This is a genomic window from Pseudomonas sp. B414, from assembly GCF_055408445.1.
This window is the reverse complement of sequence record NZ_JBUZTQ010000029.1, coordinates 1-57671: the sequence shown is the minus strand read 5'-3', so window position 1 is coordinate 57671 and position 57671 is coordinate 1. Positions and strand designations below refer to the sequence as shown.

Genomic DNA, 57671 nt, shown 5'->3' with positions numbered 1-57671 from the left:
CGCAGACCTTGTCGAACCTTGAACCCATAAGGCTGACCAATTCAAACCAGCAACACGCTCACAATTAAGTTACTATCACTCACTGACCACCCGCTAACGACCAGAGATAACTTCTACTACACTTCCTGATCGTGAACGATCATTTTTAACTTGCACTATAGCTTTATGGGGGTCGTATCGTAAAACCCTAGACAACGGGTCATCAGCTTTAGATTCAAGTAAGGAGGCTACCAAGCAATTACCATAGAGTTGACGAAGTTGCTCCAAACTCAAACCTGAAATCTGTTCTAACTTTGCCTGCAAAATTGAGCAACCGTCAACATTGCTTTGAAGCAAGCAATGAATAGCAGGTAGTGGCAGCGCAAAATTTTGTTGAGCCCTATACTCTTCAAGATTTTTCCCACCTTCTGTGAACGGAGAATAAATCATACATATCAACTGTTGCGTTGATAGATCGTAAGCATCTATTGCAAATTTTGTTGCCCGTGCACGTTGCTCATTTATTGCCGTGTCATTTTCGTAGCGAGCTGCCATTTCGGAGATCAAGTGAAGCGGGAAATCTTTCTGTTTCATAAGTCCTATTGCAAAGCTGGCGTATTCTCGAACTCCCTCCTTATAGCTACGACCTAAAAGCGTCTCCGCCCGTAACCCCCGAATATGAGCCATGAGTGTAGGGTTACCACAGTCAGACTCGGAAAAACTGAACATCAATTCATCAAAATCAAAACCCAGAAACTCAGTTAAAAGTTCCCAGTGATCACCTGAGTCGTAAGCAGTATCCTGGTAAATATTAAAAAATACAGGATCACCCACTAGTTCATAAGCAATTCGATGCTCTGACGTTACATTGCCTGGCCCATAAATACTTTCAAAATAGCCATTCGCTACACTATCAAGTGTTTTTAAAAAGCTAGAGAAACCCCGAGCCTTATCAAGCTTTCCAGTAGTGAATAGTCGTGACAGGTGGCGCACCCAGGCAAAGTATGCCGCTTGCTCTTTTGATGAGTCTCCCGTAACAATAACATCAACGCCCCCATTCAGCTGTGCAGCCATGCCGAATGAATTCATCATACTTAAGTTACACGCATTACAAAATGTAGACCGTGCATCTGCTTGAAATCGGTGCCCACTCATCAGAACATTTGTACGATTTTGAAGCCTGACAACTTCAGGCATCACCACATAACGTTCAAAAGGTCGAATCAACAAACCATCGGCAATCAGGCACTCGATCGAGTCATCATCGTAAACGCCTAATGAACGATATACATTATCAATATTTTCCATAACCTTGTGATTCATACCCGCATGGCGATTAGTTATTATCCTCAATCTGAAGGTTTCGCCTCGCTCTGACAAAACAATATTTCGTATATATATAACCCAAGCAACCATATAACTACTATCTTTCCCTCCCCCATAAGCCAGAAGCACACGATTATTTCTTATTACCCTTTGATCCGGCAAGCTTTGGATTAATCTTTGAGCACACCTCTTCGCTGATTCGATCACGGCATCGGAAAAATATGACTCAATGATTTCGTTTATCATCCTACCCTCCCGCCGACTGCGTACACAGCACGAACCATTCCACTATTGTCTTAAAGCCACACAGTAGATGCATGAATCTCAATCACAGAGGACTTTAAATAAACACTAGTAGCAAGAAAAAAATTACGCAAATAAAACACCAAATTTTCAGATCTCTCTTACAAACAGCGCAGGACCACTCTTATCTAAAGTCAGAAAACGCCGAAAATAACTTAGAATTATCCTACAACATATACAATACCCAGGCATCGTCTAAAGGCGCACTCAAAAAATATTCACTGTTTAACTAGCCCGCGGGATTTATCCAATACTCGAATCGGAGTCAAGCAGCATGAAGTTGTGGCCAGAGAGGCCCCTCTAAACCATGCCACCCAAGCTTTATAATTACTACGCAATCGATCGCAGCCTTCGGCAGCGACTACAAGTCTGGCAAATGACAAGGTAAAAGCTGCACACCGCAACTTTTACACGGGATGAATACCTCTAGGGCTTACTCAAACACCGGCCGAAAAAAGCTGCGCTCGTAGCTCAAGATGCAGCGGTTGTCTTCAGCCAGCTTGAATGCGGCCATGCACTCGGCATCGGTCTTTGAGCGCTCACGGTAGTTTTCGTACTCCGTGAGGCTGGGGAAGGTAAACATGGCCAGGGCGATGTTGTTGGCGCCTTCCGAGGGCAGGAAGTAACCGTGGTGCTGCCCGCCGAATTTCGCTACCAGCGGGATCCACACTTTGGCATAGGCCTCGAATTCGGCCAGTTGGTACGGGTCTATCACGTAACGCAGGTAGCAGGTGACCATGGGTTCATTCCATGAGGCGAAAGGAGTTCGAGACTAGTCTCCTGCCGCCCCACGGGTCAATGAACTCAAGCAGGATGCAGGCGGTCATCCTCGGCATAGATCGCGGTGTGCAAACCGCCCCCGGTATCGCGCCAGGCGCGGTACATGCCCGGGGTGTTAAAACTCAGTACGGTCTCGCCGCAAGGTGACACTGCTACCACGCCACCATTGCCTCCCAGCTCCTTGAGTTCCCCCTGCACCACCTGTTCGCAGGCATCTTGCAGGCTGGAGCCAACCAGGCGAATACGCGATGCAATATTGTGGGCCACCACGGTGCGCATAAAGAACTCGCCGTGGCCGGTGGCCGAGATGGCAGCGCTGCGGTCATCGGCCCAGGTGCCGGAGCCAATCAACGGCGAGTCGCCCACGCGGCCATAGCGTTTGTTGGTAATGCCGCCCGTGGAAGTGGCAGCTGCCACATGCCCCTGTTGGTCCAGCGCCACAGCACCCACGGTGCCGAATTTTTTCTCGATGCCGCCTGGCTCCAGCAACACGGTTTCCGGCTGTTGCTGCTGGGCAGCCCATTGGCGACGTCGCAAGGGGGTGTCGTACCAGTCGTTGCTGACGTGCTCCAGACCGGGCTGCTCGGACAGGAACAGATCCGCCCCCGCGCCTGCCAACAGGACGTGTTCGCTGTGCTCCAGTACCGCCCGTGCACCGCAAATCGGGTTGCGCACATGATGCACTCCGGCCACGGCACCGGCTTCGAGGTTGGCGCCGTTCATGATCGCGGCGTCCAGTTCATGGTTGCCGGTATGGGTAAACACCGCGCCCTTGCCGGCGTTGAACCAGGGGCATTCTTCCAGTTCGACCACGCTGGCCTGCACCGCGTCCAGGCTGTTGCCGCCCCGCTCCAGCACTGCCACACCGGCCTTGAGAGCCTGCAGCAAGGCTTGGTGAATGGCCTGTTCGTCGGCCTCGGTGAGCATGCCCGGCATCAGTACACCGGCACCACCATGCAGGGCCATCGCAATTGAAGGGGTCATTGTGCATGCACTCCGTGATTGATTATCTGGCTTAAAAAACGTTGGGTTCGGGGTGATTCCGGAGCCGAGAAAAACCGCTCCGGCGGTGCCTCTTCGACGATCTCGCCCTGATCCATAAACACGATGCGGTCCGCCACCTTGCGGGCAAAGCCCATTTCGTGGGTCACGCAGATCATGGTCATGCCTTCCTGGGCCAGGCTGGTCATGACGTCCAGCACTTCGGCGATCATTTCCGGGTCCAGCGCCGAAGTCGGCTCGTCGAACAGCATGACCTTGGGCTGCATGCACAAGGCCCGGGCAATGGCTATTCGTTGCTGCTGACCACCGGACAACTGCGAGGGAAACTTGTTGGCATGGTCGCGCATCTTGACCTTGTCCAGCAGACCCAGCGCACGCTCGATGGCTTCAGCCTCCGGCACGCCCAGATTGGAGGTTTGCGGCAAGGTGCAGTTTTTCAGCACCGTCAGGTGCGGGAACAGGTTGAAGTGCTGAAAACACATACCCACCTGCCGGCGGATCCTCTCCAGGCCCTTGAGGTTGCCATTGAGTTCTTCACCCAGCACCTCAACCAGGCCCTGCTGGTGCTGTTCCAGCTGATTTATGCAACGGATCAGGGTCGATTTGCCCGAACCGGAAGGCCCGCAGATCACCACCTTCTCGCCAGCGTGAATATTCAGTGAGATGTTTTTCAGCACATGGGCATTGCCGAACCACTTGTTCAATTGTTCGATACGCACCATCGCGGCGGCATCAGCCTTGGGTTTGATGATCATGCGCGGCTTTGCTCCATTCGTTGTTCAAGATGTCGGGCATAGCGCGACAGTGCAAAACAGATGACGAAGAAATAGATCGCCAGGAAGACGTAGATTTCGTGGCCGTACTCAACCCACTCAGGCGCAACGGCGGTGCTCATGGCGATACCGACGATGTCCAGCACACCGACAATCATCACCAGGGTGGTTTCCTTGAACAGGCCGATAAATTGTGTGAGCAAGGGTGCAATCGACTGCTTGAGTACTTGCGGCAGGATGATCTGGCCCATGGTTTTCCAGTAACCGAAACCCAATGCCATCGCCGCTTCGTACTGACCCTTGGGCAGGTTCTGCAAGCCGCCGCGCAAGGTCTCGGCCATATAGGCAGCGGTAAACAGGATCAGCACCAGTTGCACCCGCACCAGGATGTCGAATGCCGAATCCGGCGGCAGAAACAGCTGGATCATCAGCGAAGCCATAAACAGTAGCGAGATCACCGGCACCGAACGCACCAGTTCGATATAGAGCACGCAGAGCATGCGCACCACTGGCAGTTTCGAGCGACGCCCGAGCGCCAGCAGAATCCCCAGCGGCAAGGCAAAAATCATCCCGGCAGTGCCCAGAAACACCGTGACCAGCATCCCGGCGAACTTGGTTGAAGACACCTCCGGCAACCCTGCCCCGCCCTTGAGCAACCACCACATCACGATCGGCAGCAAGGCCAGGTACGCCAGCAACAGGCGCCGGTCCAGACGCTTGAAAAACAGCAGGACAAAAGCCGCTCCCGCCAGCACCAGCGACAGGCTCACCCGCCATTGTTCGGCCTGCGGATAGAAGCCATAGACAAACAGGTTCCAGCGCTGGGTAATCGGCAGCCAGCATGCACCATTGGGGTTGCAGTCCCTGGCGCTGTCGCCGACAAAGGTCGCGTCGAACACCAGCCAGTTAAGCGCGGCGGGCACGCACCAGCACAGCAGCGCTATCACGCCGAGGGTCAACAGGCTGTGGCCAACACTGGGGAACAGTTGGCTGCGGGCCCAGTTCACGGCCCGCTCGGACCAGGGCAAACGCGGGGGTGCCAGCGGCACAGGCAGTGCTTGATTCATTGCGGTCATGTTCAGTGCCCCCTCTGGCCGATACGGTGGTTGTAGATATTCATCCCCAGAGAGATCACCAGGCTGATCAGGCAGTAGGTGCCCATCACCAGCGCGATGCATTCAATCGCCTGGCCGGTCTGGTTCAGGGTGGTGCCACCGGTGGACGACACCAGTTCCATAAAACCGATTACCACCCCCAGGGAGGAGTTCTTGACGATATTCAGGTAAGTGTTGGTGATTTGCGGAATCATCGGGTAGATCGCCTGTGGCACGATCAATTGGCGCATGCTCGTACCGGGCTTGAAGCCCAGCGCCCGGGCGGCTTCGTACTGGCCGCGATGCACCGACTCAATGGCACCGCGAACGATTTCAGCGATGTAACTGGCGCTGTAGAACGACAGGGCCAGGCACAAGGCAAGCATCTCCGGCACCAGGGTAATCCCGCCTTTGAAGCCGAAACCGCGCTGCACCGGCACTTCCCATTGCAAATGGGCACCACTCAAGACGTACACCAGCATCGGCAACAACACCGCCCCGGCCAACAGCGCAGGCCAGCGTCGGGAAGCAAAGCCGCGCCATGGTGAACGGGCCTCCTTGAGCCGACAAAACACATAGGCCAGCAACGTACCCAGCATCATCAGGGCCAAGCCCCAGCCGACCTGGCCGCCTTGCTCAAGCCACGGCAGATTGAGACCGTTGTTGTTCAAAAACACCACGCCAAACAACGATGCCGAATGCTTGACCCCGGGCAGCGCCAGCACCAGGCCGTACCACCAGACCAGATGCACCACCAGCGGCACATTGCGCAGAAACTCGATGCAAGTGCCGCTCAGGCGCTTGATCAACCAGTTATCGGAGACCCGGGCCATGCCCAGGGCGCCCCCCAGCAAGGTGGCCAGCACTATGCTCAGCACTGACACCAGCAAGGTGTTGAGCAAACCCACCAGATAGGCCCGGGCATAGGTGGCGTCCGGGGTGTAGTCGATCAGCGAAAAGCTGATGTCATAGCCAGCGCGCTGGGACAAAAATCCGAATCCCGAAGCGATATTGAGGTTCTTCAGGTTCAGCGAGGCGTTGCTGGCCAGCAGATAAAACACCGCAGCAACCAGCGCCAGAACCAGCCCCTGCTGCAAGACACTGGACAGACGCACATTGGGCGAACGATAGGTCGACATGACAGTAATCCCCTTAACGGATCGGCGGTGCGTACATCAGGCCGTGGTCCTTCCAACTGCGGTTCAGCCCGCGCGGAATGTTCAATGCCGTCTGCTGGCCGAGGTTACGGTCATAGATTTGCGCGTAGTTGCCGACCTGTTTAAGGGCGCGATAGGCCCAGTCACTGTCCAGCCCAAACGACTTGCCGATGGTGCCCTCGGTGCCGAGCAAACGGGCGATATCGGTCGAGGCGGTTTTATTGCCGCGCAGTTCGTCGACGTTGTCCGAGGTCACGCCCAACTCTTCGCCCGTCATCAGGGCATAGGCGGTCCAGGTCACGATATTGCGCCACACGGTGTCACCCTGAGCCACGAAGGCACCCAGCGGCTCCTTGGAAATCACTTCCGGCAGCAGTGCGTAGTCCTTGGGGTTGTTCATCAGCGCCAGGCGCGCCGCCAGACCGGAAGAGTCATTGGATATGGCATTGCAACGTCCGCGCTGGAAGGCGGCGTACAGTTCGGGGCTTTTCTCGATAACCACGGTTTTATAGGTCAGGCCACGGCGACCGAAGTAATCTTCCAGATTCTGCTCGGAGGTGGTGCCCGGCGACAGGCAAAAAGTGGCGCCATCCAGATCCGTGAGTTTCTGGATGCCATCTGCAGCGTGGGTCATAAAACCCTGGCCGTCGTAAAACCACACAGTGGTGAAGTCCACGCCCAGGTTGGCTATGCGTTCAGCAGTCCAGGAGGCGGCCCGCGACAGGATGTCGATTTCCCCGGAGGCCAGGGCGGTAAAACGGTTTTTCGCGGTGGTGGTCAGGTACTCGACCTTGTCCGCATCCCCCAGCACCGCAGCGGCCACGGCGCGACACAAGTCCACGTCCATACCGGTCCAGCGGCCCTTGTCATCGATCAGCGAAAAACCCGGCTTGTCACCTGCCACACCGCAACGCACGCTGCCGTGGGCTTTGACCTTATCCAGCACACCTGCCTGAGCGGTCTGGGTGCCGGTCACCAGCAGCGCCAACAGTGGCGCTCCAAGTAAAAGCTTCACCCTATTCAATTTGTGCATATGATTGTTCCTTCAGAATTCTTCTTGTTATGCCTGTCAACCACAATCCAACGGCAGGTGGCGCTTGTGGGCACAATAAAGACAGAGACATGGGCCGGATAGCGGCGATTGATCCACTATGCTGGACACGCTATCGAATATTGGAATAACCCTATGAATATCGACTGGTATGAAGACTTTCTCGCCCTGGCTGATACCGGCAAGTTCACGGCGGCAGCCAGCATGCGCGGCTCTTCGCAATCGGCGTTAAGCCGACGCATCCAATTGCTTGAAGCCCATCTGGGGGCGACCCTGATCGACCGCGAACGCAACCCGGTGCGCCTGACTGCCGCCGGTGAAGCCCTACTGCCCAATGCCGTGGAACTGGTGCGCATGGCCCGCGACTGCGAACAAAGCGTCAAGGTGCTCAACCGACCGCTGACCTTCGCCTCGCTGCACACCCTGGCCTGCAACTTCTTCCCGGGCTGGATCAGCCAGTTGAACAGCCCGCAAGCGCCGCTGTTTACCCGTATCGATACCGGCTATCGCAGCACCGATGATTACTACATGGCGCTAATGTCGGGCCGTTGCGACTTCATCCTGTTCTACCGCGATACCAAAACCGCGCCTTACTCGCGGCAAAGTGAATTCGAGGTCAAGTCCCTGGGTCATGACGAGCTGTACTGGGTGGCGACTCCGGCACTGGCCGCGCATTGCACACAGACCGACGCGCCGATCCCGCTGCTCAGCTATTCACGCAGTGCGCAGTTGCATGAACTGTCGCGTACCCAGATCAACCGCCACCCGCAGCCTCATCGGCTGCTGCAAGTGTTTGAGGCGACAGTTTCAGAAGCCCTCAAGCCAATGGTTGCCAGCGGTCAGGGCGTGGCCTGCATGCCCCACAGCATGGTGGCACCGCTGATCGAGAGCAAAGAACTGGTGCGGCTGTATCCCGATATGGAGTCCGACCATCTGGAAGTGATCCTGGTGCGCTGGCGGGACAACCGTAACCCGCAGGCCGATGCGTTCTGGCAGCGGCTGTAGAGCATAAAACCGCCCATTTCTGAAGAGCGCCCGCCATAAATACGGATAAACATCGATAAAAACCGAGGAATTGGCTGCTTATTTACGACAACAAATGCGACATGGGCTGGCTGAGGGGGCTGCACATTCGATAAGCTCTGCGACCTCCCCATCAGCCACCAGCGGTAAGCCCATGATTGAAGTGACCGAGGTTTCCATAGCCCAACTGCGCGCGGCGCTTGAATCTGGCCAAACCACGGCGGTCGAGCTGGTGCAGGCGTATCTGGCACGGATCGACGCCTACGACACCGCTAACACGCCCACTGCGCTCAACGCGGTGATCGTGCGTAACCCACAAGTGCTGAGTGAGGCGCAAGCCTCCGATGCCCGCCGCGCCAAGGGCCAGACCCTCGGCCCGCTGGACGGCATCCCCTATACCGCCAAGGACAGTTATCTGGTCAAGGGCTTGACTGCCGCGTCAGGCAGCCCGGCCTTCAAGGATCTTGTTGCCTATCGCGATGCCTTCACCATCGAACGCCTGCGCGGCGCCGGAGCCATCTGCCTGGGCAAGACCAATATGCCGCCCATGGCCAATGGCGGTATGCAGCGCGGAGTTTATGGTCGCGCCGAAAGCCCGTACAACGCCGACTACCTGACGGCACCTTTCGCCTCCGGCTCCTCTAACGGTGCAGGCACGGCCACGGCGGCCAGCTTCTCGGCCTTCGGCCTGGCGGAAGAAACCTGGTCCAGCGGGCGCGGCCCGGCCTCCAATAATGGTCTGTGTGCCTACACGCCATCGCGCGGGGTGATTTCGGTACGCGGCAACTGGCCGCTGACCCCGACCATGGATGTAGTGGTGCCGTTTGCCCGCACCATGGCCGATCTGCTGGAAGTGCTTGATGTGGTGGTGGCGCAAGACCCCGACACCCGTGGTGACCTGTGGCGCTTGCAACCCTGGGTGCCGATCCCGAGCGTGGCTTCGGTGCGTCCGGCCTCGTATGCAGAACTCAAAGTCGGCAGCGATGCCCTGGCCGGCAAGCGCTTTGGTGTGCCGCGTATGTATATCAATGCCGACCCTGAAGCGGGCACCGCTGAAGCACCGGGTATTGGCGGACCCACCGGGCAGCGCATTATCACCCGCGCCTCGGTGATCGATCTGTGGCAAGCCGCACGCCAGGCCATCGAAGCCCAGGGCGGTGAAGTGATCGAAGTGGACTTCCCGCTGGTCTCCAACTGCGAGGGTGACCGTCCAGGCGCACCGACCGTGTTTACCCGCGGGCTGGTGTCGAAGGAATTCCTGCATGACGAACTCTGGGAGCTGTCAGCCTGGGCGTTTGATGACTTCCTGCGCGCCAACGATGACCCAAAACTCAACCGCCTGGCCGACGTCGATGGCTCGCTGATTTTCCCCCACGACCCGGGCACCCTGCCCAACCGTGAAGACGAACTGGCGGCGGGCATGGATGAATACGTGCGCATGGCCCAGCGCGGGATTACCCCGTGGGATCAGATCAGCACTGTGCCCGACGGCCTGCGTGGCCTGGAACAAACCCGTCGTATCGATCTGGAAGACTGGATGGACCGCCTGGGCCTGGATGCCGTGCTGTTCCCGACCGTAGCCGATGTAGGCCCGGCCGATGCCGATATAAATCCGCTGTCGGCAGATATCGCCTGGAGCAACGGCGTGTGGGTGGCCAACGGTAATCTGGCCATCCGCCATTTGGGGGTTCCAACTGTCACCGTGCCAATGGGCCTGATGGCCGATATCGGCATGCCGGTGGGGCTGACCTTTGCCGGGCGTGCCTATGACGACTCGGCGCTGTTGCGCTTTGCGTCGGCGTTCGAGGCGACGGGGTCCAAGCGTGTGATTCCACCGCGAACGCCGCCTTTGTCGTCGCAGCAAAAGTAAACCTGCGTGCCCGCCAAGGAAGGCTGGCATACAGATTTACCGGCTACGCTAATCTTGGGTTAATGCTGATCAGTTGATATCCACCCCATGAAACGCTACCTGCGCTTTTGCCTCATTCTCATGCTTAGCCTGGCGCTTCCCCTCAGCGGGATGGCGGGGGTGCAGGCAGCCGCAGAAGCTTGCCCGATGAAAATGTCGGGGATGACCATGATGGACGACATGGGCATGGACTGCTGCAACGATGCAAAAAGCCCCTCCGAACACGGCAAGCCTTGCAAGCCGGGCCAGGAATGCAAGACCGGGGGCATGCTGCAGGTGTCGGTGATCAAGCCTGGCGTGACCTTGTCCAGCCCCGTTACACGCCCCTCTCCCGCCGATTTCGCCCCTGAGCAAGCCCCTTGCGGGGTATGGCGCCCGCCTCGCGCCTGATTCCTTTCTCCACATTGAACTTCATTCCGTTTTAGCGGGATGGCTTATCTGCGCGCCTGTCTTTTGACCCGCGCAGTGGACGATCACAGGAATCGTGACCATGAACTGCAAACGCTGGCCCCTCGCGGCTGGCCTGGCGGCGAGCATGCTTGCATGGCCGGGCTTCGCCAGCGCATTGACCCTCGAAGAGGCATTGCGCCTGGCTGAAAACAATGCGCCGTCGCTGAGCGCCCAAGACGAAAATATCCGGGCGGCCAGCAATGCCGCCATCCCGGCAGGCGAACTGCCCGATCCCAAGCTGTTGCTGGGGCTGCAGAACTACCCCGTGGACGGGCCGGAGCGTTTTAGCGTCAACCGGGACTTTATGACCATGCAGATGGTCGGCGTACGCCAGGACATGCCCAACAGCGACAAACGCAAGGCGCGGATCGAGGTCGCCGATGCGGCCGTGGAACGGGCCACCGCCGAGCGCAAGGTCGAGCGCCTTAACGTGCGCCAGGCCACTGCACTGGCCTGGATCCGCAGCTACTCGATTGAGCGCAAGGACGCGTTGTTTCAGGACTTCTACAAGGAAAACCGCCTCTTCAGCGATACCGTCCGTGCGCGCATTGCCGGTGGCAGCGCGCAACCCGCCGATGCCGTAACGCCCAAGCAGGAAGCGGCACAACTGGCCGAGCAGCAGGACGATCTGGTTGTGCAGCGGGCCCAGGCCCGCGCCGCCCTCAAGCGCTGGATCGGCCCTGCCGCCAGCGACACACCGACGGGAAACCTGCCTGCATGGCCCGTAAATACCTCCCTATACGCCCATAACCTGCATAACCACCCCGAGCTGGCTGCCTTTGCGCCAATGACCCGCGAAGCGCAGGCCAAAGTGCGTGAAGCCGAGTCCGAGAAAAAGTCGGACTGGAGCTGGGAGCTGGATTACCAGCACCGTGACCGTCAGTTCGGGGACATGCTCAGCGTGCAACTGTCCTGGGACTTGCCGCTGTTTCCCGGCACCCGGCAAAACCCGAAAATTGCCGCCAGGCAAGCGCAGGTCAGCCAGCTTGAAGACGAACGCGAAGCCCTGTCACGGGAGCACACCGAACAACTGGAAAACCAGCTGGCCGACTACCAGCGGCTTGACCGCTCCGTACTGCGGGTTGAGCAAAACCTGTTGCCGCTGGCCAGGGAAAAGCTCGATCTGAGCATGGCCAGCTACCGCGCAGGCAGCGGCGACTTGAGCGCAGTGGTAGTCGCCCGCCGTGAACTGATTGAAACCCGACTCAAACAGATCGACGTACAGGAGCAGCGGGCGCTGACCGCTGCGCGATTGCATTTCGCTTATGGAGAAACCGGCCAATGAATATCCAACACGTCAAAGGCGCAGTGCTGGTTGCCATCGCGATGGCATTGAGCGTGGGCGGCGGTTACTGGCTTGCTCAAGGCACGCCTGCTGCACAGAACCAAAATACCCCGGCAGAACGCAAGGCCCTGTACTGGTATGACCCCATGTTCCCGCAGCAAAAATTCGACCAGCCGGGCAAGTCGCCCTTTATGGATATGCAACTGGTCCCGCAGTACACCGATGACAAGGGCGATCAGGCGAGCATCAGCATCGACCCCGGCATGACCCAGAACCTCGGCTTGCGGGTGGCCACCGTCACCCGCGGGGTCTTCGAGAGCAGCATCGATGCCAGTGGAGTGCTGGCATTCAACGAGCGCGACGTCGCGGTGATTCAGGCCCGTAGCCCGGGCTTTGTCGAGCGGGTCTATGCCCGTGCACCCGGCGATGTACTTGCGCCCAATGCCCCCCTGGCAGATCTTCTGGTACCTGGGTGGGCTGCTGCGCAAACCGAGTTTCTGGCGCTCAAACGTATTGGCGACAGGCAACTGCTGGCTGCCGCCCGCCAGCGCCTGCGCCTTACAGGCATGCCCGCAAGCCTGATCGCCAAAGTGGAACGTGACGCCAGGGTGTACCCGACTTTCACCCTCACCAGCCCCATTGGCGGTGTGCTGCAAGATTTGAATATACGGGCAGGCATGACCGTGGCAGCAGGCGAGACCCTGGCCCGGGTCAACGGCCTGGGCACGGTGTGGCTGGCCGTGGCCGTACCCGAGGCGCAAGCCGGGGCGATCACCGAGGGCCAGGCCGTCGAAGCGCGCCTGCCCGCCTTCCCCGGGACGCTGCTTACGGGCACGGTCAGCGCGATCTTGCCCGAGACCCGCGCCGATTCGCGCACCCTGAGCGTGCGGGTCGAACTGCCCAACCCGGACGGCCGCCTGCGACCGGGCCTGAGCGCCCAGGTGCGACTCAACCACGCCAGTGCGCAACCGCTGCTGTGGGTGCCGAGCGAAGCACTGATTCGCACTGGCCGACGAACCTTGGTGATGCTCGCTGAAGACGGTGGCCACTATCGCCCGGTGGAGGTACAAACCGGTCAGGAAAACGCCGCCAGGACGGTGATTGTGCAAGGCCTGCAAGAAGGCCAGAAGGTGGTTGCGTCCGCTCAATTCCTGCTGGATTCCGAGGCCAGCCTCAAAGGCGTGATGCCCGCTATGGGCATGAGCATGGAGCCACAGCAATGATCGCCGCCCTTATCCGCTGGTCCGTAAGCAACCGCATTCTGGTGCTGCTGGCAACCCTGTTTATCACTGCCTGGGGCATCTGGTCGGTGCAAAACACCCCCATCGATGCCCTGCCCGATCTCTCCGATGTCCAGGTCATTATTCGCACTCCCTACGCGGGGCAGGCGCCGCAAATCGTAGAGAATCAGGTGACCTACCCACTGGCCACCACCATGCTCTCGGTGCCGGGCGCCAAGACCGTGCGCGGCTACTCCTTTTTCGGCGACAGCTTTGTGTATGTGCTGTTTGAAGACGGCACCGACCTGTACTGGGCGCGCTCACGGGTGCTGGAATACTTGAGTCAGGTACAAAGCCGCCTGCCTGCCAGCGCCAGGCCCGCACTAGGCCCGGATGCCACGGGCGTGGGCTGGATTTATCAGTACGCCCTCGTCGATCGCAGCGGCCAACATGACCTGGCGCAACTGCGCGCACTGCAGGACTGGTTCCTCAAGTTCGAACTCAAGACCCTGCCCAACGTTGCCGAAGTGGCAACCGTAGGCGGCATGGTCAAGCAGTATCAGGTGCAGCTCGACCCGCTGAAGCTCGCCAGTCTGGGCATCACCCAGGCCGAGGTCAGCGCCGCCATCGGCAAGGCCAATCAGGAAACCGGCGGCGCCGTACTGGAAATGGCCGAGAGCGAGTATATGGTGCGTGCTTCCGGCTACCTGAAGACCCTCGACGACTTTCGCGCAATACCACTCAAGCTCGCTGGCGGTGGTGTGCCGGTGACCCTTGGCGATGTGGCGACGATTCAAATTGGCCCGGAACTGCGCCGCGGCATCAGCGAACTCGACGGCGAAGGCGAAAGCGTTGGCGGTGTGGTGATTCTGCGCAGCGGCAAAAACGCTCGCGAAACCATCGCGGCAGTCAAAAGCAAACTCGAGGAACTGAAAAAAAGCCTGCCCGCAGGTGTGGAAGTCGTCACCACCTACGACCGCAGCAAGCTGATTGACCGCGCCGTGGAGAACCTCAGCCACAAACTGCTGGAGGAGTTTCTCGTCGTGGCCCTGGTGTGCGGGATCTTCCTCTGGCACTTGCGCTCATCGCTGGTGGCGATCATCTCGCTGCCGGTGGGGGTGCTGATGGCCTTTATCGTCATGCGTTATCAGGGCCTCAACGCCAATATCATGTCCCTGGGCGGCATTGCAATCGCCATCGGCGCAATGGTCGATGCCGCCGTGGTGATGATCGAAAACGCCCACAAAAAAATCGAGGCCTGGCACACGGCCAACCCCGGGGAGCAACTCAAGGGCGAGCGGCATTGGCAGGTGATCACTCAAGCGGCAGTAGAAGTCGGCCCGGCACTGTTCTTTTGCCTGCTGATCATCACCCTGTCCTTTATCCCGGTGTTCACCCTGCAGGCCCAGGAAGGACGACTGTTTGCCCCGCTGGCCTACACCAAGACCTACTCGATGGCTGCTGCGGCCGGGCTATCCGTGACCCTGGTGCCGGTGCTGATGGGCTACTGGATACGCGGGCGCATCCCCATTGAGCAACAGAACCCGCTGAACCGCTGGCTGATCAGCCTCTACCAGCCAGCCCTGAATGCTGTACTGCGTCGCCCCAAAATCACCCTGGTGGTGGCGCTGCTGATATTCCTCAGTGCGCTGTGGCCCATCTCCCGCCTGGGCGGTGAATTCCTGCCGCCGCTGGACGAAGGCGATCTGCTGTACATGCCCTCGGCGCTGCCGGGTCTGTCGGTGCAAAAAGCCGCGCAACTGCTGCAACAGACTGACCGCCTGATCAAGACCGTACCTGAAGTTGAACACGTCTCCGGCAAGGCCGGGCGAGCCGAAACCGCGACCGACCCGGCGCCGCTGGAGATGTTCGAAACCACTATCCAGTTCAAGCCCCATGACCAATGGCGCCCCGGCATGACCCCGGAAAAATTGGTGGAAGAACTCGACCGTGTGGTACGTGTGCCCGGCCTGACCAACATCTGGATCCCGCCGATTCGCAACCGTATCGACATGCTCGCGACCGGCATCAAAAGCCCTGTCGGAGTGAAAGTGGCGGGCAGCAACCTCAAGCAAATCGATACGGTGACCCAGGCCGTGGAACGCGTAGCCAAGGGCGTGCCCGGCGTCAGCTCGGCACTGGCCGAGCGATTGACCGGTGGCCGCTATATCGACGTCGATATCGACCGTCCGGCTGCCGCCCGCTATGGCCTGAATATCAGCGATGTGCAGGCCATCGTGGCCGGTGCCATTGGAGGCGAGAATGTCGGCGAAACCATCGACGGGTTGGCCCGGTTCCCGATCAACCTTCGCTATCCCCGAGAGTGGCGTGACTCGCTGGGCGCCCTGGAGCAATTGCCGATCTACACCCCGCTCGGCAGCCAGATCACCCTGGGAACGGTGGCGAAGCTCAGGATCAGCGACGGCCCGCCGATGCTCAAAAGCGAAAACGCCCGGCCTTCGGGGTGGGTATATATCGACGTACGTGGCCGCGACATTGCTTCGGTGGTGGCTGATCTTCGCCGGGCAGTCAGTGAGCAGGTCACCCTGCAACCCGGCATGAGTCTGAGCTACTCGGGGCAATTCGAGTTTTTGCAAAGGGCCAATGCCCGGCTCAAGCTGGTGGTGCCGGCCACCCTGCTGATTGTCTTCGTATTGCTGTACCTGACCTTTGGCCGATTCGACGAGGCTCTGCTGATCATGGCCACTCTGCCCTTCGCGCTGACTGGCGGGGCATGGTTGGTGTATCTGCTGGGGTACAACCTGTCGGTCGCCACCGGGGTGGGTTTTATTGCGCTGGCGGGGGTGTCGGCGGAGTTTGGCGTGATCATGCTGCTGTACCTGAAAAACGCCTGGGCCGAACGCCAGGCAACGGGTGACAACAGCGAGCGCGGGTTGCTGGCGGCCATTGGCGAGGGTGCGGTGCAGCGGGTTCGCCCCAAGGCCATGACCGTGGCCGTGATCATTGCCGGGTTGCTGCCCATCCTGCTGGGCAGCGGAACCGGCAGCGAAGTGATGAGCCGCATCGCCGCGCCGATGGTCGGGGGGATGATTACCGCGCCCTTGATATCGTTATTTGTGATCCCGGCGGTTTACCGGTTGATGCACCGTGGTGCTCTGTAATCAACCGGGATTGGGTTCTGCCCTTACGATTGCTCGCTCCCATAGACAGGAGGAGGTGCAACGCCGATGGCTCAAATACCACTCAGTAATTACTGAGTGGTGGTTGCAGCCCCTATAAGACGTAATCGCGCAAAACCATGTAGCAGTTGCCGAACGCAGCCTCGTACCTTCGGCAGGCTTCGTTTCGGCTCTGCACAGCAGGTCAATCGACAACACCAATCCCGGATATATTGCCAAAAAACCCGATTATCAGCCCTTGGCCGCCATCGCCGTCACTTCAACCCGCATCCCCTCCACCGCCAACGCCGCTACCCCAACAGCCGCGCGCACCGGCCAGGGCTTGGCAAAAAATCGCTTGTACACTTCATTGAACGCCGCCCGATCTGCCATATCGGTCAGATAAATGGTCAGGTGCAACACCCGGTCCATCGAGCTACCCGCTTTCTCCAGCGCCAGCTTGAGCGCCTGCAAGGTGCACTCGCTCTGCTCGACAATCCCGCCCAACTCCAGGCTGCCATCGGCACGGGTCGGGATCTGGGTGGAAACCAGCAAACCACCGAAACCGGTCACATCGGACGAGATGGAGTCAGCATCAGGATCCGGGATAAAGGTGATGTCGTGATTGCTCATAAAGCTCTCCTGCAAGGCAAAAAAGAGCCATTGTCCAACCTCCACCCTCACCTTGCGCGGTTTTTTTCACACTGCTAGGGTGCGCTGAAACAATAAGTATAAAAATCGCCCCGCCAGAGGAAGCAAACCATGCAGATTCAATCGCACAACACTGCGGACGTGGATCAGCAACTGGTGATTGCCGGCTGGCAGGAACACTACCAGCAAATGTCGGCCGGTTACTTCCAGGGTAAGGTGGTACACCTGCAACTCAACGGCATCGAGGTGTTTGAGGAGCAGATGAACACCCGCATCGAGCAGCATTTTCATGCCCCCGCTGCCTCGCTGGTATTCAGTTTTGACACGCAAAACGGCTCGCTCTATTTGCTCAACGAAGACACCCAGAACACCTGGATCACCCCGGAAAACTACCAGGAAGTCTCAGTCGTCATCGGCCCCCGCTACCTCAAGCAACTGGAAAACCTGAGCAACCTCGACGGCCTGTTCCTTACCCCGCTGGTGTCCCAGCAAAGCCGCATTTTTGGCCGCTGGTTAAGCACCACCTTGCAGCAACTGGCCGTCGATGATTCGCCCCTGCCCGACGAAAGCCTGGCCCAGCAACTGCTCGACGACTGCCTGTATATCCTCGACTGCCCGCGCCAGACCCTCGACTACAGCCAGCAAAAACACCTGGCCCATGACCGCCGTCTGATCCAGCGTGTGTTCGATCTGGTTATGACCGCCCCGCAAGAACACTTCAACGTGCTGCAACTGGCCAATGCCGCCGGGGTCTCGGTGCGTCAGTTGCAGCACAGTTTCACCACGTTTACCGGGGTGTCGCCCAGCCAGTGGCAACGCTTGCGCCGACTTAATTTTGCCCGCCGCGACTTGCTGCGCCTGTCCCCTGCCGAAACCACCGTGGCAGAAATCGCCATGCGCTGGTCGTTCTGGCACCTGGGCCGCTTCTCCGAAACCTACCGCTCACTGTTCGGCGAATTGCCCAGTTGCACCCTGCTGCGCAGCCGATAACGCACCAAAACAGGGCACCCAATAAAGCGCAAATCGGATAGAAGCCCGCCGTCCACGCTTGCACTATCACCTCACAACACGGAACCGGGTCGCCAGGGGGCGCTCGGGCATTTCCCTGCAAGAGGCGTTATGAAAGGCAATCTGGATCGGCTGAGCCACTGGCTCAAAGAAAACAACATCACTGAAGTCGAGTGCCTGATCTCTGATCTGAGCGGCATCGCCCGGGGCAAAATCTCTCCCACCAACAAGTTTCTCAACGAGCAAGGCATGCGCCTGCCTGAGAGTGTCTTGTTGCAGACAGTGACCGGCGATTACGTAGAAGACGATATCTACTACGAACTGCTGGACGCGGCGGATATCGACATGCACTGCCGCCCGGATCAGGACGCAGTGTTTATCGTGCCCTGGGCAACCGAACCCACCGCCCAGGTGATCCACGACACCTATGACAAACAGGGCAATGCGATCGAGCTGTCGCCGCGCAACCTGCTGAAAAAGGTCCTGAGCCTGTACACCGCCCGTGGCTGGAAGCCGATTGTCGCCCCTGAAATGGAGTTCTACCTGACCCAGCGCAGCCCCGACCCGGACTACCCGTTGAAGCCGCCGGTGGGTCGCTCCGGGCGCCAGGAAACCGGGCGCCAGTCGTACTCGATCGAAGCCACCAACGAATTCGACCCGTTGTTTGAAGACATGTACGACTGGAGCGAAGCCCAGGGGCTGGATCTGGACACCCTGATCCACGAAGAAGGCACGGCGCAGATGGAGATCAACTTCCGTCACGGCGCGGCGCTGTCCCTGGCCGACCAGATCATCATCTTCAAGCGCACCCTGCGCGAAGCCGCGCTCAAACATGATGTCAGCGCCACCTTTATGGCCAAGCCGATGACCGGGGAGCCCGGCAGCGCAATGCATGTGCACCAGAGCGTGGTGGACCTGGAGACCGGCAAGTCGGTGTTCTCCAACCCCGATGGCAGCATGAGCCAGCTGTTTATGCACCATATCGGCGGCCTGCAAAAATACATCCCCGAAACCCTGCCGCTGTTCGCTCCCAATGTGAACTCGTTCCGCCGTTTCCTGCCCGACACCTCGGCGCCGGTCAACGTGGAATGGGGCGAAGAAAACCGCACCGTGGGCCTGCGCGTGCCGGACTCCGACCCGCAGAACCGCCGGGTTGAGAACCGCCTCGCCGGTGCCGATGCCAACCCTTATCTGGCCCTGGCCGCCAGCCTGCTGTGCGGTTACGCCGGGATGGTCGAGGGTATCGAGCCAAGCGCAGCGGTGGTCGGCCGTGGTTACGAACGGCGCAACCTGCGCCTGCCGCTGACCCTGGAGGCGGCGCTGGAATGCATGGAGCAATCGGACATGGCCAAGAAGTACTTGGGCGAGCGCTTTACCAAGGGCTTTGTGGCGGTCAAACGGGTCGAACATGAGAACTACAAACAGGTCATCAGCTCCTGGGAACGGGAGTTCCTGCTGTTTAGCGTGTAGCGCTCAACGCATTCCAAAATGAGCCCAAACAAAGGACATATGGATGAAACCTATCGCCAGGAAACTGTTGCTCACCACCCTCTTCGCCCTCGCGGGCCAGGCCTCGGCGCAAGGGGTGGTAAATGTCTACAACTGGACCGACTACATCGCTGAAGACACTCTGCTGAACTTTCAGCGCGACACGGGCATCAAGCCGGTCTACGACGTGTTCGACTCCAATGAAACCCTGGAAGGCAAGCTGCTGGCCGGGCGCACCGGCTATGACGTGGTAGTGCCCAGCAACCACTTTCTGGGGCGGCAGATCAAGGCCGGGGTGTTCCAGAAGCTCGACAAGTCGCAGATCCCCAACTGGAAAAACCTCGATCCGGTTCTGCTCGAACGACTGCAAGCCAACGACCCCGGCAATCAATACGCAGTGCCTTACCTGTGGGGTACCAACGGCATCGGCTACAACGTCGACAAGGTCAAGCAGGTACTGGGCATCGACAAGATCGACTCCTGGAGTGTGCTGTTCGAGCCGGAAAACCTCAAAAAGCTGAAAAGCTGCGGCGTGGCCTTTATGGATTCGGCCGACGAAATCATGCCCTCGATGCTCAACTACCTGGGCCTTAACCCGCGCAGCCTGGAGCTCAAGGACTACAAGGTCGCCGAGAAAAAACTCGAACCGCTGCGCCCCTATATCAGCTACTTCCACTCCTCCAAATACGTGACCGACCTGGCCAACGGCGATATTTGCATTGCCTTCGGCTACTCCGGCGATGTGTATCAGGCGATCAATCGCGCCAAAGAAGCCGGCAACGGCGTCAATGTGGCCTATGTGGTGCCCAAGGAAGGCGGCAATTTATGGTTCGACATGCTGACCATCCCGGCCGACGCCAAGAATCCCGAGCAGGCCCATGCCTTTATCAACTACCTGCTCAAGCCTGAGGTGATTGCCGATATCAGCGAGTACGTGGGCTACGCCAACGCCAACACCCAGGCCACGGCGGTGATGAAGGAGGAGATCACCCATAACCCGTCGATTTATCCTCCCGAGTCGGTGCAGGCCAAGCTCTATGTATCTTCCGAGCTGCCACCTGACCTGATGCGCTGGATGACCCGTTCGTGGAACAAGTTCAAGTCAGGTCGTTAATCCCGCGCCGGGCAGCACTGGTTGCCCGACACTTACACAGGCAGTTTTTATGACGTCCATGATGTCTTTACCGCACACCTACTACAGCGCCACGCGCAATCAGCAACTCGACTGCCCGCCCCTTGCAGGTCAGGTGCAGGCGGACGTATGCGTCATTGGCGCGGGTTTTACCGGGCTCAATACCGCCATCGAGCTGGCTGAGCGCGGCCATTCGGTGATTGTGCTCGAAGCGCAGCAAATCGCCTGGGGCGCCACCGGGCGCAATGGCGGCCAGTTGATTCGCGGGGTCGGCCATGACCTTGACGCCCACGCAAAAACCATCGGCCGCGAAGGCGTCCAGGTCTTGGAGAAACTGGGCCTGGACGCGGTGGATCTGGTACGCCAACGCATCGAAAAGCACGGCATTGATTGCGATCTGCGCTGGGGGTTTTGCGAGTTGGCCAACACCCCGCGCCATGTTGAAAACCTGATTGCCGAACAAGCCTCACTGCAACGATTGGGCTATCGGCACAAGGTCGAACTGGTCGAGCGCGCCGATATGCAACGCGTTGTCGCCTCGGATCGCTATCTGGGCGGGCTGATCGATGAAGGCTCGGGGCATTTGCACCCGCTCAATCTGGCCCTGGGTGAAGCCAGGGTTGCGCAGCAACTGGGCGTGCGGATTTACCAGAACAGTGCGGCGCTACGCATCGACTATGGCCGCCAGGTTCGCGTGAACACGGCCAATGGCGTGGTGCTCGCCAAGACCCTGGTGCTCGCCGGCAATGCCCATCTCGGCGATCTGGAGCCGGCCCTCAGCGGCAAGGTACTGCCCGCTGGCAGCTATGTGATCGCCACCGAGCCTTTGAGCGAGGAACTGGCGCACAGCCTGATCCCCGAAAACCGGGCGCTGTGCGATCAGCGGGTGGGGCTTGATTACTATCGCCTGTCGGCTGACCGACGCTTGCTGTTTGGCGGCGCCTGTCACTACTCCGGGCGCACGCCCAGGGATATCGCCGCTTATATGCGCCCCAAGATGCTGGACGTGTTCCCGCAGCTGGCAGGTAAGCGCATCGATTTTCAATGGAGCGGAATGATCGGCATCGGCGCCAACCGGTTGCCACAGATTGGCCGTTTGCAGGCTCACCCTAACGTGTTTTATGCCCAGGCCTACGCCGGGCATGGCATCAACACCACCCATATGGCCGCGCGGCTGGTTGCGCAAGCCATCAGCCTTGAGCACAGCCAGGGCTTTGATCTGTTCGCCAGGGTGCCACATATGACATTCCCGGGCGGTAAGCATCTGCGCTCGCCTTTATTGGCACTGGGGATGCTCTGGTATCGGCTCAAGGAAATAGCAGGACACTGATGCCTGACAAAAAACCCTGTGGGAGCGGGCTTGCTCGCGATACAAGCGCCGCGATCTATCAGTAATACCCACATGTGCCAACAATAAGAAAAAAGGACGTTCAAATGAAGCGATTTACCCCCTGCCTGCTGGCAGCCCTGTTTGCCTTGCCCGCCCTGCAGGCCATGGCCGCAGCCGATCTGGTACTCACCAATGGCAAGGTGTTTACCGGCGTACCCGGCCAGCCACTGGTAAAGGCCGTAGCCGTCGAAAACGGCAAGATCATCAAGGTGGGCAGCGATGCCGAGGTCAATGCCCTGGCCGATACCAATACCCAACGCATCGATCTGGCGGGCAAGGTACTGATGCCCGGCATGATCGATACTCACAGCCACCCGGTGCTTGCAGGTTTAGCCAGCCTGGGCGCCAATCTGCTCGATGAAGAAATGCCCCTGCCCGAACTGGAGCAATGGATCATCGACCAGGAACAGTCCGGCAACACCGGCGAAGGCGGTGTCGTCAATATCGCCGGGGCCAGCTCGGCCTATTGGGAACAGGCCCGGGAACTGGGCAAACGCTTCAACCAGGGCCGCTGGGCTGACAAGCCATTGGTGCTGAACGGCATCGACGGTCATACCGGCTGGGCCAACAACGCCATGCTCAAACGCATCGGGATCGATGCCACGACGGTTAAAAAACTGCCCACCAAGGAGCGCGGCTATATCGGTCATGAGGCTGACTTCACCCCCACCGGTTTTGTGGCCGAGTCGATGTGGGATCAGGTGCGCGGCCAGGTCCCGCCACCGAGTGCCGAGGTGATGCTCAAGGCTGCCCGCGAAGCGGTGAAAATCAACAACCAGTTCGGCGTAACGGGCTGGATGGACGCCGCCTCCAACGCGGGCCATTCCGACTCGGTGTTTGACTTCAGCGCCACCGAACAAAGCGTCGGCGTGCTGCCGCTGTACCGTAAACTGGCCGAAAACGGCGAACTCTCGGCCCATGTTGCGGCACTGCTGCTGACCAACTCAAAAAGCAAACCCGCCGACCTTGAAGTGCTGGCCAAGGTGATGAAACAGTTCGAAGGCGTGCCCAATCTGACGTTCCCCGGGATCAAGGTGTTTGCCGACGGCGTCCTGGAATACCCGGGGCAAACCGCTGCGGTGATCGTGCCGTACAAGAACAACAACAAAAACGGCGAATTGCTGATCGACCCGGCGCATTTTGGCGAGCTGGTAGTCGCCGCCGAAAAACGCGACTGGATCGTGCATATCCACGCGGTCGGTGACCGCGCGGTGCGTGAGTCACTCAACGGTTTTGAATACGCACGCAAACTCAGCCCGGCGCCAGTGACCCACAGCATCAGCCACCTGCAACTGGTCAACCCCAAGGAGTTCCCGCGCTTTGCGCAACTGGGCGTGGTGGCCTCCATGCAACTGCTGTGGGCCACCGAAGAGAGCTACACCGTCGACCTGGTCAAGCCGTATATCAGCGCCTTCGCCTACGGCTATCAGTACCCGGCCAAGTCACTCAAGGATGCCGGTGCGGTGATCGCGGGTGCCAGCGACTGGCCGGTTTCCAGCCCCAACCCGTGGCATGCGATCGCCCAGGCTGCCACCCGTAAAGGCCCCTTGGGCGTGCTCAATGCCAAGGAAAGCCTTGACCGCCAGAGCATGTTTTACGCCTACACCAGCAATGCCGCGAAAACTTTGGGGCTAGATGAGCAAATAGGCTCGCTGGCACCCGGCAAGCAGGCTGACCTGATCATCCTGGATCGTGATGTGTTCAGCGTCGATGACCAGGCCCTGTCAGAAACCCAAGTGCTCAAGACCTTCTTCGCCGGCAAGCAGGTGTACGCGCCTGACGCCTGACTGGCCTGACCGCCCCGGCTCCGGGGCAGTCCACAAAACTTTGCTCATAGCGCCTTATAAAAACAAGAGAACTGATATGAAAGCATTGTCTGCCTGCATCCTCACGGGCCTGGCCCTGACACCCCTGCTCAGCGTCCAGGCGCTGGAGCTTAGCGATGACTTCCAGCTGCTGATCACACCCACCCTGGTCAGTGACTACCGGGCCAACGGTCTATCGCAAACCCTCGGCGACCCCGCCGCACAACTGGCAATCACCCTCAACCACACCAGCGGCTTGTATGCCGGGTTGTGGACTTCGAATGTCAACTTTGGCTACGGCTCCAAAGCCCGGCAGGAGATCGAATACTTCGCCGGCTATTTCTGGCAAATCAACGACAATATCAGCCTCGACACCTTCTACACCCGCTACGAGTTCCCCCGTGAAAGCGGCTACAACCAGAGCGATATCCAGGCCACGCTGGACATATATGGCGTTTTTCTCGGGGGCAAGTACGTCAACAACATGAAAGGCCCCGACTATGAGGACGAAAACGGCGAGTTTCACAAAGGCAAGAAAGACGAGGATTTATCCACGGTTTTTATCGGCTACCACACCGTGCTGCCCGCCGATTTGGGGCTGGAGATGCGCTATGAATATGTCGACTACAAGGACGAGGTGTTTTTCAGCAACAGCGGCAAGGGCCGGGCCGATTACTACGACTGGGAAATCAAGCTCAGCCGCCAACTGATCGGCATTGACTGGGCGCTGAGCTATATCGATACCGACCTGTCGAAGGACGAATGCACCAGCTACACCGGCTTCGACGATGTATGCGGTGCAACTTTGCTGGCCAGCGCCAGCAAAACCTTCTGAGCAAAGCGCAAACCAGGCGTCCCCCATGATCCTGGATCCATTACCATAAGCACCGCCCTGACGTCGCTACGTAGCCTGGAGTGCTCTGTGGAAATCAAACACCTGCGATCATTTGTGACCCTGGCCGAAGAGCTGCACTTCGGTCGTGCCGCGCAACGGCTGTCCATTGTGCAACCGGCCCTGAGCATGCAGATCAAGATGCTTGAAGAAGAACTGGGGGTGCGCCTGTTCGAGCGTAACCGGCATTCGGTGACACTGACCGAAGTGGGCACTCTGTTCCTCCCCGAAGCCCGGGCTACGCTGTACCAGTCGGCCCATGCGGCGGATGTGGCCAGGGCTTGCGGGCGCGGGGAGATTGGTCGGGTACGCATTGGTTTTGTCTCCTCGGTACTGCCCGAACTGCTGCCCACGCTAATCCGCTCGCTGCATGCGCGCTTCCCCCGTATCGAACTGGAGCTCAAGGACATGCCCGGCCCGGATCAGGCTGCGGCACTGAAAAACGGCCAGCTCGATTTCGGCCTTATGCGCCTGCCCGCCGCCATCCCGGGCATCCAGACCCGCGAAGTGCTGCAGGAGAGTTTTATTGTCGCTCTGCCCGGCGATCACCCGCTGCTGGCCTGCGAGCGCCTGCACCCCACTGACCTGGGCCAACTGCCGGTGTTTATCCTGGCCCGGCGTTACGCCCCCGGTTTTTACGATGAACTGATGCAAGCGTTCAACCGCCAGGGCGCACAGCTACACATCGCAACGGAGCTGGGCGAGTTCACCACCATGCTTGCGCTGGTGTCTGCCGGGCTGGGGGTTGGCCTGCTGCCCGCCAATGCCGGACGTGCATTGCCTGCCAATGTCATCTCCAGGCCGCTAGAGTTGGGGGGCTACCGGGCAACCACGGGGCTGGCATGGACCGAGCTGAACAGTGCGGTCAAAAACACGGTGTTCGGTTTGATGGATGAGCTGATGCCGCCAGGGCAGCAGGGTTTGAGGAGCAGAGACGGGGCAATGCAACAATAACTCACAAAACCGAGTGTTCACTGCGGCCTGGAGTTTGCTGGGATAGACATCCTAGTTCCCGTTTCGAGCACCGGTTGCATCGCCATGAGCAACGATTCTTCGCACACTTTATCCAGTACATGGTGCTGGATTGGCAAACTGGCCCCGCCAAAAACACTCATTTCGTCCACTCGGCGCGAGACGTTACTGGACGCCCTGCGCACTCATGGGTGCAAACCCTTGTTACTGTTGGTGGCACCTGCCGGTTACGGCAAAACAACCTTGTTGATGCAATGGCGTCAGGAGCTGTTGGCACAGTCTGACCAGGCAGTCGTTGCCTGGCTGTCGCTGGATAACACAGACACTGAGCCCAACCGATTTCTGGCTTATCTGATTCTGGCACTGCAACGTGCCGGGCTGGAGCTTGGCCACTTGTCCCGGCTAGCCGAATCACACTCCCTGGATACCCAGCCGCAGCGCACCATCACTGCCCTTTTGCAGGCGTTGGCACAAACCGGGCGCCCGATAACGCTGCTGGTTGACGACTATCACACCGCCGCCTGCCCTGACGTCGATCACATCGTACAAACCCTTGTTGAACAGGCCGCGCCCTGGCTGCAATGGGGGGTGGCCAGCCGCATGCGCCCCGACTGGCCGCTGGCCCGCTGGAAGGCCAAAGGCTGGATACATCAAGTGACGGCGCGCGAGCTCAGGCTCTCTCTGGATGAAACCACGCGCATCCTGGGCACTGATGTGCAAGCGGCTCAAGTGCTTGGACTGCATCGCACGACTGAAGGCTGGGCCGTGGCTGTGCAACTGGCGCGACTGTGGCGGGCCAGCAATGAAGGCTGCCTGTTTGGGCTCAATACATTTTCCGGACGGGTTGGCGATGCAGCGGAGTATCTGGCAGAGCAGGTTCTGGCCAGCCTTTCAGTGGAATGTCAGGCTTTTTTAATACAGACCTCGCTGCTGGAACGCTTCAATGCCGAACTGGCTGACACTGTGCGTGAGCGTAACGACAGTGCCCGTCTGCTGACGGAACTGAGCCACCTTGATGCCCTGCTCGTCCCGCTGGATGCTGAGCGTCAATGGTTTCGCTACCACGGCATGTTGCGCGACTTTCTGGCGCCCAGGGTCGACACGGAGCAGGCGCGCAATATCCATCGGGCCGCTGCCCAGTGGCTGGGCCAGGGCACTGACTGGGTACAGGCAGTCGCTCATGCCTTGAGGGCCAAGGAGACTGAGTTGGCAGTCAATCTACTGGTACGTGCCGGAGGGTGGGCGCTGGTACTGCGCCACGGCATCCGTTATGCGCAAAGCCTGATCCAGCTGTTCGATGAACAGACACGCCTCAGTGCTCCCGACCTCTTGCTGCTACAGGCGTACCTGCATGCCAAACAGGGTGAGCATGAATCTTGTACCCAACTGCTGCGCCTGGCAGAAAACGCCTTGCACGCAGATCCTCGACTTATCCGCGATTTTCACGTTATTCGGGTACTGTCGAATGCTTATTGCGATCACTTTGAAAGCGCCAGTATTGCCTTGCCTAATTGCGAGAACGATATCGACACATTGGTGAAGGCCACATTGGGGTGCGTGGAATCACTGGCCTTGACGGTCCGGGGCGAGCCGCAGTCCGCGCTGCAAGTGGTGCGCGCAGCCCATGTAAAAATGCGTCTGGTTGCCAGCCCTCGGGGCGAAAGCTATTGCCGGATTCACGAAGCTCAGGCCATGGCGCTTTCGGGCAAGGTGGCGGGCTCCAGGCACCTGATCGATGAGACATTGACCTTCGTGCACAGCCACTTTGGCGGCGAAAGCTCATTGAAAGCCCTGGTCGGCTGCGCAAAAGCCCAGCACTGCTATTGGCTGGGTGACTGGGCCGAGTCAACACCCTGGCTGCTAGATGGCTGGGCCGCACTGGAGCACGCTGATGGCTGGCTGGATATGGTCGCTGCAACAGCCGAAGTCACATGGCGCACGGCTCTGCGTTCACATGGCTTGCAGCCTGCACTGCGGGAGCTGGAGCGCACCGCTGCGCTCGCCAGCACACGTGGCTGGGAGCGTTTGGGCCTTCTGGTTAGTGCGTGGCGAATTGATCTGCTGGTGCAGTGCGGCTGGCTGACACAGGCACGCAAGGAAGTACTGAACGCCGACCTGCAAAGTTGTGTGCGCCCCTCCCGGGACTGGCGTAGCCATGAAGCGGCAACCTTGGCCCTGGCACGCGTGCAGATCGCTAGCGGAGCATCCCAGGCAGCGTTCAACCGCTTGCAACGTGAAGGCGCATTGCTGCGCGAGCAAGGTCTGTTGTTACCCGCCTGGCGCCTGCAACTGATGGCCCTGGCAGCTGCCTGCAGGGCTGAAATTGCCCTCTGCGAACACGACATTATGCTTGCTCTGGAGCCCGTGGCTGAGCAGAACCTGCCAGGGCTATTACTGGAGGTCGGGCCCTGGCTGCTGCCCGCCCTGGAGCAAGCCCCGCATGTTCTGCCCGCCATCCTGACCCGTTTACGCGGCTGGCGGGCGCACCCGGTACGGCCAAAAATGCCCTTGAGTGCCAAGCAAACCCAGGTGTTGGCCCTGCTTGCCAGCGGCCAGTCGAACAAGGCCATTGCCCAGGCGCTGGATATTTCCGAGAACACGGTGAAGTTCCACCTGAAAAACATCTTCGCCCAACTGTCGGTAGACAACCGCACGGCGGCGATCAGCGCCGCTCTGCAGCAAGGGCTGCTCAAACCCTAGCTCACCAACCTACCCAACCGGGTAGGTCATGCCAACAAACCGGGCCAACCTACCCGCCCGCTGCATGGTTTGCCCTGCACATCGACTCTAGGATCGTGGCTATCAGTGCAGAGGGTCGAGCGCCAGATCATCTCCTGATTCCAAACAAGAACAATCAGATCAGGAGATACCCTGTGGGTATGGACGACAAAACAGTGCGCGTTGCCACCGATGTCGGGGGAACGTTTACCGACCTGGTGTACTTCGAAAGTGACCCGCACACCGGTCAGCAAATCATTCGTACGGCCAAGGTCGACACCACGCCGCCCAACTTTGCACAGGGCGTGCTTGACGTTATCCGCAAGGCCAATGTGACGCTTGAGACGGTCGACTTTCTCGCCCATGGCACCACGGTGGTGATCAATGCTTTGACCGAGCGGCGCGGGGTCAAGACCGCCTTGATCACCACCAGGGGGTTTCGCGACATTCTGGAGATTGCCCGGGCCAACCGCCCGGACTACTTCAACCTCAAATGGGTCAAACCAGCGCCTTTCGTACCCCGTTACCTGCGCGGCGAAATCCCTGGCCGGCTACACACCGATGGCAGCGAGCGCGAACCTCTGGACCTGTCTGCATTGCCCGACATGCTCGATGCTTTTCGCACCGATGGCGTAGAGGCCGTTGCCATTTGCTTACTGCACGCTTATGCCAATCCGGCACACGAACAGGCAGTACTGACTGAGGTACTGCGACTCTGGCCCGGGGTATCTGCCGTGGCCTCGCACCAGATTACCCGCGAATGGCGCGAATACGAGCGCTCCAGTACCACGGTACTGTCGGCCTATGTACAGCCCATCGCGGCGCGATACCTGGATGAGCTGGATGCCGGTTTACGCGCCAGGGGCTACACCGCACCGCTTTACATCATGCAGTCCAACTGCGGCGTGGACAGTGTGGCCCACGCCCGCAAAATCCCCATCACCATGGTTGAATCCGGTCCCGCCAGCGGGTTTTGGGCCGCCGCCGAGTTGGGTCGCCTGATCGATGAGCCCAACCTGCTGGGGCTCGACATAGGCGGTACCACGGCAAAATGCGCCTTGATTCGCAACGGCCAGGTGGCAATCAAAACCGACTACTGGATTGAACGCAACCGCGTCGATGCCGGCTACCCGATCATGGTGCCGGTGGTGGATCTGGTGGAGATCGGCAACGGCGGCGGTTCCATTGCCTGGGTCGATGACTTCAACAAATTGCATGTCGGCCCGCAATCTGCCGGCGCCCTGCCCGGCCCGGCCGCCTATGGCAAAGGCGGCCGGTTGATCACCAGCACCGACGCCAACCTGGCTCTGGGGCGGATCAACCCCGGCTACTTTTGCGCAGGCGAACTGATGGCCGACATGGACGCCGTAGAGCGCGGGTTTGAGCACCTGAGCCAGCGTTTGCACATGCCCTGCGATGACATTGCACGGGGCATTGTGCGCCTGGCCAACGACAATATGGTCAACGCGCTCAAGCTCGTGTCCCTGAGCCGCGGTCACGACCCCCGGGAACTGAGTCTGATGGCCTTCGGCGGTGGTGGCGCTCTGCACGCCGTTGCCCTGGCGCAGGAACTGGGGGTCAAAAAAGTCATCATCCCGCGCAATGCCTCGGTTTTTTCGGCATGGGGCATGACCCTCTCGGACCTGCGCCGCGACCTGTTTATCAATCGCTTTGTCGATACCAGCCACGCCGGTTCCCTGGCCGCTACCCAAGCGTTTGTGGAGGGGCTGGCGCGTTCAGCCCATGAGCAGTTCAGCGATGAAGGGCTCCATCCAGAGCAAGTCGAGCTGACGCTCTACTGCAAGCTGCGCTACCAGAATCAGGAGCACTCGGTAGAGGTGCCCATCGCGACCCAAGAATGCATCGCCAGCCACTGGCCAGCCATCGAGCAACGCTTTCACGAACTTTACGAACAGCTGTACACCTATCGCTTGCAGGCCCCCCTGGAAATTGTCGGTTTTCACCTGAAGGCTGTTGCCCAGGTCGGCAAGTTACAACCTGAAGCTCTGCCCATTAGCGGGCGTTCCCTCGTTGCCGCCGTCAAGGGTACACGGCGGGTGGACTTCGCCATGGACGGCATCCATCTGTCAGCCATCTACGACTTCGCTCTGCTTGAACCACAGATGGCTTTCAGCGGTCCGGCAATTATCGAGGACGAAGGCACCACCGTGGTGGTTCATCCCGGCAACAGCGTACGGGTCGATCACCTGGGCAACCTGCATATCACCCTCGACGGTGATGGAGCATAAGCATGCACACACTCGATATTTTCACCCGCGACATCATCCAGAACTCGCTGCAGGCCATTGCCGACGAAATGTTTACCGCCATGCGCATGGCGGCCATGAGCCCGGTGATTTACGAGGTGCTGGACATGGGCACCGGCATCACCGATGCCCGGGGCGAAATCGCCAGTTCCGGTGCAGGCATCCCGGCTTTTGTCGGGGTGCTCGACAAGGCGGTAAAAAAAATCATGCAGCACCACCCCTCGCCCGACGACATAGCCGCGGGCGATGTGTTTATCAGCAATGACCCCCACGATGGCGGTGCTGTCACTCACCTCAACGATGTGGTGCTGGCCATGCCGGTATTCGCAGACGGAAACCTGGTGGCCTGGACCGCCAACATCGCCCATTGGAGCGATGTCGGCGGCATGGTGCCTGGCTCCCTGTCGACCCAGGCCAATGATATTTTCCAGGAAGGGCTGCGCCTGTGCTCGGTCAAGCTGATCAGCAAAGGGCAGCCGATCCAGTCAGTGCTGCAGATTTTGCGGGCCAACTCACGGATGCCCGATTTTATGGAGGGCGATCTTTGGGCCGGAGTGGCCGCCGTACGCGGCGGTGCGGCACGCTTGCAACAATTGACCGAAAAATACAGTGTCGAACTGTTTTTGGCAGCGATGGACGACTTTATGGCCCTGGGCGAGAAAATCTCACTCAAGGCCCTGCAAGACCTGCCTTGCACGCAGGTCAGCCTTGAGGAGCCACAAGACGATGGCAGCCTGTTCAAGGCCACTATCGAGATCAATCACCACGAACTGATTGTGGACCTGCGCGACAATCCCGATCAAAGCCCCGGCCCATTCAACCTCAGCCGCGACGGCACGGTGATCGCAGCACAAATGGCGTTCAAGGCGTTGACCGTGCCCCAGGGGGTCACCAATGGCGGCACCTTCCGCCCGCTCAAGGTACTGACCCGCCCCGGATCACTGTTCGACGCCCGGGCACCTGCTGCAGAAGGCTTCTATTTCGAGAACCTGATCCGGGTTCACGATCTGATCCTGTGCTGCCTGGCCAGGCAATTCCCGAACCGGCTGCCTGCCGGCAATTTCTCTTCGGTATGCGCGACCATTATTGGCGGCCAGCACCCTGATACAGGACGCCTGTTTACCCTGGTAGAACCCGAAATCGGCGGCTGGGGCGCAGAGCCGGGACGCGACGGCAACAGCGCCGTGTACTCGGGCCTGCATGGCGAAACCTATAACTGCCCGGTCGAAATCTGCGAGGCCCGATACGGCCTGTACGTCGAACGCATGGCGCTCAATGACGAACCCGGGGGCCATGGGCAGTTTCGCGGGGGCCGGGGGGTGTGCATCGACTACCGCATTCGCGCCGACGCCAGTTTCATGACCTGCGGCTACACCCGCTCGGTCATCCCGCCCTGGGGTCTGGAGCAAGGCGCCACCGGCTCGCTCAACTACGTGCAAGTGATCCGCAACAACGGCACGCACCAGCGTTACGCCATGGCCAGCGGTGTCCCGCTCAATGCCGGTGATCTGGTGCGGATACGTACCGGCGCAGGGGGAGGCTATGGACCGGCCGCGGCGCGCAGCAAGGAGGCCGTGCGCGAAGATCTGAAAAACGGCTATGTCGATGAACAAACGGCCAAGGCCATCTATGGCATCCAGAGGTGACCGCTTAACACCTTGCACCGCTCACCAAAACAACAATAAGAGAGCTTGAAGATGAACACACACCACCCATTGCGCCTGGGTACAGGGCTTGCATTCGCCTGCCTGTCAGTCATCAGCCCGCACACCAGCGCCGAGCAGTTCATCGGCTTTGCCCAGCCTGGCATACCGGACAGTTGGGCAGTCGAATCATTTCCGGTGCTCAACCGCACCTCTAAAGGCGATACCAGCATCGCCGCCAATACCGTACTGGCCTACTTCTCGAAAACCGGGTTTACCGGCACGCAACGTGACCAGTTGCAGTTCTGGGTCGGGGCGATCCCGGGTTACGCCAGCACCAACGGCGCTCGGGACTCCAGCGCCTGGGGCATTGCCTCGCCCAATGTCGGGTTTGCCTATTACTACAACGTGGTCGAGCCGACCAGCGACTATGGATCAGCGGACTACACCACCTTCTGGGTCAATCCGACCCTGATGATCGAATTCCCCAACGGCAATAACGACATTGCCGGGCACGGGGCCTTTGCCAATCGTCATGCCTTCAGTTTCAGCCTCGCCAACTACCTGCGGGTGGGCCGCTTTGCCGCCACCTTTACCCCCGCCGGGGTGCATTACGCGGCGCGTAACCGCAACCAAACCGACTTTGGCAGCGGCGAGCCCAGCCGTTTGCGTGGCGGGGTCAGTTTCTGGCTGGGCGACATTGCGGCCGGATACCAGGTGACTGACGACCTGTGGCTGGGGGTGCATCACGTTTACCACATCAACAACAGAACAGCGTCGGACTTCAAGGAATCGCGAGTGGGCAAGATTGGTCCCTCCATGACCTACAGCGGATTCTCCAAAGCCGGATTTTACCTGTCCGCCAACCTGAATTTTGACTACTACCACACCCCCAACCTCCCTCACTCCAACGCGCTGACCATGGCGCTGGTGAAATTTTTCTAACGGAGTCCCGCATGCAAACCACAACCCAGACTTCCCGGCCACAGGACGTTCCCGTCTGCATACGCTGGCTCAATCCTATTGGCCATCCCACCTTTGATGCGCCCATTGCCGAGTTGCTGCATGGGATCAAACAGCCTTCGACCCAGGTTGAAGTGGTGTCTTTTGCCATGAGTCCCAGCCCTACCCATCTGGAATACAGGGCCTATGAAGCGCTGACCTGCGAGCACATCGTGCGCATCGCCCGCGATAGCGCCCAAGAGCAGGTCGATGCTCTGGTGCTGGGCTGCTTTTACGACCCGGCGCTGGCTGATGCTCGCGAGATCTCCGGCGATACCCTGGTCATTGCCCCCTGCCAGGCCAGCCTGCAAGTCGTGGCCAGCCTGGCCAACCGTTTCTCGATCATCGTGGGGCGCAGCAAATGGATGGAGCAAATGCATGAACGGGTGCGTGCCTACGGCGCACAACATCAGTTGGCCTCCATGCGGCCATTGGGCATGGGGGTGGATGAGTTTCAACAGGACCACGCGCTTACCCGCCGCAAGATCATTGAACAGGCGCGCCTTGCGGTCGAGAAAGATGGCGCGGAAGCCATCATCCTCGGTTGCACCATCGAATTTGGCTTCTTCGAACAGGTACAGGAAGAAGTCGGTGTACCTGTCATCGACCCGGTAGTGGCGGCCTTCAAGATGGCCGAGGCCATGGCAGGCATGAAACGCCGGTTCGGTTGGCGACCCAGCCGCGTCGGTAGTTGCGAACCACCACCCGAGGCCGAACTCAAGGCGTTCGGCCTGTTTCAGGCTGCGGCGCCTATTGGCAACCGGATCAAGGCATAGACGATCACCAGGAGATCAATTCATGGCCAACAGCACAATCACCGATTCCGCCCCCTGCACCGACGAGTCGAGCCTGCAGGTGGGCGAGGTTTTCAAAGACGTACCCTTGACCCGGGAGCACCTGAAGTGCTGCCTCGCGCTGTTTTTTGTATTTGCCATTGAGGCCTGGGAGATGATGATCATCGTCTACACCGCGCCCTTGATCGCTGCTGATTTTTCCCTGGACATGCTGGCTGTCGGCAACCTGATCGGCGCCATGTTTATCGGCATGCTGCTGGGGTCGCTGAGCTGGGGCAAACTGGCCGAGCGCATTGGTCGCAAGCGCGCCATTATCTGGAGCCTGGCCCTGTACGGGGTCATCTCGCTGGGCAGCGCCTTTGCTCCCGACTACCTCAGCCTGTATGTGCTGAGGTTACTGGCAGGCGTGGCAGCGGTAGGCATGATGGTGGTGACCTTTGCCCACTTCCAGGAGCTGGTACCGGTGCGATATCGCGGCTCGCTGACGGTTTACCTCGCCTCGGGCTGGCCAATCGGCATGTTGCTGGCACTCGGCGCCACGGTATGGCTGCTGCCATGGGGCTGGCGCGCCATCATCCTCTTGAGCTCAATGGGCGGCTTATGGGCGCTGGTCGTCGCCCGCTGGGTGCCCGAATCGCCTTACTGGCTAGCCAGCGTCGATCAACAGCCGCAGGCCCGTGCAGTTATCACACGCCTGAGCCGGGGCACCATCGACCTCCCCGAGACCTGCCAACTGCAGGTGGATCAGACCACCCAAGGGCATCAGCGCGAGCTGTTCAGCGCGGCACTGCGCAACATCAGCGTGCTGCAAATCATCGTCAACTTCACGTTCTCCTGGGGCTATTGGGGGCTGCAAACCTGGCTGCCAACCCTGTTGCAGCAACGTGGTCTGAGCCTGCCCCAGAGCTACGGTTTTATTGCCCTGTCGGCGCTGTGCATGATTCCGGGCTATATCGCAGCGTCCTGGCTGACACACCGCTTTGGACGCAAAAAAATCATCGTTGCGTTTATCAGCGCCGCCGTGGTCGCAGGTTACGGTTTTGCCAATGCACAAAGCCTGGAGATGCTGTACCTGAGCAATTTTGCCCTGGCTTTTTTCAACCTCGGCGCCTGGGGCGTCTGGGGCACCTGGATCGGCGAGCTATACCCTACCCGGCTGCGCGCCATCGGTTACGGCTGGGCCATCTTCGCCCAACGGGTAGCCAACATACTTGCGCCCTCCCTGATTGGTGCACTGGTGGCCTATGGCTCGTCGTTCAACCTGACCACTACCCTGATTAATGGCTTCATGCTGGCCACCGTAATTCTGGTGGTATTTATCCCGGAAACCGAGGGCAAGACGTTGCGCTGAGCCTTTGCACTTGCAGCTGTTTCCGACAAAAAAACCGGGCCAGCCCGACATCCCCGGCACGGCAAAAAGACTGAAATACACGCAGGGGGCCAACGCCCCTGCGATTTTTCAGAGCCTGTCTTTTATGCAATGGCACTGCACATTACCACCGAAATGGATGTCTTCATGAACTCGAAATTTTTGGCTAACGGGCTGGTCTTTCCTATGCAGCGCGGCCCTTTTCAGAACTCCGGGGCCAGCCCCTGGTACACCCCACTGTCGCTGGGTACCCCTGGGCAGGCATTGAAGCTGGCAATAGACACCGGCACCAATATTACCTGGATTACGTCAACACTCTGCCCGGACGACCAGTGCCAACACTTCGCAACGGGCCGGTTTGATTATCAGGCCTCCAGCACCTTTGCCTTCACCGATTGCCTGCAACGCCCGTACAGCTTCGGGCCTTGGGGAACGATGCAAGTAGAAACCGGCACAGACACAATGAGCATGGCCGATGGAACATCAGTTTCGATGAATCTGTTTCTGGCGGCCAGCTACTCGGGTGAACAATTTCGCCAACTGGACTGGGACGGCGGTATCGGCCTGCCGGCCAGCAGTGCGTATGTCGAAGGCCGCAGCTCTTTTCTGTTTCAGGAGCTGCTGCGCAGCGGCCAAATTGATCCGGCACAACCGTATATCAGCTTCGACTGGGACCCAGGCAAACTCAAGGGCACATGCCGGATGGGCGGCATTGATGAAAGCAAGACTCGCGGCCCTCATCTGTTTTTGCCATGGTCACGCTACAGTAAAATACCCGGGGTCGAGTACATCTGGTCGACGAAGCTGGGCAGTTACTCGGTTGGAGGGGAAGTTCTGGCCAGCGATGTCACCTTTGCCCTGGATTCCAGCTCTTCACAGTTCAAGGGTGATGACCAACTTATGAGTCAAACCCTTGAACGTATCGCGCGGGGTAACCAGCCCGACATTGTTCTGGGCTTCGCCGACGGTGAAATCACATTAGGGGCCAGTCTCTATAACGTGCTGATCGAGCAAGGGCCACAAAAGGGCCAGACGATCCCCCAGTTTGCCCCACTGGGTATCGCAGATCTGGTGCTGGTAGGCTCGCTGGTGATGGAACACTGCTACACGGTCCACGAATATCGGGTTGTGCAGTGCAGCCCGACGGTTTACTCGCTGGCGCCTGTTGGCATCTGGCTGTTTAACCGCCCTGACGGCCCACAGATCATCACCCGCTCTTCAGCGAAGGCCTTCAAGCACGGCCAGCGCGAGGTTGTAACAAAAAAGATCACGCTGGCCCCGCCCTCTCCCGGATCAATCGCAGGTACATGGACCAACGACTATGGTTCCGTGATGACACTGACTGTTTCGGGTCATGCAGTCTCCGGTTTTTATCAGTCGTCTACCGGCTCCACAGGCCTGTACGAGATAAGCGGGTTCCAGTTGAGCGCAGCAACCAAACCGGGCATGGGTGTACCTTTAGCACTGGCAATTGAATGGCACTCCATTGGCGAAGACCCGGCCGACCCCAGCTGGAACTGGTGTTCCGGTCTGTGCGGGCAACTCAGCCTGACCGGGCAAGAAGAAGTGCTGACGCTTTCCCATATTCTCGTCGCCAGCAGTGATTATGCAGGGCTCGCCCGGCAAGGGGACTACCTCGACAAATTAACTTATCGCCGGGCCAGTCCTACGGCTTTTACCCCTGCGGCCAATGCTTTGACAGCAGGGCGAATAACAGAAAATGCTTTGGCCGGACAATGGCAAGCCCCTGATGGTACGCGCCTGAAACTGACGGTGGAAGCCGCCAGGCAGGGCCGTTTTGGTCGTGTGCGCGGCCGTTTGACAACCGCAACCGGGCACGCGGATATCTTCGGTTTTACCGACATCAATGCAACCAGCAGTGGCCTGGCGCTGCAGTCCCTGAGTCTCACCGCCGCACAAAATGCTGCGGCCATGACCCTGACCGGGACACTGGACATAAAGGAGGATGTGCTCAATCTGCTGCTGATGACCAGCGTGCGTACGCCAGCCGCGCAAAGCTATGTGCAGACGCAAATTGCAGCGGCGACGTTCAGGCGGATGACCCAGCAGGGGTAATAAATTTATATACCGCCAACATCTGACTATTCCTACGTACATTCCGTCCAGTAGGTGTTGATTGCATTCTGGCTGAGACCCAAAATCAATTTTTGGGCCTATCCACGGACAAGGGGGGTTATGAACACTAATGCTTCGCCAGGTCGCATTATTGGCGTGGGGCTTTACACAACCACACAGGCCTCTCTCTACACCGGTATTTCAGCCAAGGACATTCGCCGCTGGATGTTCGGCTACAACGCACAGGGTGTGAGTCACGCCGGGCTATGGACGTCCGAGCTGGCTTTTCTGGATGAAAAGCTTCTCAGTTTCCACGACCTGCTGGAAATTCGCTTTGTCCATGCATTCCGCCAGCACGGTGTCAGTCTTCAGGCTATCCGTAGCGCATCCCGACAGGCACGCGAACTGTTCGAGCAAGCCTATCCGTTCACCTGCAAACGCTTCCAGACTGATGGTCGCGATATCTTCGCCACGGTCCTCGATGAGACAGGTGATGAAACGCTCCTGGACCTTATCAAGAGACAATACGCTTTCAAGCAGGTGATCAAACCATCCTTGTATGACGGCATTGACTACACAGGGCAAGGCACTGCTCTGCGCTGGTACCCGCAAAAGCACAGCAAGGCCGTCGTATTGGACCCCACCCGAAATTTCGGCAAGCCGGTGCTTTGCGTTGCTGGCGTTGATACCTCGGCCCTCTACCATGCCTATCTGGCGGAAGGCCAGGACGCCAAGCGTGTTGCCATGCTTTTTGAGATTGCTGCCAGCGAAGTACGGGCAGCGATTAACTTCGAGCACAGGATTGCTGCTTGAAGTTTCTGATTGATAACAACCTGCCGCCTGCCATTGCCCGGGCCCTGAATGAGCTTTGCAAGTCTGAAGGGCATTTGGTAACGCCCCTTAAGGAACGATTTCCACCCAACAGCAGCGATATCCACTGGATAACGCAACTCAAATCTGAAGGCGGCTGGACCGTCCTGTCTCAAGACAGGTTTTGCAAGGGCGACGCCGAGCGCCTGGCATTCAGGGAATGCGGGCTACCCATTTTCTGCCTGGCAAAACAATGGGGCCAAATGAGCTACTGGCAAAAAGCAGAAAATCTCGTTCGCTGGTGGCCTGCCATCACTCAGCAAGCAGGCCTGACAAATGGTGGCGCGGCCTTTCGAGTGCCCTGGAGGTTCTCTGCTCCAGGAAAATTTGAACACATTAAAATCTAACCTGGCTGGTGCAGAGCTTTTTCTTGCCGGGCCACATTTATTGCTTCGAATCCCCCCCCAATAGCCCCACCATCTCCCTGCCCGCTTCAATCAAATCCGCGCACACACCATTGACCTGGCTCGAAACAATCAATCCCTCACCGATCAACAGCAACTGCTTGGCCGCCAAACGAGGGTTCTTGAAGTTTGCCTGAGTACAAATCTCCTCCAGGTAAACCATCAGCGCCTGTTTGTGCCGTTTGCCGAGGATATGCGGCTGCAGTGCCAGGCTGGCGTACTCGGCAGAAGCATTGATAAAAGCGCAGCCATGAAAATCCGGCTCCTGAACCCAGGCAGCAATAAAGTCCAGGTAAGCATGGGGCCGTTGCGATGCCGAAGCCGGGTCCACAGCCGCTCGCACTTTGGCCATGAACTGGTTGTGACGCAACTCCAGGGCAGCCTCAACCAAATGCTCCTTGCTGGGGAAGTGCCGGTACAGGGTTTTCTTGGTAACCCCTGCCTCCTGACTCAACTGCTCCACCCCGGAGGCATGAAAGCCCTGGCGATAGAACAGGCCCAAGGCGGCACTGGTGATTGCATCAGACGTACTCATTGGCGCTGGCCTCCTATGGCATACAGCACAGTGTATACCGATCGGTTGACTTAAAGGTATACCGATCGGTATCCTTTGGTGACTTTCCCCCCTCGTTGCGAGAGCCTCCATGTCTACACGTCGCCTGCTCAAATCGGCTGCGCCAGCCGCACCTTCACTGCGTTTCACCCTGACGTCGTTTATCGGCGTGGTTATCGCCATCGGTGCCACAGGCTGGCTTAGCGTCATGTCTGGCGCGCCATGGCTAATGGCTTCTTTGGGAGCCAGTTGCGTGCTGGCTTTCGGGGTGCCGGACTCGCCGCTGGCGCAGCCGCGCAGCATTATCGGCGGGCATGTCATTTCAACGCTGGTGGGCCTGATCATTCTGAATACGCTGGGCAATTCGTGGTGGGCCTGCGCATTGGCCGTGGGCCTGGCGCTGGTGGCCATGCAACAGACCCGCACCGTACATGCCCCAGCGGGGGCAAATCCGATAGTGGTACTGAGCACGAGTGCGCCGCTGTCTTTTCTGGTCACTCCGGTACTGGCCGGCTCCATCGTCATTGTGGTGGTTGCCTGGTGCCTGAATAACGCCCGTAATCAAGGCAGTTATCCCAAGTACTGGCTATAGAACAGACCTTGGCTTGGCTACAGTGTGCCGTCAGGAGGCAACACCTGACGCGTGAGTTGGGCTGAAGGACGCACCATCAGGCTGACCGCAGAAGTCAGCTTTTAGTCAGGCAATCATTCTGTGTACATCAACTGCGCACCGCTATAAGGGATCAAATGTGGGAGCGAGCCTGCTCGCGAAAGCAGTCTATCAATCACAAGGGATGTTGGATGTGATCAACTCTTCGCCAGCAGGCTCGCTCCCACAATGGCTCTGCTTATCCCGGATGACCGTCAATCCGGGTGCGCAACAGCATCGGCACGTAACGCCAGGCATACAACGCAAACGCCAGCACCCAGCACAGACCGGCCAGCCACAATGCTGGTAAAGGAAAGAAGAAGACCAATGCAACCCGGCTCAGGCACCCCAAATTGAGCAAAACAAACCCCAGGGTCATACCCGCTGGCAGTTCCAGCGGGCGACCGGTATGGCCAAGGCTGACGCGCGCGATCATCGCCAGCACCAGCCCGCCCATGGCGCCGATGGTCAGGCCATGCAGCGCCAGGCTCGGGTTGATCGGTACGCCAAAATGCCACAAAGCCGTACCCAGGCACGCCACTGCCAACCAGCCATATGCCAGGTGCAGCGACCACAATAACGGCACATGCCAGAGTGCCCGATCGTGCCAGCGAACCAGACGTACACCATGACCAACCGCTAACACCGCAAACAGCAGCCCTACCCATACATCGGGATTGAGCGCGAGCCCTGCCGCATACAGCAGCGCAACCAGCAGTGAACCGATCAACAACAGCCAATCCACCCACGGCCAGGGCGCAACGCCCTCTACCCGCTGCAGACCGCGCTGGGTAAAGAAAGGGATGACTCGCCCGCCGATCAAACCCATCATGGCTGCCACTAGCCAGATACCGGCCAGTACACCCTGGCGCTGCCAGCCTTCATGGCCTTCAATCAAGCCAGACACGGACAACCCATCGGCTGCGGCTAACAGCAGCAACACCAGCACAATGGGATAGTTACGCTTTTGCCGCACCTTCCACAGGGTCAAACCCATCAGCAACGCCACCACCAGCGGGAACGCCAATTCAAGGACCGCGAGCAGCGGCCATGGCGCATTGACCAGCCAGGCCAGCCGCGCGCACAGCCACAGCAATGCCAACACCGCGAGGGGACGGCCGCTGATGCCAGGACGACCGGTCCAGTTCTGCACCGCCGTCAGCAGGAACCCCGCGATGATCGCCAGCCCGAACCCGAACAGCAGTTCATGCCGATGCCAGCCCAGCCAACCGCCAGCGGGAGCCCAGTGACTGATCGAACCGCTGAAAGCGAGCAGCCATAGCGGTATGACCAACATAGCCAACAGGCAGCCACCGAGGAAAAACGGCCGAAAGGCCAACCGTAACAGCGGCGTAATCGCCATCGCTTTACGGCGTTCAAGCTCTTGCATACCGCCACTCCCCTAAGATGCCGCTGATCTGACACTTACCCGCAAACATCAAGGTAAATCCGAGTGCCATCATCGGGTATTGGCAGGCAATTACCATTGTCGCAGATCAAATCGGCATTCATGGCCAGCCTGGTGATCATCAAAAAAGCGGTGACACGCTCAACACGACGCGAAACAATCAAAGGCTTTTTTCAACACTAAAAAACATGTATGAACATTCGATTTCAACATAGCCTGAAACCACTGCGTTCAATCTCGCTGACCCTCGCGACAACTCACAAGGTACTTCTGCAGAAACAAAAGGCCGTTGGCTGACGCGCCTTGGCATCGCGGAGTTTGACAGTGCGGTGGCACCCAACATGCCGCCGCCATCAGCCAGGCTCGGGGTGTTGCGAATCCATTGCGGGTCCACTAGCACAAGCTTATTGATGAAAATGCTATACAGCTTCCAATCCATCGTGAAATCGACTCTTGGGATACGAGGCATAACCGCCATGAATATCACCGGCCATAACCTGGCATTGCTGGCGTCCCTCAGCACCCTGCTTGATGAGCGCAACGTTACCCGCGCAGCAGCCCGACTGGCTATTAGTCAACCAGCACTCTCGGCGCAGTTGTCGAGGCTTCGTGACCTGTTTGGAGACCCGCTGCTCACTCCGGCGCTCTCTGGCAAGGGCATGATCCTCACGGCGCACGGCGCACGGTTGCAGGAGCCGTTGCGCTTGGCCTTGCAAGCGCTGGAAGACGTGATTAACCACACACCCGAGTTCGATCCCCTGACATCGCAGAGGACATTTTCAATCGCTACCAACGACAATGCGGGCGCCATCATTGCTCCTCGCCTTATCCAGTTGACCCGCGAAGCGGGCTTTCCGGGGATTCGCTTTGCGTTTCACAGCCTCGACAAACCTCGACTGGCCGAACAACTGGAAAACGGAGAAATCGACGTCGCGCTGACCGCCAAAGACGCGGTGGCCAAAGCATCTCAAAAACTGTTGCTGGAAGAGGAGTTCAGGATGGCGCAACGCATCGGTCATCCGCGTGGCACACAACCGCTGTCGCTGGATACATACACACAGCTCGAGCATGTGATCGTGTCGGGAGATGGCGGGGGATTTTATGGCTTCGTGGATGAGATATTGTCGACACTAGGCTACAGCCGGCACGTAGGTGTCTCCGTGCAATACTACAGTCTGGTACCGGTGATACTGCAAGCGACGAACCTGGTTTGTACGTTACCAGCACAGTTCCTGGCGCGTTATGTTGAAACCCTGGAGTCCTTTGCCTTACCAATCCAAGTGCGACGCTACAGCCTGTATGCCAGTTGGCATTCACGCTTTGACAAGGACGCCGGGCACTGCTGGCTGCGCAAAATGCTGGAGTCCGCTGCCCAGCCCTGAACAGCGAAGCTACGGGTGATGGTTTAACGGGCTGGTCGCCAGACAAAATGATCGCCCTCGGCCGCAATCGTCCCTACACCAGGGAACGGAAAGTGCGGAGCAAAAATGGTCTCGTGACTGGCGGCCAATTTCGTCAGCTCAGCACGACGGATCTTCACACCTTCATCCATATCATTATCAAAGGTAATTGCCCAGTCAGGCTTGGCCAGAGAAATGATCGAACTGTGGACCAGGTCACCGACATCCAACACGCGAGTCTTGCCGGACACGATTTGATACCCCACATGCCCAGGCGTATGTCCCTTGAGCGGTACCGAGCGAATACCCGGCGCGACGCTATCTCCCGGAGTGAAGGTCTTCACCTGGGGGGTTATGATCTTGATCAGGCTGGCCAGTTCAGATTGGTTCTGTACCCATTGCCAGTCCGGACTGGAGATCCGCACGACAGCCTTTGGAAAGGCTTGAGTGCCCGCGGCTGTCGCCAGGCCACCGATATGATCGCTGTGCACATGGGTGATCAGCACATCGGTGATCTGCTCAGGGGTGTAGCCTGCTTTAGCCAGGCTCTGCATCAAAAGGCCCTGACCACTGGGGCCAAGGCCGGTGTCGAGAAGAACAGTGTGTTGGCCGTCTTTGACTAACAGCGCGTCGATACCCAGTGTTATCTGTTCAGTGGGTGCTCCAGCGGCGGCCAGCACCTTGGCAACGGCCTGCGTACCTTCAGAACTTGCGAACACTTTACCGTCGTTGGGCATCATATGAACCTTGTCGCGCAGGGCCGTGATGGTGAGTGAACCGATATTGAATGTACGGGCAGCAGGCCCGTCTGCCGGATCCGTTTGGGCAAAAGCCATCGGACTGGTCGCGGTTAACAGCACTGCAAAAGCTAACGGTTTGAGCATGGCGTGTGCCTCTAACTCGATGATAGAAACTTGGGGTTTTCAAGGAGGTTATAGGGCTTTTTCCTGACGATGAAATCCAAAGTATGGATAGGTGGTATAAGCGTTGTGAGCCCCCCCCACCGTGGACGCTTTCGCCTCCTGGAAGACCAGCCATCTGCTGGGCAAGGAAACCTCGCTGCAACTCAACGCCAGCAACCTGACCGGGGAAGTCAGCTTCCAGCGCAACGGGAGCCATATAGGCGAATTGTCTGAAATCAAAACCATCGCAACGCAGAATTATCCGCAAGCGCACAAACCGTGCAGCTTTTATTCTTGACTTCAAGGCAAATAAATTTGGCTGATACAGGGCTTAATCAGCACATGTAAACACCGCAAACTGCGATCCATTGTCCAACCCACTGGATCACACCATGAAGACCTTTTCAGGATTCGCCCTGGCGGCCCTGCTACCCCTGGCCATGCAGGCCGCATACGCAGCCGACTGGTACCCGTCCGTCTACGGTGCAAACGATGAGATCGGCGCTGCCAACCTGTTGACCCCGGATGTGGTCAAACAGGCGGTCGGCCTGGTCAAGACAGGCAAGACCTATGCGCTGGCCGTGCCCGTGGACAAGAACCTTCCGGCATACCGCCATCGCAGCTTCCGCCTGTACAACGTGCAAGTCGGGCAGCAGGCCGGCAAGTCGCTGGGGCCGAACAAGTTCACCTTCAATGATGAACTGGTAAACGCCTGGACCGGCGTAGGCACCCAACTCAACGGGATCGGCCATATCGGTATCGACAATGTGTACTACAACGGTAACAAGGCAGCCGATTTCGTGACGGTTGATGGCGTCAGAAAACTCGGCGTCGAGAAAGTACCGCCGATGGTGACCCGCGGCGTAGTGCTGGACATGGCCGCCTACTACAACAAGGCCATTGTGCCCGGTGGCACCGAGTTCAGCGTCGCCGATATTCAGGCGGTATTGAAGAAGCAGGGCCTGACCCTGCGCAAGGGCGATGTAGTGCTGTTCAATACCGGCTGGCTGGAGTTGATCGGCAAGGACAACAAGCAGTTCCTGGAAGTGGAGCCCGGTATCGGCATGCAAGCCGCACAATGGCTGGCTGACCAGGGCATCGTCGCTTTCGGCGGCGATACCTGGGCCTCCGAGGTTTATCCGAGCCCCTCCGGCAAGGACGAATTTCCGGTCAACCAGTACATGCTCGCCAAGCGCGGTATCTACAACCTGGAACTGATCGACAGCCGTGCACTGGTGCATGACAAGGTCTGGGAGTTCCTGTTCGTGCTCGGCCAACCGCTGTATGTTGGCTCCACCCAGGTCAACATCAACCCGGTTGCCATTCACTGATCATACTGCCACCAGCCACCCCGGAGGTTCCATGCAGGATCTGCGTCAGTTGCGCTACTTCGTCGCGGTTGCCGAATGTGAGAACGTCGGTCGTGCTGCGCAGCAGTTGCACATTTCCCAATCCCCGCTGAGCCGGCAAATCGCCCAGCTGGAAGATCACCTCGGTCTGGCCCTGTTCGAGCGACGCAACCAGCGGCTGTTCCTGACCACTGACGGGCGCACCTTCCTGGGCGAAGCCCGAGGCTTGCTCAAGCATGCCGAGCGCCTGGAGTCGCTCGGCAAGCGCCTGGGTCGTGGCGAAGAGGGTGGCCTGTGCATTGGCTACGTCAACCACGCCATCCATGCCGGTGTGTTGCCCGGCGCGGTTCGGGCAATCCGCGGCGAACGCCCGCAGATCCATATTGCCCTCTACAACATGACCCCGGGCGAACAGTTCGAAGGTCTGCGCCAACGCAGCCTGGATATCGCCCTGGTCTGCGAACCCGTACCTGACAATGATCCTGACCTGCTTGCCCTGCCTGTGTTAGTCGATCCGATGCTGCTGGCCATTCCCACCGGGCACCCACTGGCGGTCAAAGCCGAAGTGACCCCCGCCGACCTGCATGAACAGGAGTGGATCATCACCGGCGGCCAGCCCGATCAGATCAACAAACGCGATGACTTTATCGCCGGTTGCGCCGATGCCGGTTTCACCCCGCGCCTGTCGCTGGAGGCCACCGACCCGTTGAGCGTACTCGGGCTGGTCTCCGCAGGGCTGGGCCTGGCCATGGTGCAGAGCAGCCTGGCCGCCAGCGCAGGCCCTGCGGTAGTGCTGCGCCAGCTGGACTGGTTCAGGCCCAGCGTGCAGTTGTGGGCGGCCTGGCATCAGGTGGATCTGCGAGCGATCGTAGGGGTGTTCCGCGAGCGCGTGCTGGCTTTGGCCGAACAGACCCGCAAGGTCTGAGCCCAGTCCAATTGCGTCTTTTACAGTCTGATGGTGCCCCACTAGCATGGCCTCCATCACTACAACCTATCCAGAGGAACCCTTCCATGAACATCGATCTCAGCGCACGTACCGCTATTATCAGCGGCTCCACCGGCGGCATTGGCCTGGCCATCGCCCGCGGCCTGGCCCGCGCCCATGCCGACGTGGTCATTGCCGGCCGTAGCCAGAAGTCAGTGGATGCCGCCCTGGCAGAGCTGCGCGCCCAGGGCGGGCGTGGCCAGGTACAGGGCGTCGTCGCCGACCTGGGCACCGCCGCTGGCGCCGAAACCCTGTTCGCCGCTCACCCCAAGGCCGATATCCTGGTCAATAACCTGGGCATCTATGACGACGTCGACTTCTTTGAAGTCGCCGACAGCGAGTGGGCCCGTTTCTACGAAACAAATGTGCTGTCCGGCGTGCGCCTGGCCCGCCACTACGCCCCGGGGATGGTGGACAAAGGCTGGGGGCGGATCCTGTTTATCTCCTCCGAATCGGGCATCGCCACCCCCGCCGACATGATCAACTACGGCGTGACCAAGAGCGCCAACCTGGCGGTCTCCCACGGCCTGGCCAAGCGCCTGGCTGGTACCGGCGTCACCGTTAACTCGGTACTGCCAGGGCCGACCCTGACCGATGGCGTTGCCAGTCTGGTCGCCGAAGCCGCCAAGGCTTCCGGTCGCAGCATCCGCGAAGAAGCGGACCACTTCGTGCGCAGCGCCCGCCCGAGCTCGATCATCCAGCGCGTCGCCGAAGTCGACGAAGTCGCCCACCTGGTGGTCTACCTCGCCTCCCCTTACTCCTCCGCCACCACCGGTGCAGCCCTGCGGGTCGACGGCAGCGCGGTCGACAGCATGGCAATCTGAATTCAGTTTGCATCAACACAAGTTCCGCGCAGCGGCTATGAGTGGACAAGCCCAATCCCTGTGGGAGCGGGCTTGCTCGCGATGCAGGCGACGCGGTGTATCTGCAACATTGATTCGCTGCCATCGCAGGCAAACCCGCTTCCGCAGGTTTTGCGCCGCTCACAAAACTCAAACCTTGCAGAGACCATTCTGAGCACTTTGTCGCTCCGCGCCTGCCAATACGATCTGACGAAATTCGCCCACAACCGGGCGTAGGTCAACACGGTGCCAGGCTGCCCAAAGCATGGTGCTTTGCTGCAACCACGGCAAATCGCGCAAGACCACATCGGGATTACGGTCACCTCCAATACTGCGTTGGATCAGTGCCAACCCCAGGCCAGCGGAAACCAGCCCGAGCGCACTCAAGGGTTCGGCTGCCTCCAAGCGGATCTGCGGGGTAAACCCGGCCTCCACGCAACGGACCATAAAACGCTCACGACGATTGGGGCTCGCATGGCCGTCGACCATGACCCAGTCCTGCTCGTGGAGATCGGCGGGATTGATATATTCCTTGTCCGCCAGTGGGTGGCCCGCAGGCAGCGCGAGAGCCAGCGGATCGTTAAATACCGGGGTTGCCTGCAGATCCGGGTCATCCGCCGAGACGGGTTCACACACCAATGCGATATCGAGGCTGCGCTGACGCAACCCCTCCAATTGCTCTTGGCTGGTGAGGTGATACAGGACGATATGAACGCCCGGCCGCTCCTCACGAACCCGACGCAGAGCCTTGGGCAGCACACCGGCATGGATGGCATGGCTGACGTAACCGATGCACAGCCCGCCGGACTCGCCCCGGCCCAGGCGGCGGCCGAGCGATTCCAGGCGGTCAGCGTGTTTTAACAGGGCCTTGGCCTCGTGCAGGAACGTGCGACCGTCGGCGCTGATGCGCAGGCGCTGCTGGCTGCGCTCGAACAGTTGCAGGCCCAGGCGCTCTTCCAGTTGGGCAATCTGCCGACTGAGCGGCGACTGGGAGATATGCAGTTGTTCCGCAGCCTTGCCCACATGCTCGCACTCGGCCACGGCGACGAAATAACGAAGTTGTCTGAGATCCAGCATAGAGGCCTTTGAAAGATGTCAACAGCGTGGCTATACAGGAAGAGCCGGGGCCGCGTTGCAGCCCCGATCCCGCCTTCAACCTTCCAGCGTCTGCTTCAGTGCTGCCAGGCCATCCTGGTAGATAGTGGCGAACATCTCGCTTGCTTCGGCATCACTGATGCCTAGCGGCACGAACGAACCGGACCATTGCACCTGGGCACCCTCGCCGGTCGATACCACACGCAGGGTCGACAGATAGTCGCGAACCGGCGCCGGGCCTTGAAGGATGGTATAGCTGTAGCTGCGCCCGGCTTCGTTGAAGTCCAGCAAACGCTCGATGATGGTGTCGCCGCCGATGCTCTTGAGCGTGCGTACGCGACCGCCTTCGCTTAAAACGCTGTGCGGAACGAACGGCAACCAGTCGGGCAGCGAATCGAAACCGCCGATCAGTTGCCAGATACGCTCGGCATTGATGTGAAGATCAATAGACGCTTGTGCAGTAGCCATGATGTTTCTCCTGGGGTTCTACCCCAATGATCGGGTAAAGACAGGGCCGCCGTGCGACCCTGCAAAGTCATGTTCAAACAGCCGGAACGGGCGCCAGAGCGTTGATCAATCCTTGCTCACGCAAGTCATTCCAGAAGGCGACAGGAATGACTGCGCCCAGGGCTGCAAAGTCTTCGTTGGCGTGCAACGGGCGGGTAGAACCCGGGATTGCCGCGACCACTGCCGGGTGGGCCAGGGCGAACTGCAAGGCAGCCGCCTTGACGTCAACGCCATGGGCACGTGCAATGGCACGGATACGCTCGAGTTTCTCCAGCACCGCACGGGTAGCCTTCTGGTATTCGAAATGCTCGCCGCCGGCGGTAACGCCAGAGCTGTACGGGCCACCGACAACAATGCCAACGCCCTGCTCCAGCGCTTGCGGCATCACACGTTGCAGTGCGCGGTCATGGTCCAGCAGCGAATAGCGGCCAGCGAGCAGGAAGCCATCGGGCTGCGGCTCGTCCAGGTCGAGGGTCAGCTCGATCGGCTCAACACGGTTTACCCCCAGGCCCCAGGCCTTGATCACCCCTTCCTCGCGCAGACGGGTGAGAACGCGGAAGGCGCCTTTGCGCGCTGTCTCATAACGCTCCAGCCACTCGTCACCGTAGAAATCCTGGGCAATGTCATGGATCCAGACGATATCCAGGCGATCGGTCTTCAGCCGGCGCAGGCTGTCCTCGATGGAACGCAGGGTGGCGTCGGCGCTGTAGTCGTTGACGATGCGGTTGCGGTTACCGTGTTCGAACAGGCCGCTCTTCTCGCCCAGTTCACGGCTGGCAGGATCTTCCAGCTCATCGAGGATGATCCGACCGATCTTGGAGCTGAGCACGTATTCGTCGCGAGGGCGACCAGCCAGAGCGTCGCCCAGGCGAGACTCGGAGAGGCCGGCACCATAGAACGGAGCAGTGTCGAAGTAGCGCACGCCATTGTTCCAGGCGGCATCGACAGTGGCTTGTCCTTCAGCAACAGGTACATTGCGGAACATGTTGCCCAGAGGGGCCGAGCCGAAGCCCAGTGGATTGGCGATAAGGGACTTGAGGTTCATCTAATGTTTTCCTGGCAAGGGGAGTCGCTTATGAACTCCGATGGCGGCAATCCTATGCCTCCCCTACCGAGACCGTCCAAGTCATAATTCGACCGACTTCAGACCTTTAAAGCATCACCGGTTAAATGATTGTGGGAACCTGACTGCGGCATCAAGCAATAAGTTGAATCCGAAGTCATGCCCCCAACCGATGGGACAAAAATAGGGGTCGACGACTCCAAAACAGTTATTTGCGCATTTCTCGGGGCTTCAACAACGCATCTCCCCGCCAGCACTTGCCATCCTTGTCCATCTGCCAAGGATTGAAAAACTGTCGAAAATGATAAGGTTCACTGGCAGGATCGCCAGCCAGGCGTTGATTTTCCGCGCGGCCTTGTTATGCAACACGGTTAACGTATCGCCCTTGGCATCGGCATAGGGCACCACGTTGTAAACCGTTTCGTCGTAGTCTCTGGTCGGTGCGCGGTAGGTTTGCCAGTCGGACAGTTCGCCCTTGGCTTTATCGTTGAACGGCGACACCTGTTTCACCGGCGTGGCAAAACGAGCACCTTGCTCCAGGAACGGTGTGCTGAAGTTACTGTGATACAGCGCCTGGTATTCCTTCGGATAGTCGTTGTTGTTAGTCAGGGTGTCGTTGAGGGCAAACACTACGCTGGAGATGCGGGAGGCCGAGGCGACAGCATGATCCGCGCCATCGCCGTCACCTCGCCTGGTGAGCTTGTTGATCCTGGTGCTGTACTTGCCCTCGGTCCATCCGCCGGAGCGGTTTCTGGCCCAATTGCGGACAGAACACGCCACAGCCACTGAGTACTGGGGATCTGACGCCGCGCCCCCTATCCTCAACCGCGCGCTGCGCCTGCAAGGGGATACCGCAAAGATCACGCCCTTACCCCAAACACCGCGCAACCCGGCCAGTGCCCGCGCCGAAGAAATGACGGCCATCAACCAGCGGTTGTTCAATACACCCTACTTGCGTTCGATCGACGCCCTGCTGCTCGCCAGCTATCGCGCCGCAGCGTTGTTGCAGTGGTTGCCCTGGCTAAGCCTGTTGATCGGGGTAATGGCCGTGGACACCCACCTGCAACGGCTGATCAGGGCCAAGGAATTTCGTCTGCACAACCCGGAACTGTTTGCGCTGTATGCCTGACTGGGCATTATCCCCGCCTGCACAGCGGTGCTGGTGGGGTTTTGGGGGAGTCGGGCGTGGGGGCATTACCATCGACGGGGATAGAGAGAATAGGTCCCCGTCTGGCTTTCTGCCTTGACGCACTCAGCCATGCGACAGCGATAACATGATCTGAGCAATGGCCTCTTTGTCCACCAGGCTCAAACCGCGGTAGCAGTTGATGATGCCCATCTCTTGCTCGGCAACACTGACATGCACAATAGTGCGTTCACCGGTCAACACATAGTGAATGTCAATACCCACGCGTTGAATGGCCATCAGATAATCCGACTTTGGCCACCGCTTACCACCCTCATATTGCACCTGAGCATTGGTGGCCACACCGCCTGCGACAGACAATACATGCTGAGTAAGCCCCAACGCTTTACGCTCCGCCCTTAAGCGTTCCCCTAACTGTCCATCCATATAGGTCATCTCCAATCCATAGAGTTGCTGAGCTATCCGCAGATCATATAAACAATTTACACACAAATACAACTCATCAAACTGGCCCGTGAATTGAAGTCATCCTGACATATCAATATATCGAAGTGTGTTCCGCACTAGTACTGAATAAGGTCGGCATACGGATGTGTTTATCGGTCATCTAAATACACATACCCCGCTACCACCTCTGAAAATATTTATTGGCTGTAATCACAGCTTAAGGCCCGGCCCGGGCACACCCTGTGATGACCACGCAATGGACAGCCCATGAACATCATTTCTTCAATTCCCCACCCGATGCCTCGCTATCACGTCCTCGACAGTTTTGCCGCTCGGGTATTGCCCCCACCCCCCACCTTCCAAGGTACGGTGGCCCAACTGTTTAAAGCCCAATGGCAAGAGAAATACCCCTCCCGGGACGTGAGTGTCGGCCAGCTCAAACTGGCGGAGCCGGTTCCTTTTCCAAACCCTGACTCGCCAGCCTCCGACAGTGTGCCTCCCCGTTACCGTTATATGTTGATCGTGGATGTAATGATTCAGAGCTATATCGACGCAAAACCGGTACGCCTGATTCAGGGAGTCCATCATCTGATCACGGATTCGGATGTCGAGGATCTGTACCTGCTCAGCGTGGACATGACTCAAGTCCAGACCATCATCAACGACTGTTCTGCGCTGCTGATGGAGGCCTATCAAGAGGCATTGGTTCAGTACTGGAGCGAGAAAAGCACTGACAGCATCAGCCCTTTTAAGTGTTTGAAGCAGGCCTTGAGGTCAGGCATGAACAGCATCGTGCCCGATGCAAATCAAGGCGCGCAATTATCCAATGAGCAGGCGGCTGCCCTGGCTGTCGTCGTGAACTTTCCTGACAAGATAGAGCGCCTGCAAGCCAGCGCAGAAACCCCTGTGCACGCTTATCTGGTTGCAATTGAGAACGTCCAGAACAGCGCATCCGATTTTGTCCAACTGCCAGGCATGCTGCTGGTGACGCAGAAACTGCCCGACAGAATGCTGGTCTTGAGTTATTCAGATGAAAAAGGGATTGAACGGCACGACTCACTGCAATCGTTCGGCGCGTCTTTAAGCCCACACGTGCTCCACTCAACGACAGATGGCTCCTTTCACTGGAGCCTGTATGAGCCGCGAGGTGATTTTTTTACCGCGTTTGCGCTGACGCTGCTGGATAAAAAGGTCCGTGAAATTGGCGTCACAGGCCTAAAGGCGCAAGCAGAGCGTTGGAGCGTGGCGCTATTGGCAAACACGCTCGATGATGCAGCTTCAATATTCCCCTTCTTCAATCAGGCAGAGCAACCCTACTACGATCACGTTATGTCCACACTGCCGGCCTGGTTGCGCCAGGCCAACTCACGCGATCAGCGGGCGTACAGCGCGTTGATGATCAAGCAAGCGATTTGGCACGCACAGACCCACGGGCAAACGTTTCTGGAGGGTATTGTTGCCCTGCCTGTATTTACCAGGCAACTGCTGACGGCAGGTATCAAGCTGCAACACCCGCACTCTACGGTGGATGTGGCACAGATCGATATCCATGAAGTGGTGATCGAAAATATCGGGATGGGGCAGGTTTCTGAAAAAATTACGCCCTTGGCCGACTTCGCATTGACGCACCTCGGTGGCAAGCCTTCACAGTTAATGGCTGTCATCGACCGTCAAGGTGAAGTATTGCCGGACTGGTTGAGCGTGCAGTACGTGAAAAGGCTGGTGGCCGGGCTCGATATCAGCAGCCGTTACATCGAACAACTCAAGCATTATCTGGTTGATAACGCCGCCGAGGCTGCTGGCAGATTGGCGCTGTACAGAGCCCAGTTGAGCATTCAGTTGCCCCTGCTTGCGCTGGAGAAAAAGATCAAGGGTGAGTCCGGATTCACTGAGATGGGCTGGCAATTGGTTCAACGCATACTGCGGCCGGACGTACCCTTGTCGGCAGCCAGCAGTCAGTTATGCGTTCGGCCTTTGGGCTTTTATGCTTACGAGGGGGCAGCGGCGGATTTTGTTTCGAATATGTTTGTTTTCGGTTCCCGTGGGGTTGAGTCAGGTCCTTTTGTCCTTTACGCACCTTTTGCCCGCGAGCCACTGCGGGAATTCGAAACATGGCCAGCCTTGATGGCAGCCATAAAACAGCCGGGCGAACTCCAGGCTCTGGTATTGGCATGGCTCGACGATTTCTCGCGTGGTTATTACATCGACGGTGGCTTTGAACGCCCTCATCTGGAAGGCGTTCTACTGGAGGGGTTTTTGCGCTTTCTTCCGCGCAGCCCGGCGCTGTTGAGTACCCTTCATCTGGACGGTGATTATGTTGAAGCAATGTTTGATGCCCATGCGGAAGCACTGATCACGCTGGCTGACCGCAATACCGTGTCAACGTCAGAGCGCCGCTGGCATCTGCTCAAGGAGTGTGCCTGGACCCTGTTTAATGGCCTGACGTTTTTCATTACCGGACCCTGGCAGCGAGCGGCCTGGATCTTTCAGACATTGATAAGTCTGAGATCAGGCCTGATGGCGCTTCAGGAGGGGGACAAGGAAACCTTTACGCACACTGTTATCGACCTGCTGTTTAACATCAGCCAGGCGCTGCTGCATGAACACCTGAATGCCACTGCTCAGAGCAATGATCGGCTGCGCTTGAAAGTGCCTGTCGATAAGCCGATTTTCACGATCTTTGACGATATCCCCCCCAAGCCTGCCGAGCCTCCACAGGTCAAGGCCCAGGTGGCCAATAAACTGCCTGACAGTGATCCCCGCGCCACCCGGCTGCATTCGACTCTGGATTACTCGTGGTTCAGTCCGGATCAAGCATTGACTCAAGCCCAGCGTGAGAACCTGGAGACCTTTGTGGTGGACATCGACTTGTCTCAGGGTCAGCGAATTGAAGTGGGTGCCCTGCAAGGCCTGATCAACTATCAGGGCAAAACCTATGTACAACTCAATGGCATTGCGTATCGCGTAACTCGCTCGATCGAGGGGCTGGTGATTCAGGATGCCAGGCAGCCCGAAAGGCTTGGCCCGCGCTTGCGCAGTGATCCGCCAGGTCAATGGCATCTGGATGTTCGGCTTGGGCTGAAAGGCGGCGGGCCTAAAACCCGGATCAAAAAGCTGCGTGAAGAAAAACTAAAAAAAGTCGAGGGCCTTCTGCAAGAGGCTGACCTGATTAAATTAGCGGTGAATGAAAACGAGCGTGTCATGGGTGTGGCTGAAGCACTGCTGGAAAATACGACCGTGCGGCGAGCCGAAATTGTTGAACGTTATGCTGCTGAATTTGAAAAATGGAGAAAGAACGCTCAAGAGTTTTTAAGCCTTATGACAAAAATTGAACAATTGATGCCCACTGACGGCCGCGCAAAGCTCATCCAGGAGCAATGGGTGCGATTAACCTTAAGGCATTTCAAGCTTCAAACTTACCTGGAGGAAGTCCATCAAGAATTACCGTTCATCAAAGCGCAAGTGGATTTTGTTAACGAGTTTATAGCCTCGATGAAAAACTTGGAGGAAGGCTCATCGAGCGCGTATGACGTGTGGATCAATAAACTAAAAAAAGCAGAAACCATTGAAGCCAAATTATTTGATAACTTGACCCTGGAATTAGAGGCACTTAACCATGTAAAGAAGAGGCAATTGCCAACGAACAGCGCGTTGTGGGCGTTAGTTAACGCAGAGGACAAAAATCATTTTGATCGGCACTGGTCAGCTATTTACTTAGAAACGTTGTACGAATTGGTGATCCGCCGTGATGCGTTCAATTTATCACCTGAAGAGCAGCGCGCGTTCCATCACTTTGGACAAGCAACCGTGGTGGATACCGTATGGTCACACATCAATTTACGAACGGATAATCAGCTTTACAGCGACCAGCATATAGCGTTCTTCGAAAACGCTATTGAACAGTACAGCGGCGCAGAACGGATCTGTGAGAACTTGGTACTTTTGCAATCCGAACATTTCCGCAATGAATTTTTGGCTCCGATAATCCGAGTGCTCAATAACCTCAAGGACTTTGCTGAGTCAGAGTTGGGGAGAGTGATTCAAGACTCGGAAAGCTCATCCTCCGAGGTTGAAGAGCCGCGGCCGGGGCCCAGTCGTTTAATGAATGTGCAGAGGGACAAGAAACCGGCGTCATCCAGACAACCTCAGCAAATAATCAAAACGACTGACCAGCTAATGTTGGTTGGTTCCCGACGTAAAGCGTCCGAGGGGGTAGAAAGCGATATTGTCGAAGTGACTGAGGGGATTGGGCGAATCAAGGTTTATTCGTATAAACAGATCGAAAGCGGCGAATGGCAGGAAATCGGCAGTCATCGCCCGTCAGCCCCTCAAACCACTCAAGCGCGAAACCTGGCAAAGTTGGTGACGGATGCCAGAACTCAACTCGACAGGGTCGACAACGCGATTGAAAACTGTCGATCAAGCGCAGCGACCGCAAAAATACCGGTCGAAATAGAAGATATTCTTGAATTCAAAGCCAGAAGCCTTGATTCAGTATCCGCTCAAATAGATCAAGTCTTGATTGATTCCAGCGCTGAAACTGAAGTCCTGACTCCAGCCCGTGAGCAAACAGCCAGGGCACTCAGTGTCGACCTCAAGTTGGCCGCGGTCAGGCTGCGCACAACGGGCAAGGGTTTGCGCGTCAGTATCATCAAACGATTACCGCCCACGGGGCCGAACGTTGAATATTTGAAGGCTCAAGGAGAAGTTCGTATCAGCCGCTTGGGCGGGCGAAAGTTTTTGTCCAAAGGGCAGCGTAAGGATTACCTTCAGGAGTATCTCATCAGCGATAAAGACGGCACACAGCTGTGGTTTGCGCACTTTCACTACAAAACACTGGAAACACCGGCTCTTGAATATGAGGCGGGGCACCTGAAAACCTTGGAACAGCGCACATTGAGTGAGCAAGCCCTGTATGCAAGGGCCAACAGTGGCGCGCAATTTATCGAAATTTATCGTGCCAAACTGGACAGTGGTTTGGCCCAGCGTTTGTTTTTGTCGCTTCCGTAAAGAGCACCTATTGAGCCTGGACTCATCGACCAGGCTTCTACACTCAACCCTATTTAGATCTCCCAGTACAGATGGCAGAGTTAATCGGCCAATACACCCAACTCACGCGATGTTGGCAGTTTGCCAAGCCTACTGGCATGCTCTCGACGATGTGTCGGTAGACAGTGTTGAGCTAGAGAGAGCGACTGTGGGTTTAGAGAGCAAGGCGAAGGCAGCTCAACTGAGTGTTCTGAGCAAATATGGTGTATTGGCAGACTTTACCGACGTGGAAGAGGTGGTGCTTGACCGCGCCCTGAAGGGCCGCTTGTCTGCGAGCGCTTCGAAGGACCTGACCTTCGCTAACTGGTGTGACCAACTGCTGGGGCCGGGCGAGCGGCTTCCAGTTGCACGTTTTGACAATCCAGTTCCGGGGCAAATCCGACTGGGCAAGCTCGCTGTGGGGCAGGACCTCGCCGCCAGCCTCAAGACCTTGCATGCACTTGTCATGCGCTGACGTAAGCTTTGATATGCAATGGAATATGCAGATCTAAGACCGGTAGCTACGGGGCGAATAGCGGCTACGGCGCACTGAGACTGATCCACCCTTACCCTCCGGCAACATGGAGGACACCACCACGAATACGCACTCTTGGGTGCCTCTTTGTGCTCAGAACTTGGGAGTGACCTATGGAAAGACTTGAAGCGGCTTTGAAGCAACTGGTAAGTGCTCATTCAAAACTGACTGAACATGCGCCAATTACTGCACTTGCCCAACACTTGCGAGAAACCCAAAAAACGCTTGATCTCGGTGAGGATAATGAGCTTCCTGTCCTGCCTCAAAAGCCTGGAATTTATTACTTCGAAGCGAAATTTAAGTTTTACACAGCAGCGGAACTTGGCGAATTTGGTGAGCGATGGGGAAAAATACGGGCCAAAGCGCATGACGGAACAATCCCTCGTTATTATCCAAGTCGGGTGAAGCATCACTTAGCGGCATTGGCAGCAGGCAAACCGATCCCATTTTATTTAGGGAAGCGAGAGTCGATAGCTGATCGAATCAAAAATCACGTCGAATCGCTCCTGGATTCCGAAACGTATGCACTTAAGCTTCGGGCAAGACCGCACTTAATCCGTGATGTGGAAATTACATATAGTTATCAGAGTTTCGAGGCGCCGCCGACATCTTACTTCGGAGTTGGGTTAATCGAATCTGAACTACGAAAAATACTGAATCCGATTCTGGGGAAACAGTGAGCATGGAGAAAGTACAACTGTTGTTGAATCAGGTGTAGAAGTCTCGACTTGATCTGACACCCCTCTTGAAAAAGAACGGGGCTACCGGGTTTGATGGTTGTGCGAGCAATCACCAACCCAAGAGGAGTA

The 57671-nt window shown here is 58.2% G+C and carries 48 protein-coding genes and 1 pseudogene; 32 read left to right on the top strand and 17 right to left on the bottom strand.

Features of this window, described 5'->3' with window-relative positions; genetic code table 11:
* Nucleotides 1-93: 93 nt before the first annotated feature.
* The 7 genes from ACZRMH_RS20295 to ACZRMH_RS20265 all read right to left on the bottom strand — a co-directional run bounded on the left by ACZRMH_RS20295 (nucleotide 94) and on the right by ACZRMH_RS20265 (nucleotide 7447).
* Complete coding sequence (locus ACZRMH_RS20295) at nucleotides 94-1551, bottom strand: hypothetical protein (protein WP_464014960.1); 1458 nt, start codon at nucleotides 1549-1551, stop codon at nucleotides 94-96.
* A gap of 490 nt (nucleotides 1552-2041) precedes the next feature.
* Complete coding sequence (locus tag ACZRMH_RS20290; RefSeq protein WP_464014959.1) at nucleotides 2042-2347, bottom strand: NIPSNAP family protein; 306 nt, start codon at nucleotides 2345-2347, stop codon at nucleotides 2042-2044.
* Between the two features lie 65 nt (nucleotides 2348-2412).
* The gene (locus ACZRMH_RS20285; RefSeq protein ID WP_464014958.1) at nucleotides 2413-3372 is read right to left on the bottom strand and encodes an isoaspartyl peptidase/L-asparaginase family protein; all 960 of its coding nucleotides are present in this window, start codon (nucleotides 3370-3372) and stop codon (nucleotides 2413-2415) included.
* The gene (locus tag ACZRMH_RS20280; RefSeq protein WP_464014957.1) at nucleotides 3369-4145 is read right to left on the bottom strand and encodes an amino acid ABC transporter ATP-binding protein; all 777 of its coding nucleotides are present in this window, start codon (nucleotides 4143-4145) and stop codon (nucleotides 3369-3371) included. Before ACZRMH_RS20280 ends, ACZRMH_RS20285 begins: the two co-directional genes overlap by 4 nt.
* Complete coding sequence (locus tag ACZRMH_RS20275) at nucleotides 4142-5239, bottom strand: amino acid ABC transporter permease (protein WP_464014956.1); 1098 nt, start codon at nucleotides 5237-5239, stop codon at nucleotides 4142-4144. The genes ACZRMH_RS20280 and ACZRMH_RS20275 overlap by 4 nt, the downstream gene beginning before the upstream one ends.
* A 2-nt stretch (nucleotides 5240-5241) precedes the next feature.
* Nucleotides 5242-6396, bottom strand: coding sequence for an amino acid ABC transporter permease (locus ACZRMH_RS20270; protein ID WP_464014955.1), 1155 nt, complete (start codon nucleotides 6394-6396; stop codon nucleotides 5242-5244).
* A 13-nt stretch (nucleotides 6397-6409) separates the two neighbouring features.
* Entirely contained in the window at nucleotides 6410-7447 is a 1038-nt protein-coding gene (locus ACZRMH_RS20265; protein ID WP_464014954.1) for an amino acid ABC transporter substrate-binding protein, read from the bottom strand.
* Nucleotides 7448-7600: 153 nt separating this feature from the next.
* On the opposite strand from ACZRMH_RS20265, the gene ACZRMH_RS20260 reads away from it, so the two are divergent.
* The 6 genes from ACZRMH_RS20260 (at nucleotide 7601) to ACZRMH_RS20235 (ending at nucleotide 16474) form a co-directional block, all read left to right on the top strand.
* Nucleotides 7601-8470, top strand: a complete 870-nt coding sequence (locus ACZRMH_RS20260; RefSeq protein WP_464014953.1) for a LysR family transcriptional regulator — start codon at nucleotides 7601-7603, stop codon at nucleotides 8468-8470.
* Nucleotides 8471-8642: 172 nt separating this feature from the next.
* On the top strand, nucleotides 8643-10358 hold the full coding sequence (locus tag ACZRMH_RS20255; RefSeq protein WP_464014952.1) for an amidase: 1716 nt from the start codon (nucleotides 8643-8645) through the stop codon (nucleotides 10356-10358).
* Between the two features lie 87 nt (nucleotides 10359-10445).
* Nucleotides 10446-10787: a hypothetical protein gene (locus tag ACZRMH_RS20250; protein WP_464014951.1), complete on the top strand. Its 342-nt coding sequence runs from the start codon at nucleotides 10446-10448 to the stop codon at nucleotides 10785-10787.
* 100 nt (nucleotides 10788-10887) lie between these two features.
* Entirely contained in the window at nucleotides 10888-12132 is a 1245-nt protein-coding gene (locus tag ACZRMH_RS20245) for a TolC family protein (RefSeq protein ID WP_464014950.1), read from the top strand.
* On the top strand, nucleotides 12129-13355 hold the full coding sequence (locus tag ACZRMH_RS20240) for an efflux RND transporter periplasmic adaptor subunit (protein ID WP_464014949.1): 1227 nt from the start codon (nucleotides 12129-12131) through the stop codon (nucleotides 13353-13355). The genes ACZRMH_RS20245 and ACZRMH_RS20240 overlap by 4 nt, the downstream gene beginning before the upstream one ends.
* Nucleotides 13352-16474 (top strand): efflux RND transporter permease subunit, encoded by a 3123-nt coding sequence (locus tag ACZRMH_RS20235; RefSeq protein WP_464014948.1) that lies wholly within the window; start codon nucleotides 13352-13354, stop codon nucleotides 16472-16474. Before ACZRMH_RS20240 ends, ACZRMH_RS20235 begins: the two co-directional genes overlap by 4 nt.
* 249 nt (nucleotides 16475-16723) lie before the next feature.
* On the opposite strand, the gene ACZRMH_RS20230 is transcribed toward ACZRMH_RS20235, so the two are convergent.
* Nucleotides 16724-17104 carry a RidA family protein gene (locus ACZRMH_RS20230; RefSeq protein WP_464014947.1) on the bottom strand — a complete coding sequence of 127 codons (381 nt, stop codon included), beginning with the start codon at nucleotides 17102-17104 and terminating at the stop codon, nucleotides 16724-16726.
* Between the two features lie 129 nt (nucleotides 17105-17233).
* Here ACZRMH_RS20230 and ACZRMH_RS20225 point away from each other — a divergent pair, with 129 nt between their 5' ends.
* The 16 genes from ACZRMH_RS20225 to ACZRMH_RS20150 all read left to right on the top strand — a co-directional run bounded on the left by ACZRMH_RS20225 (nucleotide 17234) and on the right by ACZRMH_RS20150 (nucleotide 38895).
* Nucleotides 17234-18112 (top strand): helix-turn-helix domain-containing protein, encoded by an 879-nt coding sequence (locus ACZRMH_RS20225; protein WP_464014946.1) that lies wholly within the window; start codon nucleotides 17234-17236, stop codon nucleotides 18110-18112.
* Between the two features lie 129 nt (nucleotides 18113-18241).
* Nucleotides 18242-19600, top strand: coding sequence for a glutamine synthetase family protein (locus ACZRMH_RS20220; protein WP_464014945.1), 1359 nt, complete (start codon nucleotides 18242-18244; stop codon nucleotides 19598-19600).
* 43 nt (nucleotides 19601-19643) lie between these two features.
* Complete coding sequence (locus ACZRMH_RS20215; RefSeq protein WP_464014944.1) at nucleotides 19644-20732, top strand: polyamine ABC transporter substrate-binding protein; 1089 nt, start codon at nucleotides 19644-19646, stop codon at nucleotides 20730-20732.
* Between the two features lie 49 nt (nucleotides 20733-20781).
* Entirely contained in the window at nucleotides 20782-22080 is a 1299-nt protein-coding gene (locus ACZRMH_RS20210; RefSeq protein WP_464014943.1) for an NAD(P)/FAD-dependent oxidoreductase, read from the top strand.
* Nucleotides 22081-22184: 104 nt separating this feature from the next.
* Nucleotides 22185-23927, top strand: a complete 1743-nt coding sequence (locus ACZRMH_RS20205; protein WP_464014942.1) for an amidohydrolase — start codon at nucleotides 22185-22187, stop codon at nucleotides 23925-23927.
* 76 nt (nucleotides 23928-24003) lie between these two features.
* Nucleotides 24004-24780 carry a TorF family putative porin gene (locus ACZRMH_RS20200; RefSeq protein WP_464014941.1) on the top strand — a complete coding sequence of 259 codons (777 nt, stop codon included), beginning with the start codon at nucleotides 24004-24006 and terminating at the stop codon, nucleotides 24778-24780.
* 87 nt (nucleotides 24781-24867) lie between these two features.
* A complete protein-coding gene (locus tag ACZRMH_RS20195; RefSeq protein WP_464014940.1) occupies nucleotides 24868-25791 on the top strand; it encodes a LysR family transcriptional regulator in 924 nt (307 codons plus the stop codon).
* An 84-nt stretch (nucleotides 25792-25875) separates the two neighbouring features.
* Nucleotides 25876-28509 carry a LuxR C-terminal-related transcriptional regulator gene (locus tag ACZRMH_RS20190; protein WP_464014939.1) on the top strand — a complete coding sequence of 878 codons (2634 nt, stop codon included), beginning with the start codon at nucleotides 25876-25878 and terminating at the stop codon, nucleotides 28507-28509.
* A 179-nt stretch (nucleotides 28510-28688) separates the two neighbouring features.
* Nucleotides 28689-30776, top strand: coding sequence for a hydantoinase/oxoprolinase family protein (locus tag ACZRMH_RS20185; protein ID WP_464014938.1), 2088 nt, complete (start codon nucleotides 28689-28691; stop codon nucleotides 30774-30776).
* A gap of 2 nt (nucleotides 30777-30778) precedes the next feature.
* Nucleotides 30779-32440, top strand: a complete 1662-nt coding sequence (locus ACZRMH_RS20180) for a hydantoinase B/oxoprolinase family protein (protein WP_464014937.1) — start codon at nucleotides 30779-30781, stop codon at nucleotides 32438-32440.
* A 51-nt stretch (nucleotides 32441-32491) separates the two neighbouring features.
* Nucleotides 32492-33382 (top strand): hypothetical protein, encoded by an 891-nt coding sequence (locus tag ACZRMH_RS20175; RefSeq protein ID WP_464014936.1) that lies wholly within the window; start codon nucleotides 32492-32494, stop codon nucleotides 33380-33382.
* Nucleotides 33383-33393: 11 nt separating this feature from the next.
* Nucleotides 33394-34215 carry an aspartate/glutamate racemase family protein gene (locus ACZRMH_RS20170; RefSeq protein ID WP_464014935.1) on the top strand — a complete coding sequence of 274 codons (822 nt, stop codon included), beginning with the start codon at nucleotides 33394-33396 and terminating at the stop codon, nucleotides 34213-34215.
* A 22-nt stretch (nucleotides 34216-34237) separates the two neighbouring features.
* On the top strand, nucleotides 34238-35584 hold the full coding sequence (locus tag ACZRMH_RS20165) for an MFS transporter (protein WP_464014934.1): 1347 nt from the start codon (nucleotides 34238-34240) through the stop codon (nucleotides 35582-35584).
* A gap of 165 nt (nucleotides 35585-35749) precedes the next feature.
* On the top strand, nucleotides 35750-37678 hold the full coding sequence (locus ACZRMH_RS20160) for a pepsin-like aspartic protease (RefSeq protein ID WP_464014933.1): 1929 nt from the start codon (nucleotides 35750-35752) through the stop codon (nucleotides 37676-37678).
* A 225-nt stretch (nucleotides 37679-37903) separates the two neighbouring features.
* Nucleotides 37904-38491 (top strand): DUF433 domain-containing protein, encoded by a 588-nt coding sequence (locus ACZRMH_RS20155; RefSeq protein WP_464014964.1) that lies wholly within the window; start codon nucleotides 37904-37906, stop codon nucleotides 38489-38491.
* Nucleotides 38488-38895, top strand: a complete 408-nt coding sequence (locus ACZRMH_RS20150) for a PIN-like domain-containing protein (RefSeq protein WP_464014932.1) — start codon at nucleotides 38488-38490, stop codon at nucleotides 38893-38895. Before ACZRMH_RS20155 ends, ACZRMH_RS20150 begins: the two co-directional genes overlap by 4 nt.
* Nucleotides 38896-38932: 37 nt before the next feature.
* On the opposite strand, the gene ACZRMH_RS20145 is transcribed toward ACZRMH_RS20150, so the two are convergent.
* Nucleotides 38933-39487 carry a TetR/AcrR family transcriptional regulator gene (locus ACZRMH_RS20145; RefSeq protein WP_464014931.1) on the bottom strand — a complete coding sequence of 185 codons (555 nt, stop codon included), beginning with the start codon at nucleotides 39485-39487 and terminating at the stop codon, nucleotides 38933-38935.
* Between the two features lie 109 nt (nucleotides 39488-39596).
* Here ACZRMH_RS20145 and ACZRMH_RS20140 point away from each other — a divergent pair, with 109 nt between their 5' ends.
* A complete protein-coding gene (locus ACZRMH_RS20140; protein ID WP_464014930.1) occupies nucleotides 39597-40097 on the top strand; it encodes an HPP family protein in 501 nt (166 codons plus the stop codon).
* 256 nt (nucleotides 40098-40353) lie between these two features.
* On the opposite strand, the gene ACZRMH_RS20135 is transcribed toward ACZRMH_RS20140, so the two are convergent.
* Nucleotides 40354-41544, bottom strand: coding sequence for an NnrS family protein (locus ACZRMH_RS20135; RefSeq protein ID WP_464014929.1), 1191 nt, complete (start codon nucleotides 41542-41544; stop codon nucleotides 40354-40356).
* A gap of 178 nt (nucleotides 41545-41722) precedes the next feature.
* Nucleotides 41723-42040: a hypothetical protein gene (locus ACZRMH_RS20130; RefSeq protein ID WP_464014928.1), complete on the bottom strand. Its 318-nt coding sequence runs from the start codon at nucleotides 42038-42040 to the stop codon at nucleotides 41723-41725.
* Here ACZRMH_RS20130 and ACZRMH_RS20125 point away from each other — a divergent pair.
* Nucleotides 42039-42944 (top strand): LysR family transcriptional regulator, encoded by a 906-nt coding sequence (locus ACZRMH_RS20125; protein ID WP_464014927.1) that lies wholly within the window; start codon nucleotides 42039-42041, stop codon nucleotides 42942-42944. The genes ACZRMH_RS20130 and ACZRMH_RS20125 overlap by 2 nt on opposite strands.
* Before the next feature lie 23 nt (nucleotides 42945-42967).
* Here ACZRMH_RS20125 and ACZRMH_RS20120 read toward each other — a convergent pair whose 3' ends face one another.
* Nucleotides 42968-43846 (bottom strand): MBL fold metallo-hydrolase, encoded by an 879-nt coding sequence (locus tag ACZRMH_RS20120; protein WP_464014926.1) that lies wholly within the window; start codon nucleotides 43844-43846, stop codon nucleotides 42968-42970.
* A gap of 121 nt (nucleotides 43847-43967) precedes the next feature.
* Between ACZRMH_RS20120 and ACZRMH_RS20115 the strand changes: the two genes are divergently transcribed.
* The 4 genes from ACZRMH_RS20115 to ACZRMH_RS20100 all read left to right on the top strand — a co-directional run bounded on the left by ACZRMH_RS20115 (nucleotide 43968) and on the right by ACZRMH_RS20100 (nucleotide 47022).
* Nucleotides 43968-44162, top strand: coding sequence for a hypothetical protein (locus ACZRMH_RS20115; protein WP_464014925.1), 195 nt, complete (start codon nucleotides 43968-43970; stop codon nucleotides 44160-44162).
* A gap of 94 nt (nucleotides 44163-44256) precedes the next feature.
* Nucleotides 44257-45195: a cyclase family protein gene (locus ACZRMH_RS20110; RefSeq protein ID WP_464014924.1), complete on the top strand. Its 939-nt coding sequence runs from the start codon at nucleotides 44257-44259 to the stop codon at nucleotides 45193-45195.
* A 31-nt stretch (nucleotides 45196-45226) separates the two neighbouring features.
* Complete coding sequence (locus ACZRMH_RS20105; RefSeq protein ID WP_464014923.1) at nucleotides 45227-46138, top strand: LysR substrate-binding domain-containing protein; 912 nt, start codon at nucleotides 45227-45229, stop codon at nucleotides 46136-46138.
* A gap of 86 nt (nucleotides 46139-46224) precedes the next feature.
* Nucleotides 46225-47022 carry an SDR family NAD(P)-dependent oxidoreductase gene (locus ACZRMH_RS20100; protein ID WP_464014922.1) on the top strand — a complete coding sequence of 266 codons (798 nt, stop codon included), beginning with the start codon at nucleotides 46225-46227 and terminating at the stop codon, nucleotides 47020-47022.
* A 168-nt stretch (nucleotides 47023-47190) separates the two neighbouring features.
* On the opposite strand, the gene ACZRMH_RS20095 is transcribed toward ACZRMH_RS20100, so the two are convergent.
* The 4 genes and pseudogenes from ACZRMH_RS20095 to ACZRMH_RS20080 all read right to left on the bottom strand — a co-directional run.
* Nucleotides 47191-48117 (bottom strand): LysR family transcriptional regulator, encoded by a 927-nt coding sequence (locus tag ACZRMH_RS20095; RefSeq protein WP_464014921.1) that lies wholly within the window; start codon nucleotides 48115-48117, stop codon nucleotides 47191-47193.
* A 75-nt stretch (nucleotides 48118-48192) separates the two neighbouring features.
* Nucleotides 48193-48603, bottom strand: a complete 411-nt coding sequence (locus ACZRMH_RS20090; protein ID WP_464014920.1) for an SRPBCC family protein — start codon at nucleotides 48601-48603, stop codon at nucleotides 48193-48195.
* 73 nt (nucleotides 48604-48676) lie between these two features.
* Nucleotides 48677-49687 (bottom strand): aldo/keto reductase, encoded by a 1011-nt coding sequence (locus ACZRMH_RS20085; RefSeq protein ID WP_464014919.1) that lies wholly within the window; start codon nucleotides 49685-49687, stop codon nucleotides 48677-48679.
* 369 nt (nucleotides 49688-50056) lie between these two features.
* Nucleotides 50057-50341 (bottom strand): annotated as a pseudogene (locus tag ACZRMH_RS20080) (DUF4432 family protein); the annotation flags it as partial.
* Nucleotides 50342-50399: 58 nt separating this feature from the next.
* On the opposite strand from ACZRMH_RS20080, the gene ACZRMH_RS20075 reads away from it, so the two are divergent.
* Entirely contained in the window at nucleotides 50400-50834 is a 435-nt protein-coding gene (locus ACZRMH_RS20075) for a hypothetical protein (RefSeq protein ID WP_464014965.1), read from the top strand.
* A 123-nt stretch (nucleotides 50835-50957) separates the two neighbouring features.
* Here ACZRMH_RS20075 and ACZRMH_RS20070 read toward each other — a convergent pair whose 3' ends face one another.
* Nucleotides 50958-51287: a helix-turn-helix domain-containing protein gene (locus tag ACZRMH_RS20070; RefSeq protein WP_464014918.1), complete on the bottom strand. Its 330-nt coding sequence runs from the start codon at nucleotides 51285-51287 to the stop codon at nucleotides 50958-50960.
* A gap of 279 nt (nucleotides 51288-51566) precedes the next feature.
* On the opposite strand from ACZRMH_RS20070, the gene ACZRMH_RS20065 reads away from it, so the two are divergent.
* From ACZRMH_RS20065 to ACZRMH_RS20055, 3 genes are all read left to right on the top strand, one after another.
* Entirely contained in the window at nucleotides 51567-56309 is a 4743-nt protein-coding gene (locus ACZRMH_RS20065) for a dermonecrotic toxin domain-containing protein (RefSeq protein WP_464014917.1), read from the top strand.
* A 187-nt stretch (nucleotides 56310-56496) separates the two neighbouring features.
* Nucleotides 56497-56802: a hypothetical protein gene (locus tag ACZRMH_RS20060; protein WP_464014916.1), complete on the top strand. Its 306-nt coding sequence runs from the start codon at nucleotides 56497-56499 to the stop codon at nucleotides 56800-56802.
* Nucleotides 56803-56975: 173 nt separating this feature from the next.
* Nucleotides 56976-57542 (top strand): hypothetical protein, encoded by a 567-nt coding sequence (locus ACZRMH_RS20055; protein ID WP_464014915.1) that lies wholly within the window; start codon nucleotides 56976-56978, stop codon nucleotides 57540-57542.
* Nucleotides 57543-57671: the final 129 nt, after the last annotated feature.

What these genes read in the sequence shown, in the direction of transcription:
- ACZRMH_RS20295 (WP_464014960.1), bottom strand. Translation starts at nt 1,551, where the DNA reads ATGATAAACGAAATCATTGAGTCATATTTTTCCGATGCCGTGATCGAA.
- ACZRMH_RS20290 (WP_464014959.1), bottom strand. Translation starts at nt 2,347, where the DNA reads ATGGTCACCTGCTACCTGCGTTACGTGATAGACCCGTACCAACTGGCC.
- ACZRMH_RS20285 (WP_464014958.1), bottom strand. Translation starts at nt 3,372, where the DNA reads ATGACCCCTTCAATTGCGATGGCCCTGCATGGTGGTGCCGGTGTACTG.
- ACZRMH_RS20280 (WP_464014957.1), bottom strand. Translation starts at nt 4,145, where the DNA reads ATGATCATCAAACCCAAGGCTGATGCCGCCGCGATGGTGCGTATCGAA.
- ACZRMH_RS20275 (WP_464014956.1), bottom strand. Translation starts at nt 5,239, where the DNA reads ATGACCGCAATGAATCAAGCACTGCCTGTGCCGCTGGCACCCCCGCGT.
- ACZRMH_RS20270 (WP_464014955.1), bottom strand. Translation starts at nt 6,396, where the DNA reads ATGTCGACCTATCGTTCGCCCAATGTGCGTCTGTCCAGTGTCTTGCAG.
- ACZRMH_RS20265 (WP_464014954.1), bottom strand. Translation starts at nt 7,447, where the DNA reads ATGCACAAATTGAATAGGGTGAAGCTTTTACTTGGAGCGCCACTGTTG.
- ACZRMH_RS20260 (WP_464014953.1), top strand. Translation starts at nt 7,601, where the DNA reads ATGAATATCGACTGGTATGAAGACTTTCTCGCCCTGGCTGATACCGGC.
- ACZRMH_RS20255 (WP_464014952.1), top strand. Translation starts at nt 8,643, where the DNA reads ATGATTGAAGTGACCGAGGTTTCCATAGCCCAACTGCGCGCGGCGCTT.
- ACZRMH_RS20250 (WP_464014951.1), top strand. Translation starts at nt 10,446, where the DNA reads ATGAAACGCTACCTGCGCTTTTGCCTCATTCTCATGCTTAGCCTGGCG.
- ACZRMH_RS20245 (WP_464014950.1), top strand. Translation starts at nt 10,888, where the DNA reads ATGAACTGCAAACGCTGGCCCCTCGCGGCTGGCCTGGCGGCGAGCATG.
- ACZRMH_RS20240 (WP_464014949.1), top strand. Translation starts at nt 12,129, where the DNA reads ATGAATATCCAACACGTCAAAGGCGCAGTGCTGGTTGCCATCGCGATG.
- ACZRMH_RS20235 (WP_464014948.1), top strand. Translation starts at nt 13,352, where the DNA reads ATGATCGCCGCCCTTATCCGCTGGTCCGTAAGCAACCGCATTCTGGTG.
- ACZRMH_RS20230 (WP_464014947.1), bottom strand. Translation starts at nt 17,104, where the DNA reads ATGAGCAATCACGACATCACCTTTATCCCGGATCCTGATGCTGACTCC.
- ACZRMH_RS20225 (WP_464014946.1), top strand. Translation starts at nt 17,234, where the DNA reads ATGCAGATTCAATCGCACAACACTGCGGACGTGGATCAGCAACTGGTG.
- ACZRMH_RS20220 (WP_464014945.1), top strand. Translation starts at nt 18,242, where the DNA reads ATGAAAGGCAATCTGGATCGGCTGAGCCACTGGCTCAAAGAAAACAAC.
- ACZRMH_RS20215 (WP_464014944.1), top strand. Translation starts at nt 19,644, where the DNA reads ATGAAACCTATCGCCAGGAAACTGTTGCTCACCACCCTCTTCGCCCTC.
- ACZRMH_RS20210 (WP_464014943.1), top strand. Translation starts at nt 20,782, where the DNA reads ATGACGTCCATGATGTCTTTACCGCACACCTACTACAGCGCCACGCGC.
- ACZRMH_RS20205 (WP_464014942.1), top strand. Translation starts at nt 22,185, where the DNA reads ATGAAGCGATTTACCCCCTGCCTGCTGGCAGCCCTGTTTGCCTTGCCC.
- ACZRMH_RS20200 (WP_464014941.1), top strand. Translation starts at nt 24,004, where the DNA reads ATGAAAGCATTGTCTGCCTGCATCCTCACGGGCCTGGCCCTGACACCC.
- ACZRMH_RS20190 (WP_464014939.1), top strand. Translation starts at nt 25,876, where the DNA reads ATGAGCAACGATTCTTCGCACACTTTATCCAGTACATGGTGCTGGATT.
- ACZRMH_RS20185 (WP_464014938.1), top strand. Translation starts at nt 28,689, where the DNA reads ATGGACGACAAAACAGTGCGCGTTGCCACCGATGTCGGGGGAACGTTT.
- ACZRMH_RS20180 (WP_464014937.1), top strand. Translation starts at nt 30,779, where the DNA reads ATGCACACACTCGATATTTTCACCCGCGACATCATCCAGAACTCGCTG.
- ACZRMH_RS20175 (WP_464014936.1), top strand. Translation starts at nt 32,492, where the DNA reads ATGAACACACACCACCCATTGCGCCTGGGTACAGGGCTTGCATTCGCC.
- ACZRMH_RS20170 (WP_464014935.1), top strand. Translation starts at nt 33,394, where the DNA reads ATGCAAACCACAACCCAGACTTCCCGGCCACAGGACGTTCCCGTCTGC.
- ACZRMH_RS20165 (WP_464014934.1), top strand. Translation starts at nt 34,238, where the DNA reads ATGGCCAACAGCACAATCACCGATTCCGCCCCCTGCACCGACGAGTCG.
- ACZRMH_RS20160 (WP_464014933.1), top strand. Translation starts at nt 35,750, where the DNA reads ATGAACTCGAAATTTTTGGCTAACGGGCTGGTCTTTCCTATGCAGCGC.
- ACZRMH_RS20155 (WP_464014964.1), top strand. Translation starts at nt 37,904, where the DNA reads ATGTTCGGCTACAACGCACAGGGTGTGAGTCACGCCGGGCTATGGACG.
- ACZRMH_RS20145 (WP_464014931.1), bottom strand. Translation starts at nt 39,487, where the DNA reads ATGAGTACGTCTGATGCAATCACCAGTGCCGCCTTGGGCCTGTTCTAT.
- ACZRMH_RS20140 (WP_464014930.1), top strand. Translation starts at nt 39,597, where the DNA reads ATGTCTACACGTCGCCTGCTCAAATCGGCTGCGCCAGCCGCACCTTCA.
- ACZRMH_RS20135 (WP_464014929.1), bottom strand. Translation starts at nt 41,544, where the DNA reads ATGCAAGAGCTTGAACGCCGTAAAGCGATGGCGATTACGCCGCTGTTA.
- ACZRMH_RS20125 (WP_464014927.1), top strand. Translation starts at nt 42,039, where the DNA reads ATGAATATCACCGGCCATAACCTGGCATTGCTGGCGTCCCTCAGCACC.
- ACZRMH_RS20130 (WP_464014928.1), bottom strand. Translation starts at nt 42,040, where the DNA reads ATGGCGGTTATGCCTCGTATCCCAAGAGTCGATTTCACGATGGATTGG.
- ACZRMH_RS20120 (WP_464014926.1), bottom strand. Translation starts at nt 43,846, where the DNA reads ATGCTCAAACCGTTAGCTTTTGCAGTGCTGTTAACCGCGACCAGTCCG.
- ACZRMH_RS20110 (WP_464014924.1), top strand. Translation starts at nt 44,257, where the DNA reads ATGAAGACCTTTTCAGGATTCGCCCTGGCGGCCCTGCTACCCCTGGCC.
- ACZRMH_RS20105 (WP_464014923.1), top strand. Translation starts at nt 45,227, where the DNA reads ATGCAGGATCTGCGTCAGTTGCGCTACTTCGTCGCGGTTGCCGAATGT.
- ACZRMH_RS20100 (WP_464014922.1), top strand. Translation starts at nt 46,225, where the DNA reads ATGAACATCGATCTCAGCGCACGTACCGCTATTATCAGCGGCTCCACC.
- ACZRMH_RS20095 (WP_464014921.1), bottom strand. Translation starts at nt 48,117, where the DNA reads ATGCTGGATCTCAGACAACTTCGTTATTTCGTCGCCGTGGCCGAGTGC.
- ACZRMH_RS20090 (WP_464014920.1), bottom strand. Translation starts at nt 48,603, where the DNA reads ATGGCTACTGCACAAGCGTCTATTGATCTTCACATCAATGCCGAGCGT.
- ACZRMH_RS20085 (WP_464014919.1), bottom strand. Translation starts at nt 49,687, where the DNA reads ATGAACCTCAAGTCCCTTATCGCCAATCCACTGGGCTTCGGCTCGGCC.
- ACZRMH_RS20070 (WP_464014918.1), bottom strand. Translation starts at nt 51,287, where the DNA reads ATGACCTATATGGATGGACAGTTAGGGGAACGCTTAAGGGCGGAGCGT.
- ACZRMH_RS20065 (WP_464014917.1), top strand. Translation starts at nt 51,567, where the DNA reads ATGAACATCATTTCTTCAATTCCCCACCCGATGCCTCGCTATCACGTC.
- ACZRMH_RS20055 (WP_464014915.1), top strand. Translation starts at nt 56,976, where the DNA reads ATGGAAAGACTTGAAGCGGCTTTGAAGCAACTGGTAAGTGCTCATTCA.